This window comes from uncultured Fibrella sp., assembly GCF_964250085.1.
Taxonomy (GTDB): domain Bacteria; phylum Bacteroidota; class Bacteroidia; order Cytophagales; family Spirosomataceae; genus Fibrella.
The window spans coordinates 691,831-749,501 of record NZ_CAXUEC010000004.1 but is presented as its reverse complement, the minus strand read 5'-3'; the positions used below and the strand labels follow the sequence as shown (position 1 = coordinate 749,501).

Below are 57,671 nucleotides of genomic sequence, written 5' to 3'. Positions count from 1 at the left end.
AACCCAGGTTCGTTCATGCGACCTTCGGGGTCGTATGGCGCTTGTCCTTTGGCCCAGTCGAGCCCTTTCGGATGCGCATAACGCCCGCCTTTGGTGTCGGCATTGATATCGATCTCCAGATTTTGCAACCCCAGGTTTAGCTGATCGGTCAGGCTGATATGGCTGTAGTCAATGGCGTTGAACTGGGCCGAATCCAGCTTTTTGAGCATCGTCATCAGGGCCGGGTCAATGGCTTGTTTGTAGCTGTTATGCGAGCCAATGCACTGAATCTGATTCAGTTTCAGGCTATCAATCCTGGGTACGTTGTCAGGTGCAACGAGGGACGCCAGGCTTGCCATCAGGCAGAGTAGGAGCAAGTAGTTCACGGAGAAAAGAAATTAGAAACGTTATACCGGTGCGCGGGTAGTTGCACAAGGCAAAGGGTGGGTATACCTAAAAAAAGCGTTGTCATCCACTGCCATCAACACAACGAATGACAATGAATGACAACACATGACTCTCAATGACAACGTACCTAGTAACCCGGGTTCTGGACTATATAACCCGGTAAGTTAGACGCGCCGTCGATGGCTGTTTGCGGGATAGGGAAAAGCCGTTTTTGTGGGTTCGAATCCGTTTTTTCGGTCCAGGCGCCTTCGTATTTACCAAACCGAATCTGGTCAGTCCGGCGCGCCATTTCCCAGTACAATTCAAAACCACGCTCGCGGAGCAGCAAATCCAGGCTCATGCTGGTCAGGGCAGGAGGTGGACTTGTCGCCGTGCGTGACGCCCGTACCAGGTTCACATCGGCAAGGGCACCGGCCGCGTCGTTGCTTTTGCGCAGTTTGGCTTCGGCCCGCATCAGGTATACATCGGCCAGCCGTACAATCGGGATATCGGCATCGCCGAGGTTACGGCCCGACGACGATTTACGACTGAATTCGTATTTCAGCACCCGGTAGCCGGTGTTGTAATCGCTGCCGGCCACGGTGTAATTCACCTGTTCGGTGAAGGCAACCGGTAAGGTGGGCCGGTTGCGCGACACGTTGAACAGCTTACCCACGCGGAAATTGGCACCACACTTTACAAACGCTCCGTTTACCCGCACCAGGCCATATTGCTGACCGCGCAGGATGCCCCGATTCATGTTGAAGCTGGCTTCGGTGATGCACGAATCGGCCGGTATAGTCCAGTTCTGCTTGAAAAAGCGCGGATCAGCATTCGCCGGGTCGCTGGTGTAGGCAGTCACCCAGCTCCGATAGAAATCGGGCGTGATGGCCGGGCCATCGGTGCCGTTGGCAGCCGGAAAAGCAGGGAGCGGATACTGGTCGCCCGAGATGGAGAAGTACGCCAGGCGATTGGTTCCGTTCAGTTCGGCCCGCTGATCGACGGTGAAAATCAACTCCTTGTTTGAATTATTGTCGGAATTGAAAATGGAAAAATAATCCGGCGAGAGCTTGTACTGGCCCGAGTTGATGATCTTGTCGCAGTACTCCGTCACCTTGTCCATGTCTTCGGGTTTGAACGTGAATTGAGTGGCGTACCGATCGCGGTATACAGCAGAGTTCAGGTACAGGCGTGCCAGTAACCCCCACGCGCCACCTTTTGTCAGGCGACCGGGGCCAACCGTGGTGAGTAGATCGGGCTCGACGGCCAGCAGTTCCGCTTTCACGTAGTTGAGGGCTGCTTCGCCCCGCAAAACCTCTGAAATAGCCTGCGGACTTTCTTTCAGGAAGACTACGCCAAACAGGTCGAGCATCACCATGTTGTAATAGGCCCGCATGCCCCGCGCTTCAGCGATATACACTTTCACATTGGGGTCGTTGATGGTCGGTAGCGCGCTAATGGCCGTAATCGAGCGCGAAATTCCCTGCGTCAGCAAATTCCAGGTGTTGCGAATGTTGGGGTCGGTGCTGGTCGAGGTGTGCTGGTGCAGGGCAATGTAAATGCCATTGTCACCCCAGTCGGTGCCACCCCGATACGGCAAAATGGCCTCATCGCTTGAGATTTCCTGAAGAGCAAAGTAGTTCGTGTGCAGAAATATATCGGGCAGGCGGGCATATACCGGGGCCAGGTTACCATCGGCAGCCTGTTTGTCGGTCAGGCCCGTTGCCGACGATTCGTCGAGCACGTTCTCGGTGAGATCCGTACATCCGCTCAGCAGCACCAGGCTGAAAGCGGTCAGTGTGAGAATTAGTGTCTTTTTCATTGGTTATGTGGGTTACCCTCACCCCCGGCCCTCTCCCGCATCGGGAGAGGGGAAATGCTCTGCTGGTAAGCGAAGCTACTGTAGAGCGGCTCCCCTCTCCTTGTGAAGGAGAGGGGTTGGGGGTGAGGTCTGTTTAAAACGTGAGATTGAGTCCTGCTATGAATGAGCGTGCTTTCGGATAACTCAGGTAGTCGATGCCGTATGATGAAATGCCGTTGACCGTGCGATCGGTGCTTACTTCTGGATCATAGCCATTGTACTTCGTGATCACAAACAGGTTTTGCCCCGTTACCGCTAGCCGGATGCCCTTCACCCAGCGATTTATGCCCAACTTCTGCACGTCAACGTTGTAGCTCAGTGTCAGGTTGTTGAGGCGGGTGAACGCGCCATCTTTCAGGAACCGGGTCGATACTGGGGCCGAGTTATTGATCGATTCGGTGGGTTCGCCAATAGCTTCCGACGGTCCGTTGAGCCCTTTCACCAGCCGTGCCTTGAAGAAATAGGCATTGGCTGTGTTGTCGTATAGTTTATTGCCCGACACGCCGTTGATGTTGGCCGTGAGATCGAAGCCTTTGTAGCCAAATCCGAAATTGAGGTTATACTGCTGCGTGGGGAGTGCGCTACCGGCTGCAATGCGGTCTTTGTCGGAACCACCAATGCCGTCGCCGTCCACGTCGCGGTATTTGCTAAGGCCTTTATCGTCGATACCGATGTACTCGCGCAGGAAGAACGTACCGATAGGCTGACCATTTACATACCCATTCACCGTAGCTGAGGTTAATCCGCTTCCCGTTGCCGACCCGGAGGTAATAACCGAATAGGGTGAATTCTGAACGATGTTTTTGATGAACGTAATGTTGCCGCCTGCGTTGAACCGGAACCCGTTTGTGCTGGTGTAGCGGTAGTTAAGGTCCAGTTCAAGGCCCTGATTAGTAATGGTCATGTCAGGTACGTTGGTCCAGTACGTCGACGCTGGCTGGATGGGATCAGCCGGAATGACTTCGAGCAGAATCTTACCCGACACTTTCCGAAAATAATCGACCGTACCGGTCAGCGCACCGTTGAACAGGCCAAAATCGAGACCCAAATCGGTTTGGGTCGACAATTCCCACTGAATATCCGGGTTGGCCAGGCGGGTATAGGTAGTACCAGCCGGGTAGTTGGTCGAGCCATCGAGCGGGTAACTGGTAGCCGCCGAGATGCTGGAGGTAAACAGCGCCTGGGTGATCTTCGACGGTATTTCCTGGTTGCCGGTCTGTCCCCAGCCTGCGCGTAGTTTTAGGTCAGAAAATGGCCCTGATTTCATAAATGCCTCTTCTGACACCCGCCATCCGGCCGAGAAAGACGGGAAAACGCCGTATTTGTTGTTTGCTCCGAACTTGCTCGACCCGTCGGCCCGTACCGTTGCCGTTATCAAATAGCGGTTGTTGTATTGGTAGTTTACCCGCCCAAAAAACGATTGTAACTCATTCTCGGTGGCGTAGCCGCCCGGCCTGTTGTTGGCCAGGGTCAGGTCTTGCCCAAGGCCGGGGTTGTTGGCGGGCTCAATGGGCGACAGCGGGAATTTGTTGATGCTCCAGTTGCGGCCCGTCAGCGAAAATTTCTGGAACGAATGACCCGCCAGCGCCGACAGGTTATGCTTGTCGAGGTTCAGCGTGTAGGTGAAATAGTTCTCGATCAGCACGTTCCGGTTATTCTGATAGGTTGCCTCAAGGCGGCCATCCTGTTGAGGAATAAGGCTGGGGAAACTCTGCTGATCGCGGGTCGAGCTTGCATTATCGATGCCCAGGTTGAGTTTATACGTCAGGCTTTTGGTGATCTTGAACGACGGCGACACACTGGCTACCACCCGATTGATGGTGGTCACGTCTTTCTGTAGATCGAGCGAAAGCAGCGGGTTTGTAAATGCCTGATAGCGAGCGGGCGCACCGGTAGCGTCGCGGGCTGGGTACGTTGGGTTGGCCGATAACGCCGCCCCGATAATACTCTCGATGGGCGGACGTGTATTCTCCGTTTGCGACGCCGTCAGGTTCACGTCCAGCGTAAGACGGTCTTCCAGAAACTTCTGCGACGCATTAAACCGACCCGTGTACCGGTTCAACTGGCTGTTTTTCAGAATGCCCTGCTGATTCTGGACACCCACCGAGCCATAGTAGGTCAGCTTTTCAGCCCCGCCACTGAACGACAGGTTGTGGTCTTGCGTAACGGCCTGGCGGCTAATTTCTTTCTGCCAGTCGGTCGAGGCTTTCTGGTCGTCTACTACGCCGCCCACAGCGGCTACCTGCTGTTTGTACTCATCGGCCGAAAACAGAGGCAGCGGGTGAGCTATGTTCGAGATGCCCACGTTCGTAGACAGGGTCAACGTACCTGTTCCTGCCTTGCCTTTTTTGGTGGTAATCAGAATTACGCCGTTGGCACCACGGGCCCCATAAATGGCCGTTGCCGATGCATCTTTCAGAACGTCGATGGCCTCAATGTCCTGCGGGTTCAAAAAATTGAGCGGGTTGGTTGCGCCGCCCGTGCTTGAGTTATCGAGCGGAATTCCGTCGAGCACAAACAGGGGTGTGCTGCCCGTTCTGACGCCACCTGGCCCCCGAACGGTGATATTCTGCCGGCCGCCCGGTTCGCCGCTGGCTGCCGTTACATTTACGCCGGCTACTTTACCCTGCAAAAGCTGCTCCGGCGAGTTGATGATGCCCCGGTTGAAGTCGGTGCTTTTTAGTGATTTAACAGAGCCGGTAGCGTCTTTTTTGGTGCTGGTGCCATAGCCGATTACTACTACCTGAGACAGGTCGGCCGCCGACGATTTCAGTGATACATTCACAATCGTCTGATTACCAACGCTTATCTCCTGCGATTCGAAGCCAATGAAGCCAAATACGAGGGTTGCCGGGCCGTTTGGTACCACAATCCGGTACTCGCCGTTGGCGTCGGTGGTAGCTCCTTTCTGGGTTCCCTTTAGCACAACTGTGCAGCCAGCCAGGGCTTCGTTGGTGGTAGCGTCGGTTACGCGACCGCTGATGGTAACGTCTGCCTGAAGAAGTGTGTGTGATGAAATAGCCTTCTGATCTGACGCCGGTATGCGGTTTTTCCCTTGAACCGGCTGTAGTAGAAGAGCCAGCAGGAAACAAAGTAGCACTTTCCCCACGGCCGGAGCCAGCGTTGGAAAGCGATAGTAATAGAAATGGGTCATAATTGATTTTGGTTTTGGGTGCAAAGGTCCGGTTACACTGCGTACTGAAAACGAGCAAACGAGTATTTAAAAAAAAGGTAATGCATGCCGCACGGCTACGAATCAACGAATCGCTAGCCTGGTAACTTATTATTATATGTAAGTCGAGAAAAGCAATAGCTAATTAATTTATCGTTAGCATGGTACTATTTTTTCTTTATATGAGTCAATATGTATGTTATTTTTATGTTAATAAATTGAGTAGTCGGCTTGAATAGAGATAATAGATTATTGACTAAGTAGAAAGTATCACTTGCTGGCAGAAGTCGAACGGAGGCAGCAGATGGGTTTCTGCCCGCCTAACTATAGAGATCAAACGAATAAAGCCCCGCTTGAACGAATCAGCGGGGCAACGCAAGGAGACTAGTCCGTCACGTGGAGCCTATGCAGAGCATAGGTAAAAACCAGAGCAGTTAAACCTCTGCCAGTTGTTGCCTGACGACCTCGATGCCGCGCGCTATTTCCTGATCAAAGTTGGTCCAGTTGCACTCCAATGACAGGCCACCCTGGTAGTTTATCTGTTTCAGGGCGCGGAAATAAGGTCTGAAATCGTCACCCTTTACGCCCGGCGCTGTTCGGCTCTGTTTTTCGGCCAGGTGGCAATGCGCAATGTACTGACCGTACTTAACGATTTCCTCCGGTTTCTCGTCTTCTTTGAGCATGTGATAGATGTCGCACTGCAACCGAAACCAGGGGTTGTTTACCGCCCGAATAATCTCTACGCCATCGGCGAGGCTATTAATGAAATTGGTTTCGCCCCGGTTTAGAGGTTCAATGGCTAAGGTAACGCCGTACTTTTCGGCAATAGGCGCCATTTTCTGGCAGAGGGCAATGTGCTGGGCTTTGGCTTTATCCCGATCAAAACCGTCGGGAATGGCGCGCGATCCGCCGCTACCAAAAACAATGTTTTTGGAACCGCACTCTTTAGCCCGCCGAAGGGCCAGTTCTGCCCGCTCCAGAATGGCTTCATGGTGCAGGTCCGGCCCGACTGATTTCAGCTTGCCCGGAAAAAAGTAGATGTATGACCGAACGGGAAAAGCTTCTTTCTTAAGCGTGGCCACGTTTTGGGTATACTGACTATCGCCCACATCGGGAATCAAAAATCGTCCAACGCTCTCTTCTACAAACGAATAGCCTAATCGCTTCAGTAATTCGGCCTTGTCATACGAAGTACAAACGCCTAAAGGCAGCGAAAATGCGGTGGTAGGTACGTCGGTAAGGCATTGCTGCCCAAAAGTGTTGATAGCGGGCAGGCTCGCCAACACACCAGTGGCACATCGTATAAAATCCCTTCGCGAAGTGCGGTTTTGACGGAGCATATGAAGCAAGTGAGCAGACTCCACCATAAAGGCACGAAGCCATACTATCTATCTATACGCGGCGATGAAGTGGCACACTATACATTCCACCAATAAGTTAGTTTCATCACCAGCGCGCGGGTTTTAACGGCAAAATTGTCGGGCAGGTAATTGTCGGTGTAGACGATAAACAGGTCAGAAGCGGGTTTGTAACGCCATTGGATACGGGTGTTCAGGTTGACGTTTTTGATCTGCTCATTGTACTGCATAAAGGCCGTCAGAAACAGCTTGTTTGTCATCGTGACGTCGAGGCGTGGTCCTACGAGCCAGAACTGCGTAAGGCCCGACAACTCCGGTAAATTGATGCGGTTATAGTTGGCGCTGAGGGCCAGACTGGCGAAGGGCTGAATCCGATAGCCCAGATCGGCGGTCAGGTTCAGGCGGGTACCGTTGTCGTAGAAACCACCGTAACGCGAAGTAAATCCGTAGGTCAACAGTCGTTGGGGCTGTGAAATAAACTCGGTTCCCCAGGCCTGCCAGTGGTGCAACGTACCTGCGGCGAGTTGCGCTTTCCCCGAATTGGTGGGGTCAAGGTTAGTTAACAGGCGCACGAAATCGGTAGCCGTCCACAACGTAAAGGTGCTTCGGTTACGAAACGTAATGTCGTAGCCCAGCCAGTGCTCATTATCGAGTTGCCGCGACAGGCTCGTGTTCATAAACGTGGTGCTGCCCACGCTCGGGCCATGACTCAGGATGGACGTACCTGTCGGGAAGAACAAGTACTCTACCTGTAGGCTCAACTTCTGGTAACCGCGCCGGGGAACGTACCCAACTTCGGGGTTGTAGTTTTCGCCCACGTATTCGTGTTGCCCGCTCACCAGCCAGCGCCGGTTGTTGAACTGAAGATTACCCGCCAGCACATTGTTATTGGGCGCGCTGCCCGGCGAAAACGATTGCAGATACAGCAGTTTTCCAGTCCATAAATTGTTGGCCGACAGTAAGTTGTATTCTGCGCCGATATTTCGGTTGTATTGCGAATAGGCCGTTGCGCCTTCGGCAGGTACGTAGTTGAGCGATTGTTTGTTGACAAACAGCAGACCAATGTTCGACCGGGCACCAACGCGCCGTTGCAACGCCGCTACGGTGAAATCCTGGCGGGGTAATCCCGTTGCCGGTACGTCGCCGGTTTGCATTTGCATCAGTCCGATCCGCCAGTCTTTGTTGAGTTTGCCACTCACCCGCGCACCGTAGCGGATGGGTACGCCCAGGCCAATCCGTCGGCTGAAGAACGGCCGGATAGTCGCGTAGCCGAAGTTGGCAAAGAGGTCCCCGTTTTCCAGAAAAAACTGCCGCCGTTCCGGGAAGAACAGTTCAAACCGATCCAGGTTGGTCACTTGCCGGTCCACTTCTACCTGCGAAAAATCGGGATTGATGGTCAGGTCCATGTTGATAGACGACGTGAGCGCGATCTTGGCATCACCGCCAAACGCCACAGACGTAGCATTGACCTCCGGGTTGTTGAAATCACGCACGCTACTGGCCAGTGCGTACGGAATCAGCGATACGTTGGGACCGGCGGCGGGTGGCGGCTGATCCCAGACCAACGTACCTGTGTAGGCCAGCGACGCCGTAGGGAACTGGCGAGGAATGGGCGTCCAGGCCGATTTTTCGGTGCTGGTCAGGTCCTGCCTGCTGAAGTTGAGTCCCCACCGGCCAACGCCTTTTTTGTAGCGAATGGTTTTGAAGGGAATGGCTGCTTCAAATACGTACCTATCGTCATAGTTGCGCACAGCCGATGTCCATTTGTTATCCCAGCTCAGATTGATCTTGTTCCCGTCATACATCAACCCATCCCACTGGGCACCGGCGGCGTTTACGCCGAAAGCGAAACCGTTGGTCTGATCGTCGAACGTATCGAGCATCAGAAAGAAGTTGTCGTTTTTGCCGAAGTTCCAGTCGCGTCGTAACGACTCGACCATGTAACGCTGGCCTTTGGGAAAATAGCAGATAGCAACGACATAGATGTTCTGGTCGTCGTAGGTCATCCGAACGTCGGTAGGTACGTTGGCGCGGCTGGTATCCATGGGTAACACCATATGGAAATCGGTCGCCAGTTGGGTCTGTTGCCACGCCTCCTCATCAGCCACGCCATCGACCCGGATAGGAGAGGTGGCCCGCTTGATGGCGTATTGAAAAGATTCGTTTTTCTTTTGAGCAACTACCGGCGATGCTGCAAGACAGATAAATACTAGAAGTAGTAGACGATTCACAAAAAATTACTCAGGTTGATATTCGCCTGCGAAAGTACGTCCACAAATCGGTCTACCGACTTACATGGCTATACAGATTACGATTATCCGTTAATTAAATGGCCTTCGCTGCACTGGCCAACTCCCGGTGAATCAGGTCAAGGCTGCGTGGGCCGTGCGTAATCGGTGACGTCGGGAAGAGCTACTCTTTCGGCCTGACCGGACGGACGTACCTGCGGACCTGTTTCCGGTACAAAGAACCACAGTACGATCAGAGCAGCAACGGCCAGAGCATTGGCCTGGCGTCGTCAGCGTCGTGTTCATCGTCTGCCTCTTTACCCCGCGCCAGCTCGTGATCGATATCCTTATAGGGTCAAAAGGAGCCGGGGTGTGTCAGTTGCTGGGTTAACTGGCAGGGTATGGGTGTACATTGATTTCATAAACAGTTGAGCATTAGCAAGCTAGGAGAAAGAAATGTAGTTCTTGTTGGACCACTTGATCTTAAGCCGGTCCGTCGATGTACCTGTGGCTCAGACGTAAAGGTGATAGAGCCAGATGGTGCCGAGGGTGATCAGTAACGGAATGGTCATCACCAGCATACCAAGTTTAAGAAATGTAAAGGCGCTTACCTTCAGCCCTTCCCGCCGCAGGGCTACCAGCCAGAGTATGGTAGCCAGCGACCCTGTAACCGACAGGTTTGGCCCCAGGTCAATGCCAATCAGGATGGCGCTCTTGATTGCCTCAGGTACGTGTCCGGCCTGTACGACCGTGCCCGCAATGAGGCCGGCGGGGAGGTTATTGACCAGATTACAGGCAAGGGCAATCCCGATGCCGCTACCCCATGTTGTTTCAGAAACTGACCGTGCCGTACTAGCCTGCAATAACGAGGTCAACTGCTGGATAAGTCCCGTTTTCGTGAGTGCTTCCACCAGTACGAATAGCCCGGCCACCAGGGGCAATACCGACCAGGAAACGTCTTTTATCACGCTCCACGGCTGCTTTCGGGCTCGAATCAGCACCAGCACCGAGGTAAGCACGCCTGTAATAGCCGTTGGTAGCCCCAGTGGAGCATCGAGTGTTGAAGCGATCAGTAGCACAAGTGCCGTTCCGGCAATGCCTATGATTGCCAGCCGCCCGCCCGGCGACAGTATGGGTATGGTGATCGCCGTTTTGATCCGTTCGGTCAGGGCTTCGCGTTGGGTAAACCGCAATATGCCATAGGTGGCCGCGATGGACACGATCGAGGGTACGGTGTATTGAGCCAACCAGGCCAGTAAAGGAGGTAGGTGGGTACCATAAATGACCAGATTGGCCGGGTTGGAGATGGGCAGCACAAACGAGGCTGCGTTGGCAATAAAGGCGCAGATATACAGGTAGGGCAATGGATTTTTGACCCTGGCTGATTTGACGGCTGCCGCTACGGCGGGCGTAAGAACCACAGCGGTGGCGTCGTTGGATAGAAGCGCTGTAACGACGATGCCCACCAGATATATTAACCCAAAAAGACGACTGGCCGACCCATTGGCACGTTTGGTGGCATGGGCCGCCAGCCAATCGAATAGTTTTTCTGACCGGGCCGTTTCTGCCAGCAACATCATGCCTATCAAAAACAGGTACACATCGGTCCCTTTGGTGATGCCCAATAAGCTTTCTTTAGGCGTAAGCAGGCCAAGCACAAGCAGGGTAACCGCACCCAATACCGCCCAGATAAATTCGGGCGTTTTGAAAGGGCGAATAATGACGCCCGCAATTGATAAGGCGCAGATAATCCAGATAGAAACAGCAGTCATAGGTATGTAGGTGATGACAAAAAACCATGCCATCGCCCGCCTGCTTTTCTAATAGCTTGTTAATCAGAAGTCGATACGAGCGGGGTGGGTAATTGCTCAGCTAGTTACGTAGAACTTTATACTCAAGGTGAGAAAATCGGCACCAGCCGCACGGTTACTAACTGAGTATAAGCGCATGAAATGGGTAGGTAAGTTTGCTCGTTGCAGGCAAGCCAGCTCAACTAATGGCCGATCAGCGCAAGGGAGTAGCAGGAAGAGTGCATAAAAAATGCTTTCGCGCCGAACTGTGCGAAAGCATTTTTAGCAGGTAAACTGTACAAGAACGCGCTGTGTCGGTATACTTTTACCCTTCACGGTTGGCCTGTGAGACCTAAGGCGGGAATGCTCGTTAATAGAGAACCCAGGTATCTTTTCCACCACCGCCCTGCGATGAGTTTACAACCAGTGAGCCTTTACGCAGGGCTACGCGGGTTAGTCCGCCGGGAATTACGTTGATCTGATCGCCGTAGAGAATGTACGGCCGCAGATCGACGTGCCGCCCTTCGGCATGGCCATCGATCAGGCACGGCACGCGGGAGAGCGAAATGGTTGGCTGGGCAATGTAGTTCCGCGGATTTTCCTGAATCTTTTTGCGGAACAGTTCGTGGTCTTTTTTGGTGGCTTTGGGGCCGATCAGCATGCCGTAGCCGCCGGCTTCATTGGCCTCTTTCACCACCAGATCGGCGATGTTGTCGAGCACATACTGCCGGTCATCGTCTTCGCCGCAGATATAGGTTTTTACGTTCTGAATCAGCGGCTTCTCACCCAGGTAATACTCGATCAGCCTGGGTACGTAGGCATACACCACTTTATCGTCGGCTACGCCGGTACCGGGTGCATTGGCCAGCGCCACACGCCCTTTCTTGAACACCTCGAAAATGCCCGGAACCCCAATCATCGAGTCTGGATTAAAGGTTTTCGGATCAAGGAACGTGTCGTCGATTCGGCGGTAGATCACGTCAACAATCTGGAAGCCCTTGGTGGTCCGCATTTTAACGTACCCACCCGATACCACCAGATCCCGCGCATCCACCAGTTCAACGCCCATCTGCTGCGCCAGATACGAGTGCTCGAAATAAGCCGAGTTGTACACGCCGGGCGTTAATACCACTACTGTTGGGTTGGGGCGGTCGGCAATGTGTTGCAGCATTTGCAGTAACCGCGTGGGGTAATCCGATACGGGACGAACGCCGGTGTTGGCCAGCACTTCGGGGAAGGTCTGCTTGGTTAGTTCGCGGTTTTCGAGCATGTACGATACGCCCGACGGGCAGCGCAGGTTGTCTTCCAGCACCATAAACTCCCCATCGTCGCCCCGGATCAGGTCGGTACCGGTAATGTGGCACCAGATGTCTTTCGGTGGACGCACGCCGAGGCACGGTTCCAGAAAACACTTGCTCGACTCGATCAGATCGCGCGGAATAACACCGTCTTTCAAAGCACGCTGTTCATTGTAAATGTCGTGAATAAACAGGTTCAGCGCTTTGATACGCTGAATAAGCCCCTTCTCCATCTGATCCCATTCGGCAGCTTCGATAATGCGCGGAATGATGTCGATGGGCATGATCCGTTCGGTGCCTTCGCCTTCCGAATACACGTTGAAAGTGATGCCCATGCTCATCAGGGCCCGCTCCGCTGCCTGCTGTCGGCTAACCATGTCGTGCCTGGTTAGTTGCTCTACCCGTTTCCGAAAAGGAACGTACCCATGACGAACCTTCCCGTTGTTACCGAACATTTCATCGAAGAAATTATCAGTCTGATAGTCGTTGAAAGAAAAACCGGCTGAAGCAGTGCTCTGCGCTTGCTTCATGCCGTTGAGCGACTGACGTTGTTTCATACTAGTGGGGTCAATTCTGTTATACGGCAAACAAGATAGCACCCAAAGCCGTCAAATGCAGAATTGTAGCTAATAGACACAACGAAAACGGCAAATTTTCATGAACTAACTGGCTTTCGTGGGGCTATTTTCGTTGCCAAATACCAGATTTGAGCCATAGAATATACTGAAAATAGCAACCCAGGAAGGGCTAAAAAAGAACGGGCTTTACTAACCGACAACACTTGTCGGTCAGTAAAGCCCGTCTGTATACTGTATCAGGCAATCAGCTATTACCTTGGCCGACGACCGCCGCCACCTGTTGCAGGTGTGGTGGTTGCAGGCGTAGCCGCTGGCTGCTGCCCACCTCCGTTGTCGCCGCCACCGCCGTCTTTCACGTCGTCGTTGTTGACTGATTTCTTCCGGCGGTTGCCACCGTCGAAGCTAAGCTTGCCGAAGCGATAGCTGAAGTTGGCGCGTATACCGGCGTTGAACAGATTCTGAATGCTGTTTTGTGAGAAAACGGCTGATTGCGATTCAGAGCGTTGCGTGAAGGGGTGATTGAAAATGTTTTCGCCCGCCAACCCGAAGCTGCCGCGCTTGTCGTTGAAATCATGTTTCACGCCAAAGCTGTAGAACATAAATCCACCCTGGTAGCCCTGAAGCTGAATCTGCCGACCCCGCGCAAACAGGTTGGCCTGCACGCCCCAGTTCTTCTTGAGTTGTAAGCTGGCAAAAATCCGCCCCGACACCACAAAACCGGAGTTTTTAGCCTGTAAGGCCGGGTTGTTGCTGTTGTTCGACAGGGTTGAGTAATAGACATCACCGCCGCCGCCAAGCTGTAGTTTTGAGAACACCGTGGCGTTTCCAAAAATATTGATCCCGTATGAATTCTGCTGGCCGATGTTGGCATAACTGGATAGCAACACATTCTGGTAAACCGGGTTGGTTACATCACCGAAAGCCCGGCGCACGGTATCACGCACGCTCTCGATCGAGTTGTTGGTGAAACGGGCAAACAGCGAGGTGTTGATGTACACCTGCTTAATCGTAGTACTGGTGCTGAACTCAAAGTTGTCTGTCAGTTCAGGGCTGAGCAGCGGGTTACCTCTGGTGATGTTCAGTGGGTTGGCCGCGTTTTCGTTCGGGTTCAGAAACTGGATACCGGGGCGTTGTAAGCGGCGGTTATACGCCAGTTTTACGGTCTGCCCGCCTTTCAGGCTTTTCGAAATGTTGACGCTGGGAACCAGATTGCCATAGTCTGGAATATCGGCTACCTGCGCGGTCAGGGCGTCGCCGGTGGCAGTACGGAAGCGCGCATCAATGAACGTGTATTCGTAGCGGGCACCCGCCTTGATGGTCATTTTGCTTTTCGAACTATAGGTATATGACAGGTAGCCCGCCGTTACGTTCTGGTTGTAATCGAGGCCGTTTGGCTGGCGGTTCGGGTTGTTGGAGAATCCACCGGTTTCGCCAGCCGCTAACAGATACGCGTAGTCGCTGGTCACCTGGCGCAGAATGCCTTTGCCACCTACTTCCAGCAACTGATTTGTTTTGATCGGCGTCTGGTAATCGACCTGGAATGTTGATTCCTGGTTACGGCTGGTATTGTCATTCCGTTCGCGGCTCAGGATACTTTGCGCCGCCTGGCTATCAAAAATGTTGGCGGTGAAGTTGTTGGTCCGGTTATTCTGGCTGAACAGGGTCAGAATGCTCAGTTCCTGCTGTGGCTTGTAGGTCTTGGTGAAATCAAGATTGACGTCTACAGTTCCTGACAAATCTTTCACGTCTACATCCCGAACACCTACTGTTGTGGTTGTGGGCAGGTACGTTGTTGTGGTCAGGTTATTCTGGAAGTTCATCTGATTACGGGCACCATACCGAACGCTGGCCGTCAGGGCCGTTGTTTTGTTGATGTCGTAGTCCCAGCCGAGTTGATACTGCCCAAATAAATTCTGGCTCTTGGTGTCAGCGGTTTGCGTGGTCAGGACGGTACCGGCTGTCTGACGGTTTTCGAAGCTCCCTTTGATGTTGTACTGTGAGCGTCCGAATCCGTTCAGCGAAAAGCCCATTTTGCCAGTACGCAGGTTGCCCTGTACGCCCAGGTTGGCCCCCCGGTTACCCACGCCCGAATCCAGGTTAAGGGTGAAGCCCTGCAGGTTGTTTTTCTTGGTGATGATGTTAATGATACCGGCCGACCCTTCTGCGTCGTACTTGGCTGACGGGCTGGTGATTACCTCGACGGTTTTGATCATGTCGGCCGGAATCTGCTTCAGGGCGTCGGCTACGCTGCTGGCTACAATCGTACTCGGCTTGTTGTTGATGAGCACCCGCACGTTGCTGCTTCCCCGCAGGCTCACGTTACCGTCCAGATCGACCGTCAGTAAGGGCACTTTACGCATAATGTCGGTAGCATCACCCCCCTTGGAAGTCAAATCCCGTTCGGCATTATACACCAGCCGGTCAACTTTTTCTTCCACGAGCGCTCCCTGACCTACTACTACCACTTCTTTCAGGTTGCGTACTTCAGGGGCCAGAGCGATCGAACCCAAATTGACGTCGGCACCGCGGGCTTCAACGGTAACTTTAGGGACAATCTGATTGCGATAGCCGACGAACGATACCAGGAGCCGGAACGTACCTGACACCACCCGGGTCATTGTAAACCGACCCTGCGCGTCGCAGACAGCCCCATCGACGGGCCGGTTGGTGGCAATATTGACCAGGGCTACCGAAGCAAACTCGACGGGCTGCTTGGTAAGTGAGTCAAGCACAACACCCGACACTTTGCCCGTCCCGCGTGGACTATCTTCCGGTCCGGCTACAGACTGCGTTGGTGCTGCCTGTCGTGGCTGCCCATTTCCAAAGCCGGCAGGAGCAGGCGTCGCGGGTGCCGTGTCGGTTGTGGATGTAGCATTGGTAGGCGTTCCGGCGGTGGCTGGCACACCCGTTGTGCTCATCGGAATGGCTGGCAACGCAGGTGTACCCGTGCTCATGCTGGCCGGGGCGGCCGATACCGCCTGCCGACGTGTGCTGTCTGTGATGGTTGTGTCAACGCCGGGCAGACCAGAGATCGGTGACCCCGCCGAGGGAAGGCCAATAACTGTAGGTTCAGCAGCTACCGGAGTCGTTGTTCCGCTGGCGGGCGTTGTTGATGATGGCTGAGTCTGCGCCTGAACGTTTTGTAGATGAAGTGTAAATAAACAAACGCCAAGTAATGCAGAAAGTATTCGCTTTTTCATGAAAGTTGGTTGTATAATCGGGTGTGCGCAACACGCTAGTAGTCACATAACTAAATAGATGAAAAACTGGCTCACGGGTTGCGCGGAAAAGACCCAAACTGCAAAGGTAAACCGGGTTTGTGCCGACGAACAGCGTAGTCGACACATTGACGCTTTCCTTATGTAATGGCCCAATGGCCTGGCATAACGCCCGCCGACTCAGGCAAACAGTTCCTTTTTTTCGGTAAGTTCAGGGTACGTTACCGGCCTCAGCACGTCAGGTACGTTGGTGTCTTCCGTGCGCGATGTAATTCGTTTACTGATCGACTGGCTATGCATCTGCTGGGCCGGGTACGTTGTCGACAGCAGGTGCAGGACGTCGCGTTCGGTTAAGTCGTCGTGCAGCCAGGTACGTTCAGCGTCGGGCGTAAGAACGCAGGGCATCCGTTTTTTCTCGTTATGCACAGCGGCCAACAGTGAGTTAGCGTCGGTAGTCAGGAGCGAGAATGTGGTCAGCACTTCGCCGGTTTCCGGGTCGGCCCATTCGTCCCAAAGACCGGCAATGCTGGTAATGGGCTGGTCGGTTGTGAGGTAGAACGGGTATTTCTGTTTGCCCGCGTCGGTATACCATTCAAAGAAACCCGTAACGGGTATAATGCAGCGTTGCGCCCGTTTGGCCGCCTGCCGGTAAGACGGCTTTTCATAGATCGTTTCCGACCGGGCATTGATTGTCTGGGCCCGAAGCTTATCCGCGTCGGCTTTCGATTTAACCCAGTGCGGAATCAGGCCCCACCGAATAGACTGAAACTGAGCTGGCTGCTGGTGCGTCAGGATCGGGTAGCCAGGAAAAGAGTAGGCGTTGATGTGGTAGGCAGGGGTGAAGCCTGACGAGGCGGGCATGGTGGCATTGAACCGTGCCTCAAGGGCAGGAATATCGGCGGCCAGAGACGTATGGAAACACATAGTCAGTTATCAAGTATCAATAAACAATGAACAGCTATCAGCGTTGCTTTGGTACGTTTATAATTACTAATTGATCATTGTTCATTGATAACTGTTCATTGTTCATCGAAGTTTTTTCGCACCATTTGCCGGTTCATGTGTTAGTTTACCAAGAGCCGAACATAGAAGTGCTTTCCTGTTTAACGCCCGCCTCTTTTTTCTCATGTCTGAACTAATTCGTGATCTTACACCCCGGCAGATTGTTGCCGAGTTGAATCAGTACATTATCGGCCAGCACGAGGCCAAACGCAACGTAGCCATTGCCCTGCGCAACCGCTGGCGGCGGATGAATGCTCCCGCCGACATGCAACGCGAAATTACGCCCAATAATATCCTGATGATCGGTGCCACTGGGGTTGGAAAAACCGAGATAGCCCGGCGTCTGGCCAAACTCGCCGATGCGCCTTTCGTGAAGGTCGAAGCGTCTAAATTTACCGAAGTTGGGTACGTTGGTCGCGACGTCGAGAGTATGGTGCGCGACCTGGTTGAACAGGCCGTGAACATGGTGCGGACCGCCAAGAAAGAAGCCGTACAGATCCGTGCCCAGCAGATTGTGGAAGACCTGATCCTCGACATTCTGATTCCACCCGTAAAAGGTGCGAATGGCGGCAATCAGCTTGGCTTTGGCCAGGAAAAAGCCGACCAGAACGGCGACGATATACCTGATTCGGATTCCGAACTGAATGAACGTACCCGCGAACGGTTCCGTAAAAAAATCCAGTCAGGCGAACTTGACGACCGTAAGATCGACATTGACGTTCATCAGCAATCGACACCCAACATTGGCGTGATGGGCGGTTCTATCGATGAGCTGTCGATGATGAATATTCAGGAGATGATCGGGGGCATGATGCCCAAAAAAGGCAAGAAACGCAAAGTAACCATCGCCGAAGCCCGGAAGATCATGCTGGATGAAGAGGCCGCCAAGCTCATCGATATGGATGAGGTGAAGGAAGAGGCAATTCAGAAGGCACAGAATACAGGCATCATTTTCATCGACGAAATTGATAAGATTGCCGGTAACCGGTCGGGTGGTTCGGGCGGACCGGATGTGAGCCGCGAAGGAGTACAGCGCGACCTGCTGCCCATTGTAGAGGGCTCATCAGTGAATACAAAATATGGTGTGGTGCAAACCGACCACATTCTGTTTGTGGCGGCCGGGGCCTTTCACGTCTCCAAACCTTCCGATCTGATTCCTGAGTTACAGGGTCGTTTCCCGATCCGGGTGGAGTTACAAAGCCTGCTGGAAGATGATTTTTACCAGATTCTGCGTGAGCCGAAGAATGCGCTGACCAAGCAGTATGAAGCCATGCTCGCTGCCGAAGGGGTAACGCTGGTGTTCACCGACGAGTCGATGCGGGAGATGGCCCGGATTGCCTTTGAAGTAAATGCCGAAGTAGAGAATATTGGTGCCCGACGGTTGCAAACTGTGCTGAGTCAACTGCTCAATGAGTTTATGTACGATATTCCAGATACGATACCTGCTGGTTCAACCGTAGAGGTAACCAAAGAACTGGTACAGGAGCGCCTGTCGGGTCTGGTCAAGAACCGCGACCTGAGCCAGTATATTTTGTAGGCTTACACGGCTGGTGCCGTGTAGGACTCAACCAGCAAAGCTGATCGTTACGGTTGTGCCTTTGCCCAGCGCGCTCTCGATGTGGAGCTGTCCCTTGTTGAGCCGAACAAATTCGCGGCATATATACAGCCCCAGGCCGGTTCCACTTTCCCCCATCGTTCCTGCTTTTGTAGGCGGGGTGGTGGTGGGTGCTAACTGGTCTGGCGCTATGCCTACTCCCGAATCCTGAATAACCAGCGTAGAGTGGCCTTCATGTTGATATGTGTTCAGATGTATATAGCCACCGGGGGGCGTAAATTTCAGGGCATTTTGTAATAAGTTACGGACCACGATTTGAAGTTGGTGTTCATCAGCCGTGACAGGAGTTGGTCGATAGCTACTGTTTACCGTTAGGTGTTTCTGCTGGATTTCACTGGTAAACAGTTGACGTTCCGACTCGACAACCTCCGACAAATCGAACTGAACAGGCCGTATGTGCATACCGCCCCGCTGAATCATTGACCAGCTCAGGAGATTATCGGTAGTGCTATAGACTTTATCGGCTAGCTGACGCATACGAGCGTAGCGGGCATCAGGCGTGGCCGTGGCTGGTTGTTCTTCGGCCAGGAGCGTGAGTTGCACTTTCAAGGCCGCCAGAGGACTCCGCAGATCATGGCCGATAATACCGAATAAGTTATTCTTCAATTTGTTGAGGTTAGAAAGCTCCCTGTTTTTGTCAATGAACGACTGTTGCATCTGCAACGCGGTTTTTTTAGTCGTGTAGCCAAAGTAAATGAAGATAAAGAATACGCCAACATCGGTGAGTAGTTGGCTGATGTCGAGCGGTGCGTGTAATCGCTCGGAAGCCAGTTTTTTGACTAACAGATAGTTAACTGACAGGAATAGGGAAGCGTATAGTGGCGTTTTACCTTTCAGCAGGATGATCGAAAAGATACCAATTACGATAAAATGTAGTTCGATGTGTACGTCTTCCTGGTCTGGTAATTGGCTATGTAGCACCAACGCGCCGTGGATATATAAGGCGCTAAGAAATACCCACGAAGCAAGCCTGATTTTGTGCTGATACGTGAGCCAGAGTGTAGGCAGGATGTAAGTAAGGATAAACAGAAGGTTACTGAGTGCCTGATCATACTGCTGGAGGATCAAATTAATCACTACCACCGCCGACTGAAGCAGGGCAGCAAACCAGTTTATCTTTAACAAGGACAAAAAACGGAACCGGTCAAATAACGATAGCGTGTCAAGATCATCCTCTGGAATAAGCCGTGACCATATGTTGGATAGCCAATTCATTATGGTATTTAATTGGCACTTATTCCCAAAAGCTCCATTTTTTTATGGACAATAGGGTGGTAGGTAACGCCAATCGGAAGTTTTGTTGCTTTTATCCAAAGCTGTTTTGATTCCAGCCGTTTCAGATGATCAACATTAATGATGTATGATTTATGGATACGGACAAATCGCTGACTAGGCAGTTCCTCGGTTAAAACAGAAATGCGTTTATTGACCGCGAATGTGCCATCGAACGTATAAATTTTTGTGTACAAACCGTACGCTTCCATGTACAGAATATCACTGTATGCAAATCGTTCGAGGCGTCTTCCAGATTTAAAATATATTTCTTCCTTCTCCCGGCTAACAGGCTTGGGTTCAATTACTAATGTCGCCGACTGAATACGTTGCATCACACGGCTCAATGCCCGGAGGAACCGGTTGAAATCATACGGTTTGGGAAGAAAATCGATGATATCAAGATCGAAACAGTCAACAGCCAGTTCATGGTGAGCAGATGTGACAACAACGGCCCGCGCGTTGTGCGTCGTCTTGAGCAGGTCAAGCCCTGTCATGTCGGTCAGTGCAAGGTCAAGAAATAAGATGTCTATCGGGGTAGTTGCTAATACCTGTAGGGCATCGATTCCGCTCGTGCAGCTTGCAGGAGGAGCCAGAAAATTTACTCGACTAATATACTGGCTAAGTTGTTCAGTAAATATGGGCTCGTCTTCAACGATTAGTGACTGGTATGTTTCTCTGACGCCTGCTTCCATCATTAAATAAATTGTTTACATAGTATAGTTTTAGATACAAAACCTATGTTAATATACTTGATAATAACATGTAGTTTGTCAGGTATTAAAGAGAAATAAACACGAATAAATGTTGAGGAAGATTTGAATCGGAAAAGCAGGCTTTACCTGGGTTAAATAGTGTCTTTCCTACACAAAAGTGTGAGCAGATAACAGGAGTTGACCTAGCTTACAAACACCTCCATTCTGCCAGTCATCGCCGCTAAGATGGGCATGCCGACGCAGCCTATGATGTTACTTCAGGAAAGGTAACAATTAAGTAAGTACACTGGCAATGTGTACTGTTATAATTTAAACTGCCGCTTTCAACGAAAAATAGTGTATGCTGCCAATAGTGTGTAAGTAAATCTATGTAATCGGTTGATAGTCAGACTAGTTTATGCCTTTCCTGCGGGGTTGATATAACCCTGTGACTATCTGCTTTTCAGGTGTTATAGTAATGTTTATAAACAGCATAGGGGCAACCTGTTGTTAAGTGGAGAATATTCCCATTCTGGTACTGATGATTCCACTTACAATTAGTCCTACTAGCCGGTTCAACACATTCTGGTGGGCTGGCTACGAATGCACTGATCAGCAAAACGCCTTTGGCAATCGTGTCGATTTTCTATCGCTGACTGGCCATCTTGATCGAATAGATGCTGATTATCAGGATATTGCTAGTATAAATATCCGTACTGTACGCGAAGGAATTCGCTGGAGCCAGGTAGAGAAAAGGGCATACATCTATGACTGGACAGTGGTGCGTCATATGCTTCAACGCGGTAAAGCACTTGGTATTCAACAGATTTGGGATATCTGCCACTTCGGCTACCCCGATGACCTCACGCCGTTGCACCCGATGTTTGCCCGCCGTTTTGCTGCACTATGCCGCGCATTCGTGCCCATCTATCGAGAGACGTACCCGGCCGGGCCACTTATTATAACACCAATCAATGAAGTCAGTTTTATCTCCTGGTTGGGCGGTGATGTGTGTGGTACGTCACCCTACTGCACCAAACAGGGATTTGAAGTTAAAATGGGTCTTATTCGGGCCTACATAGAGGGTATTGCGGCCATGCGCGAGATAGACGCGAACGTGCTGGTAATGACTACCGAGCCACTGGTCAATATGGTTGCACCGCTCAACGCAACCCGTGCAGAGATAGCCAGCGCGAAGGCTGCTCACGACAACCAGTACCAGGCCGTTGATATGCTACTGGGGCGGTTGCATCCCGAATTGGGTGGCCGACATGATATGGTTGATATTGTTGGTGTAAATTTCTACTACAACAACCAGTGGGTCTTTCCTACGTTTGAGTTTTTGCCCTGGGGAAATGAAGGGCGTGACCCGCGTTTTCGGCCCTTGCATCAGCTTTTCCTGGAAGTGTATAAACGCTACCGAAAGCCCATTGTCCTGAGCGAAACAAGTCACCCCGGCATTGACCGGCCTGCCTGGATACAGATGGTGGCCCGTGAGTGCCTGAAAGCCCGGCAGGCCGGTGTCGTGCTGGAGGGCGTTTGCCTGTACCCCATCATTGACCGGCCCGACTGGGATCAGCTAACGCCCTGGCATCGGGCCGGGTTGTGGGATGCCGCCCCCGTCGGCGTTGACCTGGAAATGGGCCAGACACCCGGACGCTACCTGTATCAGCCCTATGCCGATGCATTGCAACAGGCACAGGCGATGATTAAGTGATTTACGCAGAAGGGCCAGTTGGTCTGGCCCTTCTGCAAACAAAATGGGCTATGCCTATTCGCCTTCGATTTCCTGAATGTGAGCCTTAACCTGCTCGACTGGCAATTCTAATGCTGTTGCAATCAAGCTGGTATCCATATTCAGTTTCAGCATAGCCTTGATCGCCTTCCGGTTTGTTTGATCAACGCCTCGCTCAATGCCTTGCTCAATGCCTCGCTCAATACCCTCCTGAATAAGTTGTTCGTATAGCGACATGTTGTAGTTCTCTGCTTGTTTGGAAACGTCACGAAAAATAGTCACCAACTCGATCTTTGTCAAGGCTGTGACCCAACTCAGGTAAATGAGTGAGGTTCGAAAAAACTGCTCGCCCTGCTCAGTGGTTAATAACCGGTTGATACTTTCGGCTAATGAACGCAATGATTTCTCTAATCCGCGTCGTTCCCGGCTAGTTTTCAATAGAACGCCAGTGAGCTTGGCGTAATCTGTCTGAAAGCCAGGAAGGTGGTCAAGAATGGTCGATAGATCGATGAGCACATAATCGAAGCTGGGTACGTAGGGTGATGCAGTAGCGGGTAGGTGCTCAAAATAGGTATGAATTCCGCGTTTTTTCCATCGTCTGCGTCCATGATAAACCACAATTGGAATGATAGGCAGTAACGGCTTTTTTCGAGCAAGCTGATCATCCCACGCATTGAGCATATACCGATTTAGCTGCAAATGGATATAGGGCTCGGTATAACTCTTATGCTCTAAAAGAAGTACGATTCGAACCTTTTGATCTCCGAGTGTAGCACTGAAGACCAGGTCGGCAAAGTGCTCACTCAGCGTTTCATCGGTATAGGTATCGAACTCCCGCACCAGCGATGAACGCTCTAGCTGATCTCGAAGCGGGGCGGGGAGGTACACATTCAGGAAGTCGGCCAGAATATCGATCTGCGAAAATGTTTCCTTAAAATACCGGTCGTGCGGATTATCTGTATTGCCCGTCATGGTTTAGGCGCGCTGTAGAGGCGTTCGCCGCCAACCCAGGTCTGGCGCACTTTTACGCCCCGCAACTGCTCATTTGGCGCTTTCATGATGTCTTTGTCGAGGATAACGAAGTCGGCCTGCTTGCCGGGGGCTATGCTACCCCGAAGGCTATCTTCGAAACAAGCGTAGGCCGCCCAACGGGTCATTGCCAGCAGTGCCTCTTTGCGGGAAACTGCGTTTTCGGGCTGATAACCGCCTTTCGGGTAGTTTTTCGCGTCTTGCCGGGCCACCGCCGAATGAAAGCCAAACAACGGATTGACGTATTCGACGGGAAAATCGCTGCCGAACGTGATATAGCCGTTCTGCTTCATCAGGTCGTTGAACGCATAAGCACCCTTGACCCGAACCGGCCCCAGTCGTTCGCCAGCCCAGTACATGTCGGACGTGGCGTGGGTAGGCTGCACCGACGGAATGATCGAGTAACGCCCGAACAAGGCTACGTCTTCCGGCGATACTACCTGCGCGTGTTCAATGCGCCAGCGCCGGTCGTTTTTTGATTTCAGGTACGTTCCATACAGCCTCAGCATCAAGTGGTTAGCCGAATCGCCAATGCAGTGCGTGTTGGCCTGAAAGCCGCTGTTGGCGATCAGTTTCGTTACCCGGTCCAGCTCAGACGGGCTCAACAGCAGGAAGCCGGTAGTCTCGGGCCGGTCGGAGTACGGTTTTCGCAGACAGGCACCGCGTGAGCCCAGTGCACCATCGGCGTAGAGCTTAAAGGATTTTACCGTCAGGCGGTCGGTTTGGTAGGGGCCGTGTTTCAGGTAGTACTCCATGTTTGCCTCGCCGAGGCTGATCATGGCGTAATCGCGGATTTTGAGCTTACTCTCCTTATGCAGGCGTTCCACCAGTTCAATATCGTTCCGGTTCAATCCGGCATCAGAGACGGTGGTCAGGCCCAGTTCGAGGCATACTTTTTCGGCCGCCTGGAGCATGTTGGTTTTGGCATCTTCGTCGGGCTGTGGAATAACGCGCCGGATCACCTGCATGGCATTATCTACCAGTACACCCGACGGTTGGGTGCCCGCCAATACGACTTCGCCGCCCGGCATGGCTGTTGAACCAGTAACCCGGGCCAGCTTCAGGGCTTTATCGTTGACCAGCAGGGCATGACCGTCAATGCGGGTGAGGGCTACAGGTACGTTGGGAAAAGCGTCGTTCAGAAGCTTGTTGGTGGGAAAACCGCGTACCGGTGAATCGCTTTTAGGCCAATCGTTCTGATCCCAGCCGCGTCCGATAATCCAGAGCACCTCCGGGTGTTTAGCGTGATACGCCTTCAGCCGGTCTACCACATCCTGATAGGAAACTGCTCCCACTAAATCAGCCTGAGAGAGCATCTGTCCCAGGCCCAGAAAATGAGCGTGAGGATCGTAAAAACCGGGATAAACCGGTTGCCCCTGCAAGTCGATGATGCTATCGGACTGGTACTGATCGAGCAGGGTGGAAGTAGAACCAGCCGCTACGAACTTACCCTTATCAACGGCAAATGCCTGAGCGATACTGAAGGCCGAATCAGCGGTGTAGACGGTAGCGTTGGTGAAAATAAAATCGACGGAACGACGAGTGGAACAGGCCGACGAAAGGAGAGTAGCGAACAGGCAGAGGCAATAACAGGTTCTATACATGAGGGGTTTGTTAACGAATTAGGCAAACTTACCAGATTCAGGTACGTTAGCCAATGCTTAGAACCGCATCGGACAATGCTTTTTGCTCTACTTTTACATTAATTGTCATTAATGGTCATTACGCTTCGCGGTCATTGGTGGTCATTACGTTACGCTGTCATTGGCAGTCATTTGTTGTTTTACGAAGAATGACTACCAATGACCGCGTAGCGTAATGACCACCAATGACCACGAAGCTATAAGTTACCACGTCTTCATTTAACCAGTATCGCTCGATGCGCCTCTTACTTACACTCTTCTTTTCAGTTTTACTTACCGCATCTATTGCCCAACAAAAGCCTTTTCAAAACCCTGTGCAACGGGCGCTGCAAAACGCCTATATAAAGCAACAGGGTGAGCAACTTCTTCTGGCCGATGCTATTGCTACGGCGCTGGCCCAGAATTACCAGATAAAAGGGTTACAGACCCAGGAGCAGATTGCCCGAAACGAACGCATTCCGGCCAACGCAGGCTTTTACCCGCTGATTACCGGCAACGCGAGTACGAACGGTACAAACCAGAGCATCAACCAGACGTTTGTTGATAATATCCGGCCACCGCAGATTCAGAATGGCCTTTTCAACCGAACAACGCAGGTAGGTGTAAACATGAACTGGACGGTGTTCAACGGACTGGCCAATTTTGCCACATACGAACGGTTTGGCGAACTGGTGCGGCTAAGCGAGGTGAATACGCGGGCCAGCGTTGAGCAAACCATCGCTAACGTAGCCACGGCGTATTACGATGTGGTTCGGCAGTTACAGCAGCTTCTCTCGTTTCGGCAAGCCCTCGATATTTCCCGCGATCGGCTTGAACTGGCTAAAGCAAACTACGAAGTAGGGACGCGGTCTAAAGTAGATTACCTGACGGCGCAGGTCGATTACAATGCCGATAGCGTGACGTTGCTGACTCAGGAGCAGAGCCTACGGTCGGCTAAGGTGCTGCTGAACACCTTGCTGGTTCGGGATCCATTAACCGATTTTGCGGTTCGGGATACAATCCTGGTGAACCCAACTGTGAGCATCGACCAGATTCGCCAGCAGATGGCGAGCAATAACCCGCTGTTGGTTGCTGCTGCGCTGAACCGGCGAGTGGCTGATATCGGTATTCGACTGGCACGGGCCCAGCGCCAGCCAACGGTCAATCTGCAAACGGGTTATAACTTCACCTTTATCGACAATGAAGGTGGATTTGGCGTAGCCCAGGGCCGCAACCGGGGATTGACGTACGGTGTAACGGCGGCTGTTCCAATCTTCAACGGGGGAAACATAAGGCGCCTGGAAGCCAATGCCCGTGCCAATGCGCTGGCCGCCGAGTACCAGCAGGCCGATCAGAAAGTAGTGCTCGAGCAGGCTGTGGCACAAACGTTTACGCAGTATCAGAATAGCCTGGCCTTGTTGAATGTGGAGGTTCAGAACTATAAAATTGCCCTCGAAAATATCGACATTGCCTATGACCGTTACCGGGTAGGCAACTCAACACCCGTTGAGTTTCGGGATGTTCAGCGTAGCTCTGTCACGGCACAAGCCCGCCTGTTCGATGCTGAATTCAATGCTAAAGCCGCTGAAATTGAGCTCCTTCGCCTAAGCAGCACCATTAGCCAGACGTTCCTGGGAGCAAAACAGTGAACAGGTATTGGTTAGTGGTGGCTCCGCCAAGGAACGTACCTAAGCAGCGCTAATAACCAGTGACCAGTAACCAATACCTGTTCACTAAACCTTCACCTGATCGTGCAGGAAGGCGAGGAGTAGCTTTTCCACGCCGTCGAGGCCGTGGGGGCTGGTTTGGCGAAAACGGTTTTTCTTCTCGATATACGGGTTGAGATCCTGACATTCGTAGGCCTCCAGAATTTGCGGGTGAACGTAATGTTTGCGGCAAACGGTGCGGGTATTTCCAAGCCGGTGCGCTACCGCGTCCAGGATAGTGTTGACGTTCTTTTTGGCATCTTTGTCCGTCTGGCATGGTTCAAGTTCAACCAGCAGGCGGAGCGCGTTGGTCGTGCCTGCCCAGGTCCGAAAATCTTTGGCCGAGAACTCATCGCCCATTGTTTCATGGAGGTACGTATTCACCATCCCCGAGTCGATGCTGTGGCGGTTACCGTCGTCATCCAGGTATTGAAACAATTCTTTGCCGGGGATATCACGGCAGGCTTTAACCAGCTTGGCGAGGCGCTTGTCGTGCAGGGTAATGTCGTGATAGATGCCTTTTTTTCCTTTAAAGCTGAAACGCACTTCGCCTGGGCTCGCCTTCACGTGGCGGTTCTTGAGGGTTGTGAGGCCGTAGGAGCCGTATTCTTTCTCATAGGCTGCATTGCCCACCCGAATCAGCGTTTGTTCCATCACGCTCAGCGCAATGGCAATTACGTTGTCATGGTCTAACTGCGGGCGGTTCAAATCCTTGTGAAGGCGTTCACGCAACAAGGGGAGCTTTTCGCCGAAAGCAATCATCCGGTAGAATTTGGTTTCGCTTCGAATGGCGTTCCAGTTAGCATGGTACCGGTATTGCTTGCGGCCTTTGGCGTCGATGCCCGTTGCCTGTAGGTGACCATTGGGTTTGGGGCAAATCCAGACGTTCTGGTAGGCGGGCGGCAGGGCCATTTTGCGAATGCGCTCCAGTGTAGCCTCGTCATCGACTACAGCACCTGTCACGTCAACATATTCGTAGTGATCTCCATGCGTCCGGCGGGTGAGGCCCGGCATGGTATCGCTGACATAAACCAATTTGGCTGCCTTAGCCACGCTGGCTGGGTCTTGCGCTAATTCAAGAAGATTCATACCGTTTTGTAGGAGCCTGAAAGAGGGCCGTCAGGCATTAACTAACAATGACCTGTAGAGGTTTTTTTTGTAATACCTCAACCCAATCCCGCCCCATTAGTGAGGGGCTACGCCTTAGCTGATAAGTGTAGCAGTAGCCCCTCACTAACGTGAAGGGGTTGGGGCGGGGTACTTTTTAGGATTACTTTGTCAACAAGTAGGGGTAAAATCAGACAATGTCCTCTTTGATTGGCAGAATAGTACATAAACGAGAACGTAATAAATAGACGTTGTCTCGCCTATTCACTTATTTTTGACCCTACTTATTCTACTTCTAATTGGAGAATCTTCCGAATTTCCCTTTTCCATGAATCAACTCATTACAATTGATTACGTTGTTTTTCTGCTCTATTTCGTCGGCGTATCCTCCTACGGCTACTGGATCTACAAACAGAAACAGACTAAATCATTAGATACAAAAGACTTCTTCCTGGCCGAAGGGTCGTTGACCTGGTGGGCCATTGGAGCATCGCTCATTGCCTCCAATATCTCTGCCGAGCAGTTTATCGGGATGTCGGGTAGTGGCTATACGCTGGGTGTGGCCATTGCTGCCTACGAATGGCTGGCAGCCATAGCACTTATTATTGTGGCGGTTTGGTTTATACCGATCTATCTGAAGAACCACATCTTCACGATGCCGCAATTCCTGAGTCAGCGCTACAACGAGACTGTAAGCTTGATTATGGCCGTTTTCTGGCTGTTTCTGTATGTATTCGTTAACCTGACGTCGATTTTGTTCCTCGGTGCGCTGGCCCTCTCGAATCTGGTCGGTACGGATATGTTCCACCCCATCATTATCGCGCTGAGTATATTCGCCATCATTATTACGCTGGGCGGAATGAAGGTAATTGGCTTCACCGACGTAATTCAGGTGCTGGTGCTGATCATCGGTGGTCTGGTAACAACGTACCTGGCACTGACTAAAGTATCGGAGGTTCTGGGCGTAGGCAGCGGTGCTTTCGACGGATTTAGCGCTATGATCGCCAATGCCGATGATCACTTCCATATGATCTTTGAAAAACCTGGTCCCAATACCCCGCAGGTCGACGTGAACAAGTACCTCACCTTGCCGGGTATCAGCATGTATTTGGCTGGTCAGTGGATTGTGAACCTGAACTACTGGGGCTGTAACCAGTACATCACCCAACGCGCACTCGGTGCCGACCTGAAAACGGCTCGTACGGGTATCCTGTTTGCCGCTATCCTGAAGATCTTTATGCCGCTGGTGGTGATGGTGCCGGGTATTGCGGCTTACGTTATTTATAAGAACGGTGGCCTGCAATCAGAGATGACAACCAACGGAAAAGTGATGGCCGATAACGCTTATTCGGCCGTGTTGACCTTCCTGCCCAGCGGTCTGAAAGGCCTGTCGGTTGCTGCCTTGACCGCCGCTATCGTGGCATCACTGGCTGGTAAAGCCAACTCCATTTCAACCATTTTCACGCTCGATATCTACCATAAATACGTTGATAAAACAGCTCCTGAGAAGAAACTTGTCTGGATTGGCCGACTGACTATCGTGGCGGCCATGGTAATTTCCATTGCGCTGGCCTGGGGCGATGCGCTTGGCATCGGCGGCGAAGGTGGCTTCACATTCATTCAGAAATATACCGGGTACGTTAGCCCCGGCATTTTTGCCCTGTTCATTCTGGGTTTCTTCTGGAAACGGACTACCGGTACGGCGGCTATTGTGGGCGTAGTGCTCGGCTTTGCGCTGGCGGTACTGTTCAACAACTTCGCGCCAAGCCTGTTTGGTAACGAAACCATTCTGTACACGGCCTTCCTGAACAGTGATTCGGGCAACATGGAAATTCCGTTCCTGATTTGTATGGGCTGGTCATTCGTGTTCACCGTACTGGCAATGGTGCTCATCAGCCTGGCCGGTCCGAAGGTAAATCCGAAAGCGTTCGAGATCGATTCATCGATGTTCAAACTGAATCGGACCAGCATTTTGCTGATCGTAATCATCTTCATGCTGCTGTCAGTGCTGTATATCCGGTTCTGGTAAGAGACTAGTCTGGAAAGTCGAAAAGAAAGAGTCCTGAGTCTGGATAGTCACTGTGAAAAAGGCTATCCAGACTCAGGACTCTTTCTTTTCGACTTTCCAGACTTGAACCCTTAACTTGCGGCCTCAATTGCCTCTTTCTGTGAACGAAATACGTGTATTTGCTCCCGCTACGGTTGCCAATGTGGCCTGTGGCTTCGATATATTTGGATTTGCGGTCGATCAGCCCGGCGACGAAGTATTGTTGAGACTGTCTGACGAGCCTGGCGTTCGTATCCTCGACATTCTTGGCGATGACGGCCGGCTCCCCCGCGAGGCTTCGCGCAATACCGCTGGTATCGCCATTCAGGTGTTTCTGAAAAAGATTGGTCGTACCGACGTTGGTTTCGAGATGATTCTCACCAAGCATATGCCGCTCGGTAGCGGACTTGGTTCCAGCGCAGCGAGTGCCGTGGCGGGTGTTTTTGCGGCCAACGAATTACTTGGCCGTCCCCTCACCACGATCGAACTGTTACCATTTGCGATGGAAGGTGAGCGGGTAGCCTGTGGCTCAGCCCATGCCGACAATGTGGGGCCATCACTGCTGGGTGGCTTTGTGGTCGTTCGGAGCTACTCGCCGCTCGATGTGATCAAGATCGAAACGCCTGCCAGTCTGTTTGCTACCCTTGTTCACCCCGACGTGGAGGTGAATACGAAAGATGCCCGTTTTATTCTGAAAAATGAGGTGTCGCTCAAGAATGCGATCACGCAGATGGGCAACGTAGCCGGCCTGATTGCGGGCCTCACCAAGCCCGATTATGACCTGATCGGCCGTTCGATGGTCGATGTCATCATTGAGCCTGTACGGTCCATTCTGATTCCTGAGTTCAATGAAGTGAAGCAGGCTGCGCTCGACAATGGCGCGCTGGGCTGTAGTATTTCTGGCTCTGGCCCGTCGATGTTCGCCCTGAGCCGCGACGTTGAAACGGCGCAACGCGTTGGTCAGGCCATGCAGCAGGCGTTTCTCTCTGTTGGTATAACCGGCGAGGTCTACGTTTCAGGAATCAACAATGTTGGCCCACGCATATTGTAGGTGCGTGGTCAGTGCGTGGTCATTTGTAGTCATTCCGCTGCGCTGTCATTGATGGCAATTAGTTGTCTGTTATCTTGAAACAACCAATGCCCATCAATGACAGCGCAGCGGAATGACCACAAATGACTATGCACTGACTACGTACCTACATGTTCTCGCCTGCCCGGAAAACGTCTTCCTGATCGGGGAGCGATGGGTTCAGGAACACGTCGGCGCCATTAAGGGAGTAACGTTGGGGCTCATCGGCCATCCGGAGGCGGTGATGTTTATAGGCGCTAACCGATGAGTAATGGCAGACAAATGACTTGCGGGTCATATCGGCGCTACGGATCGGGTCGCCCCCGTGAGCCAGCGATGCATGCCATAGCAGCACATCTCCTTTCTTGATCAGTAGCGTTTCCCGCTTCATACCCGCTTCCTGGCATGTTTTATCCAGATACCGGGCGAAATCATCGGGGTTGTGGGTCGACTCGCCATTGAAGAAAATGCCGTTGCCAAAGTCAAACTTTTTGATTTTGTGCGAGCCAGGGTAATAGTAGAGCGGTCCGGCATCGAACTGAACATCTTCCAGGGCAATCCAGGCGGCGGCGAGGTGGCTCGGAATCTCGGAAACCACATAGGCGAAATCCTGGTGAGTGGCTTGCTGACTGCCGAATTTGAACAGCAGACTTTGCATGGCTACCACCCGTTCGCCAAACACCGCTTCCAGAAACGTGACGATATCGTGGTGCAACATAATTTTCTTCCCCATGATCGAGGCGTTGTGGAAATCCATGAACTTGATGAATTTGCCACTCAGCACCGACTTAGGCAACGCGCGCACCTCCTGCACCGGAGCCGACTGATAATCAGGCAGATCGACCCGTACGTTGACCTTGTATTGTTCGTTATTGTCGATTAGCTCTTCCATTTCCCGCCAAAGCTGGTCGGCCCATTCAGGCGCAATGGCTTTTTCGAGGATCACGTAGCCATTTTTCTGCCAGAAGTGCAGTTTTTCCGCCATATCATACGAAAGGCCCGTGTGCTTGCTGGCAAACTGCTGGGAAAACCCATCAATATCGGCGTTGGGCCGATCAATCCAGGGCAGGGTTTTCGGATCAAATTCACGAACAACTTGAGGCGAAGGCTGAATGGCCTTTTTAATAATTGATTTAAGGCTGGATGCAATGCTCATATAGTGAAAAAATTAAGTCGCTTTCTTCATGAAAGAACTAGTGAGGGTGTCCATGATGAACTAAACTAAAACTACTAGCTGAATAGATTTCGGCCACAAACCTACATACTTTACCGGTAAACCGCCTCCAAACACCCGCTTAGTATATCGAACGGATATCGAGCGGTTGGCCCGCGCCAAGGAAATGATACGTGCCTTCGGCTACACGTACTATGCGGACCTGATACGTACCTGGCTTGAGCCGACTGGAGAGAACAGAAACGTTGAACCCGGGCTTGAACGGGCCTTTGCCAGTGGCAAAATCCCGGATGCTCCCTTTGGTCGGCGACGCAGGGAATAGGTACGTATGCCCGGTTGTATCATCAGCAGCGACGTATACTCCATCATCTGTACCGTCGCTTAAGTGACGCTCAATAGTCTGATTATCAATGGTTAAGTAGCAGGGGTGTTCCCCCAGGAGCGAGTTGTGTACAAAGTCATCTTGATAACTGCTTATAGCCAGCGAATCGGTTGTTGTTGGTGTGACCGACCAGAATTTGGGGGGCTTGAGGGTGGTTGGGAAACTGTAGATACCCTGCTGCTGAACACGCGTAAGCAAGCTGTCTGTGTAGGGGCGCAGGTATGGAATTGCCAGTGTGGTGGCGTTGGTCCGAAAGTTGAAAGCGTCGACTTGCCGTTGCTGAAAACCCGCTACAATGCGGGGTAAACAGGCATGAAACGCGCCGACATTCATTAGCATAGCCAATAGCGTGACGCTGATCGCCCAACCCAATTTCAGCCGGGGACTGACAACAATCAGAGCCAGTAGATAAACCACACCAAGCATCAGGTGCGCATATAGTTTATAGCGGTCGCGCAGGAGTTCGTCGGGCAGGCGGTGCATGGCCAGCAACAGTGCTGTAGCTACCATGAATACGCCGAACGCAAGCCATTCCGGGGCAATCGCTACTCGACGAAGCCGTTTTCCGATCACACCAAGTCCGGTTATCCAACTGAGTAGCGCCACCGCCAGAATTGCCGTCAACAGAGCGCCACCAGCCATAGGTAACGTAGTAGTTGCCTGATTGGTGAAAGCACTGCCGAGGGCCAGAAAAAGATTAGGAATCCAGCCGAGGATAGGGGTTCGTTCGTGGGCAACCGACGAGACGACCAGCAGTAGAACAAGAGCCAGTAACGTACCTGCGGCCCATACCCAACCAACTTTACCCCGACGTGGCTGATTCACAAGCAGCAGACCGCCGATCAGAAAAGCCAGTATGCCATTACCGCTGGTCAGGGCCGCCGCAATGCTAAGTAGAAGCGGCCAGATGATGGGCACCCGTCGATGCAACTGGTGAAGCGCTTCCTGTACAAACCAGACAACCGTAAAGTTTTGCAGGGCCGCCATACTCCAGAACATGTTCTCGTGTGATTGGAGACTGAACAGCCAGAACGGAATGGGGGCAAAATACCAGACGGGTAGGCCCAACTGCCTGAATCCGCGCCATAACTGCCAGCCAATGCCAGCCAGGGCCAGATTCCCCAGCCAGATCATGACCTTGAAGTTGAGTTGGCCGGTTAGGTAGTAGATACCCAGACTGATCAGCCGGTCGTAGATGATACGATGCGTATTATGTAAGGCGACCAGATCGGTGAGCCGATCGGCCCACGGTGTTGCCGGATTATGCCAGCGGGCAATAAAAACGAGCAGCGCATAATCGTCGTTGAAGACTACATCGGCAGCGTACCGGCTTATTGCCCAAAGCCACACCGCAACGGGCGCGGCGATCAGAACACCGGCTATGAATTGGACGCGTATTCGACCGGTAGTAGAAGAGAGCTGCAACAGACGAGAGGTAGGTAATGAGGTGGCAAAGATAAGGCTTCCCGTTTAATCTAAGTTTTAAGCCAGTGGAGGCCGCAGCAGGTTGGATACCTATAGCGTTATCCGCCATGCTAACCGACAAACATACTTCATTTACTCACTGGCAAGACCAGCCCGATACCCTCGCGAAGGTGCTTCATACCATTGCCGACCTGGCTCACGATACCGACGAAGAAGGGCAGTTTCCAGAACAGGCTTTTCTGGAATTGGGCAACGCAGGGCTGTTGGCCGTCACCTTACCCGATCAGCCACTCGATGGTCAGCAGGGTAACACGGCTGCGTTGCTGACCATGCTCAAGCGGATAGGAGCGGCTAACCTGGCGGTTGGGCGCGTGTATGAAGGGCATATCAACGCCTTGTTACTGGCTCAGGTATACGGGACATCGCAACAGCAGGAGCGTTGGTTTCAGGGCGTTCTGCGGCGACAAACGCTGTTTAGCGTCTGGAATACGCAGGCCAGCGATGGTGTCCGAATTCACGCGCTGGGCGACGGACGGTATGAACTCGAAGGCTGCAAAACGTTCTGCTCCGGCGCGGGTTGGATCGACCGGCCGCTGATTACCGGCGAACTGATGGTTGATGGACAGGCACGGGGCTGGCAAATGTGTATTCTGCCCACCGCCGCCGTCGACGAAACCGTGATTGATGATCAGTTCTGGAAACCACTCGGCATGCGGGCATCGGCCAGTTTCAAGATCGACTTCACGGGCGTTGTACTCACCGATGATGATTTGCTGGGGAAACCTGGCGACTACTTCCGGCAGCCCTACTTCAGCGGGGGGGCTATTCGGTTTGCGGCGGTGCAATTGGGCGGAGCCGAAGCCATGCTCGACGCCACCCGTGAACTGCTCCGCTCGATGGGCCGTACCGATGATCCGTTCCAGAAAATGCGCCTGGCCGAAATGGCCATTCGTATCGAATCGGGGAATCTATGGCTGGCCCAGGCAGGAGCCAACACCGATGCCTGGATTCAGACGGGTGTCGGGCAGCCCGCATTGCGCGATGAACTGGCAACCAAGATCGTGGCCTACGCCAACATGACCCGCACCGCCATCGAGCAGATTTGTCTGGAAGTGATGCAACTGGCCGAACGGTCGGTGGGTGCGCGCGGGTTGCTACGGCCCCTTCCGTTTGAACGCATTCACCGTGATCTGACCATGTACCTCCGCCAACCTGCTCCCGATGCTGCCCTGACCGATATCGGGCAGTATGTCAGTCAGCAAAAAACGCCCACCCATGACCTCTGGACCAGATAACCTACTGCCACAGCAAGTGCCAGATACGTTGCCACCAAGCCTGGCGAACGTGCTTCGGGATGGGCCTGCGCCCATCGACGCGCGTTCACTTGGGCGCACGCTGGTATTGGCTCCACACCCCGATGATGAATCGCTGGGCTGTGGCGGAACGTTGGCGTTGCTACGCCGGGCGGGATTTTCGGTGCATGTCATCTTCATCAGCGATGGTACCCAGTCGCACCCCAACTCGGCAACGTACCCAGCCCATCGCCTGCGCGACTTACGGGAAACTGAAGCGATAGAGGCACTGCGTGAACTGGGCGTCTCAGAAAAAGAAGCAACGTTTCTACGACTACCCGACCGGAACGTACCTGTACCCAATGCGCCTGGCTTTGTAGAGGTAGTTGGGCAACTGGCAACTATTTTGCAATCATTTGGCCCCACTACGGTACTGGTGCCTTTCGAGCGTGATCCACATCCTGATCATCGGGCCACGTACCAGCTTTTGCAAGGGGCAATGGCTCAGTTGCCCGAACCGCTCCATGTGCTGGAATACCTTATCTGGCTCTGGGAACTCGGACGTCCCGACGATATGCCGCGCACCAACGAGCGGCTGGTCTTGAGCGTAGATATCAGTCCGGTAATGGCTGAGAAGAAACAGGCCATCGCGGCCCATCGTTCGCAGGTAACGCGGCTGATCGACGATGACCCGTCGGCCTTTTACCTGTCGCCCGAACTGCTGCGCCATTTTGATACGCCGTATGAATTATTCTTGGAAAAACCTTTATCCGTATGAATGAACCTAAAAACACGTTGCCGCCTCAGTACTTCGAGGAGGTGTACGGGGCCAACGAAGACCCCTGGCAGTTCACAACCAGCCCGTATGAGCGCGATAAGTACGCCGATACCATCGCCGCACTGCCCAGGCAATTGTATGAGTCCGGTTTTGAAATCGGGTGCTCAATCGGTGTACTAACTCACCTGCTGGCCACGCGGTGCCGTCAGTTGCTGGCGGTTGATGTAAGCGAGGTAGCCCTTCGGCAGGCCCGGCAACGGCTGGCCGGTGCACCCCAGGTACGTATCGAAAACCGGGTTATTCCGGCCGACTTTCCTGATGAACAGTTCGATCTGATCATTATGTCGGAGGTGGGGTACTACTGGTCGATGGATGATTTGCAGGTTGTGCAGCAACGCCTGTTCGACCACCTTGAGCCGGGCGGCCAGTTACTGCTTGTTCACTGGACGCCCGTTGTGCCCGACTACCCACTGACGGGCGACCAGGTGCACGACGCTTTTCTGGAAAAAGCAGGTGAGGGGCAGCCACTCCGGCATCTGCACGGTCATCGCGAAGAAAAATACCGCCTTGATTTATTTGAAAAATCACCCCGCTCCTAACTGCTCCCCGTAAGGGAGGGGAACCGCTTTAGCGTATTCCGAGGATGTTCTCCTCCCTTACGGGGAGCAGTTAGGGGCGGGGCGCTCCATCCCCTGAGCCAGGAGATGGCTTCTGTAATCGGAACGGCAACTGGTTCGCTTGCTTGCAGGAGGCTGGCGAACTGGGCGTCGATGGCCTCCCAGCATTGACCGAAATAGGAACAGGTCGTTAGCTGGGTGACTAGCCAGGTGGTGGCTACGCCCAGTTGGCGCGCCAGCGGGGCCAGACGAGCTAGGTTGCCGGGCTCATGCCGTTGCATCCAGGCTAACCGAAGATCGCGCCGGAGGTGAAAACGCGACAGCGTTATCGACGGGTCTTCGACTTGCTGGCAGGTCCCGGCCTGACTTTCTGCTGCCCACTGCTGCAACTGCCACGACAGGCCAACTTCGACCCGGCCTTGTAAGCGCGCCGAGGTGTATACCCGCACCGCCGGGCTTTTGCGCACCCGGGCATCAATCCGCTGTAAGGCTTTCACGAAAGCGTCGTCTTCCAGGTAGCGAACAACCGGCAACCTGCCTGCGCGTACATACGCCTTGCAGGTAACGGCCAGGCTAGCGCCAAAATGCTGAAAATGGCAGGGCCACGGATCGTGGGGGACAGGATCGATCGCCGATTCGGCTTTCGCCAGCAAATGACGATATGTCGTATCTCTGAGGTGCGGCAAACGAGCCGGGCCGGGTTCTGGGTACGTTAGAATGCGCCCACCAACGGCATCGTTACCCGCGTCGATTTCCCGCAAGATATGACTGATCCAATACGGATCAACGAGTGTGTCGCCATCCGTCGACGCAATAATGCCGTCGGGATGCCCCGACTCCTGTAGGCGCCGACAAGCCTCGTCCATCAGTATGCGGCGTACGGTGCCGATGTGGGCCGATTCGGCAGGAAGCGTAATGTCGGTTACGCACAACGCAAAAGAGGGGTGCTGTTGCTGATACCGACGTACCTGGTCATAGGAGTTGTCGGCGCAGTTGTTGGTCAGCACAAGCACTTCGTACAAAGCTTGGTCGAGCCGTTGCCCACTGATGGTAAGCTGATTACGCAGAGCATCCAGGGTTAGTGCAATGCCATCGGCTTCGTTGCGAACCGGCACAACCACCGAGACCCGCCGGGCGGTAGTTGGCGGACAGTCGGTAAATAGGTGTGTAGTCGTTGGTAACTGGTCCGATAAAGTCGGGAGCGTAAGCGGCATAATCAGCATAACGCCGGCTGGTTGAGTGGCAGCCGAACAGTATAAACTGAACCGGTAAAGCAGGCGAATGTTGCAAAAACCTGATTGAGTGATTTGGGATTGGGGGTGCGGGATTTCGGATTGGGCTGACGCGTGCGTACACTCGCGTCAGCCCAATCCGAAATCCCACATCCCCAATCCCAAATCTTTCCTACGGTGTTGCGCGCATGGCGGCGAAGTAGCGGATCGAGTAGCTGAACGTAAGCATGAAGTACCGGCGTAGCACCAGGCTATTCGTGTCTTCGATGTACGTTTCTGTGGTGTTGCGGGTAATGCTCTGGTTCTGGTTCAGCAGGTCATAGCCCGTGATGCGCCACTCACCCTGCTTCTGTTTGAAGAGAAACTGGCCGACGCTGCCATTCAACAAAATAAACTGCTGGTTATAGCCCGCTGCCCGTCCGGTATTGCCGCTGTAGTACACATCGGTTGACAGGAAGAACCGATTACCAAACCGGTGGTAGGCCCGGAGGTTGGCGATGTTGGTGAAATAACGGGTATTCTGCTGTGGCTGAATGGAATACGTGGCAATTGAGTACGTCACATTGCCCGACAAATTCAGGTCTGTTTTTTCGTTAATATTCGTGTTCAGGCTTAGTCCCTGACCAATATTCATGTTGACCGATGTGTTAGACTGACCATTGACGAAGCTGATGCCGCGCGACCCGTTCAGGCTGCTGGTCCAGTTCACGTTCACCTTTTGCGCTCCCCAGTTTACGGGTTTTCCGAAGCTGGTAAACGCAAACAGCGAATAATACCCGTCGGTATTGATGGGCTGGCTTACCTGCGCACCCGCCGGGGTAATGGTGGTGGCGTTGACAATGCGGTTGTAGGTATTGGTCAGGCCCAGCGACGCGTTAAAGCTCTTGTATGTAGTCGCGTCGAAGGTGCGATAGTTGATGTTCAGTGAGTGGGTGTATTCAGGTCGCAGGTTCGGGTTACCCGACCGGATATACAGCGGGTTGCTATTGTCGATCACCGGCTGCAACTGCGTGACCGACGGGGCGTTTACCCGCGTCCGGTAGTCGACTGTGAAGTTGGTGCTACGACCTATGGTGTATTGAAAACGGGCGTTTGGCAGAATGTTCTGGAACGATTTGGCGATGGTCGTATCGCGCGACAGGTTATCCGACTTGAGGCTGGCATTCTGCATATCGAAGCCCAGCGTATACTGGTATTTCACTCGCCGGTACTGATAGGACGTACCCAGCCGGTTGGTGACAAACGTGTTGACGAAGTTGTTGGACAACTGGGTATTCAAGCGGTCATACTGGCCGGTTTCGTTGTTGAAATCAGTCGTGCGCCGATCCGATTCGTTGTTCGACACACTCAGATTGTAGCGGAACTCCAAGGTCTTGGCCAGCGAAAGCGGTTCGGTATACGAGAGGGTCATGTTGTTGGTCAGCGCGTTGGTCAACTGCCGGTTCATCTGATTCACCGTCGTGGCGAATACGCCCGTAGCACTACCTGCTCCGGTTACGGTACCGCTGCCTCCGCCCGTCAGCGTACTGCTGTTCGTGCCGGTGCTTACTGAACGGAAAAACTGGTTCTGCGACTGGTTCAGGCTGTTGGTGGTGTTATCGTTGACCGACGTGATCAGGTTGGCTGAGAATGTGCGGCCCCGTCGCTTGAATTTGTGCATCCACAGGAACGTGTTGTTGCCCGATAGGCTTTTGCCATCGCTGTTGAACAAACTGGTGCTGCTGTTCAGTGGCTGGTTCAACTGATCCACTGTTTTCGACATGCTATTCGTATTGTTGTTACTCAGCGAGTACGTGAAATTTGGAATTACCCGAATCGAGTTCAGCGAATCCATTCGGTAGTTGAACTGCACGTTGAACCGATGCGAGTTGGTCAGCGACATACTGCCGTTGCTGCGGTCGGTGAAGTTCTGGGTACGTTCGCCCCCCACGGTTGTGGCTGGCAGCGACGTTTCGCGTCGGCTTACCTGCTCATTCAACGCGTTGGTCTGGTTGAAGAAGTAGCTGCTGCTGAGGTCGATTTTTGTACCCAGGGCATCCGAGAAGTTTAGCCCCGCTGCACCTGCCCGCGTTATGCCGCTTGGCGGCGCGAGGCCCCCCGTCTGGCCACCGCCGCCACCTCTGTTATTGCCACCCTGCTGACCGCCGCCGCCCCCACCCAGGCCCTCGCCGGTGAAGCCCTGCTGGTTGATATTGTTCAGTTGGCCAATGGCCGAAAGCTGCTGCCCGTTATTGAAGCGGTTGACGCTGATCCGGGCCTGATAGCGGTCATCGGTACCGTAGCCAACCGCTTCCTGCCCAAACACACCCCGGCGACGGTCGCGTTTGGTGACCAGGTTGATCGTCCGGTCGCGTTCACCATCATCCACCCCCGAAAACTGCGACTGGTCCGACTGCCGGTCAAAAACCTCTACCCGGTCGATCATGTCGGCGGGCAGGTTGCGGGTGGCCATTTTAGGGTCGTTGCCGAAGAACGGTTTGCCATCCACAAAGATCCGCTTCACATCCTGGCCCTGGGCTTTCACATTCCCGTCGCGGTCTACTTCCATGCCCGGCAACTTCTTGATCAGATCTTCGACCTGCGCATTGGGTTGTGTCTTGAACGACGACGCGTTGAACGCCACGGTATCGCCGCGCACACTTACCGGCGGGCGCTCCTGAACAATGACTACTTCGCCCAGATTCTGCGCCTGTGGCTGAACAGATAACGTACCCAGCGAAACCTCAGGTTTCTCGGTGGTGATGCTCACGAGGACGGTCTTTGTCTTGTAGCCAACAAACGAAATCAGCAGACGGTATGCGCCCGGCGCAATTCCCGTTAGGGTAAAATCGCCATCACCGCCCGTTGACTGTAGCTGGACAAACGATGAGTCGCGGGCGTTCAGCAAGGATATATTGGCTTCCAGCAGAGGCTTCTGCGTGGTAGAGTCAACGGTGGTTCCTTTGATGACCCCATTTTTAGTGGCCGCCCGCTGAGCCAGTAGACTTACAGGAATCAGGAAGAAGAAAAGTAGTAAATATCGAGCCATGGAGTGGGAGAGGTCGAGTGTGTTGAGAAGAGAATGATCGGTGACGAACAAAAAAAAGCTTACGCGTAGCCCGTCAATGAACTGTGCGTAAGCCGAGTAGCGTGACTACCGATTAGTTGCGTTGCTGAAACTGCATGCCGCTTTGCTGCCTGAAAGTAGCCATCGCCTTTTTCCGAATTTCGGCAAGTTCTTCTTTGGTAGCAGGCTTAGCCGAGTCGCTGGGTTTCAGGCTTGCTTCGTCGATAGTACCGGCATTTACTTTCGTGGCCCGGTAAAGCAGGTCATCGCTCTCAATCAGCAATACCACCCCTTTGTCGGGCGTGAAATTTGGCGCGGGCGAAAACGTAAAGGGCAGGTCGGTCGTAAACCACACGGTGCAGGGCTGATCTTTTACGGTGCAGGTAGCCTTCTGGCAATTATAGCCCAGGATTTTCTTCGTCTTGCTGGTTACCTCCCAATCGGCGGGGCGGGTAGCCAGTTGTTCAGACTTGTAATACTCTTTATGGGTCGAATCAACGGTGAGTGCCGTAATGGTATAGGTTTTGCCCGTCGCCAGATCAGTGTGCGTCGTTTCTTCAATCGGGGGGCGCATATTCCGAAACCGTTCCATACGTTGCCGCTGCTCGGCAGTAGGCCCCTGACCACCCCCGTCGCCGCCACCACCGCCAGGGCCCCCGCCCCCGGGGCCGCCCTGAAAGCGCATTTGCATCATGTTGCGGCGGTCGATGGGTTCACGCATCGCCCAATGGCCGGCAAACCGGAAACTTTCGGTGCCTTCCATCGTTTCGGGAACCTCGAATGTACGGCCGTTGGGCAGGGTGCCGCCGGGTCTGACTTCCTGGCCATTAATATTAATTCGCATGGCCGACGGGTCTATCCGGCGCATGGTTTCGTAGGCAATTGTACCCGATGTAGGGGCGCTGGTTTGAGCCGATGCTACCCCTGTCAGGAGCAGCCCAACGGCCAATAGCGATATATGACGTAGTTCCATGATGTAAAGTAGCGCAATTGTCAAGAACGTTGCACGAGGGGAGGTCGAATTACCCCTATTCTGCCGATGAGGGGTGTATATGTGTAGACAACCGGGTAAGTACCAGGCCGGGTAAATCGCTAACCAACAGCCTATTTGCCTCAACGTACCTACCGGGCCTGAGCCGTATACACTGTGCTCGTCAAAACGCCGGATGGAGCCGTTCTGACGATAAGGAAGTTGTAAGATTCCGCCGGTATTAATCCGTTGACTTAACCAGTAGAATCACATACCCCCGATTTTCCTATCTTCACAATGGTTCTGTCTTTACCTAGCGTATGCCCAGCTTTCCCCAGCATCGTATTGTCTCGTTAGTGCCCTCTCAAACCGAACTCCTCTTTTACCTTGGCTTAACTGATGAAGTAGTGGGCCTTACGAAGTTTTGTATTCACCCGGCTGATAAAGTCGTTGGCAAGGCCGTGGTTGGTGGCACCAAAAATGTGCGGATCAGTCAGGTGGCCTCCCTGAATCCCACGCTGATCCTGGCCAACTATGAGGAGAACACCGAGGCCGACGTGAATGCGCTGAGAGCCATTGCGCCCGTACACATCACCGATGTGAAAACGCTCCCCGATGCGCTGGTCATGATCCGTGAGGTAGGCGGTCTGGTAAATCGACAAGCCGAGGCCGACGTGCTGGCCCGGCAGATTGGCGCGTCTTTTGCAGCACTCCGTCCCGTAACAGGATCACACTGCCTATCGGTCGCCTACCTGATCTGGCGTAACCCATATATGGCGGCTGCCAGCAACACGTTCATCGATGCTATGTTGACCGAAGCCGGCTTTCGCAACGCTTTCGCCAACCAGACCCGGTATCCGGTGGTTACGGAAACTGACTTGAAAGCGGCAGCTCCTGACCTGATTTTCCTGTCGTCGGAGCCCTATCCGTTTCAGGAAAAACATCTTAAGGAATTGCAAACTTGCTGTTTAAGTGCTCAGGTACGTCTGGTTGATGGTGAACTCTTCAGTTGGTATGGCAGTCGGTTGTTGTATTCAGCTTTGTATTTTGCGCAACTGCGTAATGAGCTGACTGGATAAGAAATTACCGTTACAAAAAATAGTAGTCACTTTAACCGCCTGGCTTACGGGATTAATCAGTAGGCGTTCGTAATTTTCCCCCCATGATAAAATTAGCCTTACCCGTACTTGTGTTTTCGGCCCTTTCATTAGGGCAGGGGTGCCAGTCGAAAGCCGGAAAAGAAACGGCCGGAACAACCAGCGACAGCACCGCTACAATGACCACGTCAACCGATTCGGCCTCGACCGATTCACCCACGGTCAGCAATTCTGCTACCGCTTCAGGCACCACCGACACCACCGCCGCCGCTGGTAAAGAACTATCGCCGCTTGATTCGCTGGCGATGATCGGTCCCAAAATTACCGGTGCTATTTTGCCCGGAAAGCGTATTCTGGCCTATTATGGCAATCCTCACTCTAAAAAAATGGGTGTGCTGGGCGAATACCCAAAAGATGAAATGCTCCGTATGCTCGACAAGCAGGCTATTCCCTGGGTAGAGCAGGATTCGGCCAAAACGCCTATCCAGAAAGCGCTGCACCTCGTGGCTATTTCGGCACAGGGTGCTCCCGGCAAAAACGCCCATTACAGCATGCGGATGTCAGACAAAACAATCCGTAAAGTGATTCGTTGGGCGGGTGAGCATGATGCTATCTGTTTCCTTGATATTCAGGTTGGACACGCGCCACTGGGTCCCGAAATGGAATTCCTGAAACCTTATCTCGAATTGCCTTACGTTCATCTCGGCATCGACCCTGAGTTTGCGTTGCGTACAAGTGGAGCTAAACCCGGGTCTAAAATTGGCACCTACGACGCCGCTGATATTAATGAGGCCACGCAGTTTCTGAGCAAGATTGTTCGGGACAAGAAGCTACCGCCCAAAGTACTGGTCGTTCACCGGTTCACGCGCCGCATGGTGACCAACTACAAGAACATCAAGCTCGACCCGAACGTACAGATCGTGATGAACATGGACGGTTGGGGACCACCATCGCTCAAGCGTGATACCTACCACGACTATATCCAAACGGAACCGGTGCAGTACACCGGCTTCAAGCTGTTTTACCACAACGACCTGAAGAAAGTCGATCTGCGGTCGAAGCATAAAGTGCCGCACCTGATGGAGCCATCGGAAGTGCTGTCGCTGAACCCCAAGCCATTGTACATCCAGTATCAATAAATCATAACGAGTAAAGCGAAGCTGGTCCGGGTACGTGATAAGTCATCATACGTACCCGGACCAGCTTCGCTTTGTGAGTACGTATCTGAGCTTATTTAGAAAATATCGGTATATTTATCCTTGAAAATTCTATAGTCAACTTATAATTTTCAAGGATGGTAGTAAGGCAAATTAGTCACCGGTTAGTAGAGGACTTAGCCTATTTTCCAGTAGTAGGTTTGATTGGTCCACGGCAGGTTGGAAAAACGACGCTAGCCAAACAGATTGGTAGTCAGCTTGGTAAGCCAATTGTTTACTTTGATTTGGAGCTCGATTCGGATCAACGGCGATTGGCTGACGCAGAAACGTTTCTGAAGCAGTATGCTGATCATTGCGTTATACTCGATGAAGTGCAACAAATGCCGCAGCTTTTTACGCTGTTGCGTGCTTTGGTTGATCAGCAACGGGAGCCTGCCCGTTTTCTGTTGCTGGGTTCTGCCTCACCCGAACTCGTACGAGAAACGTCGGAAAGTCTGGCGGGACGTATCAGTTATATTGAACTCATGCCTTTCTCATGGCCAGAGGTGACGGACCGGAGCACATTACAGGAGCATTGGCTCAAAGGTGGGTTTCCCGATGCCTTTCTTGCGCCCCGGTTGCCACTTACGTTTCGCTGGCTGAACAACTTCATTCAGACGTATATCGAGCGGGACCTGCGGCTGCTGGGCTACGAACTGTCGGGACGGGTACTGACCGATTTGCTGCAAATGCTGGCTCATGTCAATGGGAATATTCTGAACGTCAGTGATCTGTCTCGCTCACTCGGCGTTACTCAACCGACGGTGAATCGCTACCTCGATTTGCTGGTGGGTAGCTTCGTTGTTCATCGGCTAACGCCTTATTCGATCAACGTAAGCAAACGCCTGGTAAAAGCGCCCAAACTGTACATCCGGGACTCCGGCGTCCTGCATCAACTATCCCAAACCACCACGTACGACGCCTTGTTGGGGCACCCCATCGCGGGGGCATCCTGGGAAGGATATGTCATTGAGCAGATCAGGCGGGTAGTGGGTACCGATTGGTCGTTCTACTATTACCGAACACACGCCGGAGCCGAAATAGACCTGTTGCTCATAACCCCTGATGGAAAAAAGGTGGCCATTGAGATCAAACTTTCCAACGCGCCCACCGTATCGAAGGGATTCTACAGTAGCCTCGACGATATAAAACCCGATCATGTGTTTGTCCTCATTCCCGATGGCGACAGCTATCCCAAAGACAACGGCCTGTGGGTTTGCAACCTCACCGATCTGTTAACCAACCGACTTTCGGCTATCTATTCAGAATGACGTTAATCGGTTGAGACGATTTTCAGAACTCTGTCGATTTCCTATCTTTGATAAAACTCATGTTCTGCTATGGAAACGCCTGTTATAGAGCTAGTTGAAGAATGTTAGTCTAAAGATGTAATCGGTTCGCCGTTGCGATCGGTTAACCACTCTAAACTGATTGGTCGGGTCTGTGTTGCACTTGATCGCTACGACACCGAGTACGATGTGTTACCAGAACTGGAATTGCCAACAGGCAAGTGCAAACCTGATGTAGCTATTTATGACAAGATTGGGAATGACTGTTCAATGATATAATATACTTCACCCAGCCGCCTTTAATTGTCGTTGAAGTGCCGTCTCCCAAACAGGGTATTTCTGATTTAATAGATAAAGCATTCAAGGTCTATTTTCCGGCCGGTGTAAAAGCGGTGTGGCCCGTTGTCCCCATGCTTCACCTCGTTCAGATTCTGTTGCCCGATGGCACTTAGCTAACGTACCCAAACGGCCTGCTACAAGACCCGATTTTAGGTTTAGAAGTAGATGTAGATCGGTTGATGCGGTAGGGGATAACGCATCAACGGCATAGCTTCGTCTTGTTCATGCAGTGATCTTATAACGCTATTCTCGTTCAAGGTTTATAGGCAGATAATAGCGTACACTAACGGACCTGCCTTTATGAGAACCGGGTTTCCAACGAGGCATTTTTTTGAACACTGAGATTACATAGCGTTTAATGGCTCCTACATCCCGGCCCTGTACACGAACAAGATCAATATCACGAACATACCCTGTTCGACTCACCGTAAAGCCAATAAAAATCCTTCCTACGTGCTCATGCAGGCGTTCTGGAAAACGCAGATGTCTACTAAGCCAAGCGTACATTGCTGCTTGCCCACCTGGAAATTCAGGGTTCTTCTCTACAACTGTATATACTTGATCCTGTACGGGCACGCGCTGACTAAAGGCGCTCACAGAAAGCCATAGGAGCAGTAGAGCCAGTCGTAGCATATCAATCAGTATAAGGGAGCTAATACTCAATCTCTTCCTCATCCAGCAGTTGTTTGATATTGAGTTGACAACCGTCTACTACGGTGATTGACTCTGCCCAGTCTACGATGTACCAGGTGGGGTTATGGCAATCAATTACATACACACGCTGTAGGCTGGTAACTATCCAGAGAACCCGCTCGACACCAAAATTGAGCAGCTTGTTCGCTTTCCTGATCAGGTAAATATCATTGACGTTGTCGAAATCGGTTAAGTCGGCTTTGATGTCTACTTTAATAACCATAGACGGGCTTTCCATCCCACTGTTCATAAATCAGCGCGGCAGGTACCTCTTTAGGTACGTTCCTGGCTGACGAACGGCGGGCAGTCGAGCGCGGCTTTTTGTCGGCAATCGCAGTCATACACTCCTCTTGTTGAATGAGTAACCAAGTTAGCGATAATTGATGCCCTTGACAAAACATCGTCTCCCGGAAGGGCAGCATGTCTGAAAACTGGTTGGTAATACAGGTCAATCGCTACGGGTCGAGCGGGTCGTAGGGGTCCATGTGGAGGCTTTCCAGGGTGGGGTAAAACTCGACGTCGTGGTCCGACAGGCGCTGTTTGTCCCGATAGGGCAGGTAACCCAGTTCGCGGCGGTTTCGCTCATCGAAGGCGGAGTTGGCGACCATGTCTGTCTGGCTTTTGGTCGACACCATCACGCAGCGTTTGTCGGTCGGGAAGCCGTAGCGGATCAGCAGGCGGGCAGCATTGCGGAAGTTGGTCGTTGTGTGGCGGGCGTGGGGGTCAATGAGAATCGCTGAGGCGGGAATGCCAAACTTGCGCATCAGGTACGCTTTCATTTCGATGGCTTCGGCATAAGGTCCGCGAAAGGGGTAACAATAGCCGCCACTGACGATGATGAACGGTGCCCAGCCGTTTTTGTACCGCGCCGCCACCATATCCAGACGCATCTTGTTCAATGGGCTGAGGGGCGTCGTGGCCAGTTCGGGACCGCTACCCGGTATCATGATCGCGGCGTATTTGTAGGTGGCCCAGCGCGTTTTTTTAGCCGCCAGAAAGGCCCCTTTGTTGTCGAGTTGCTCCATTGGCTCGTGGCGGGCGGGTTCGTCGCGGTCGTTGGCGTCCATCAACTGCATGGCCACGGATAGTGATGGCTGATAGAACAACGTCATGGTGTCGGCCCGCTCGGCCAGCATCGCGAACATGTCTTTCAGGATGGTGCGGTAATAGCGGCCGTTGACAGGGTAATTCGCCGAGTCGATGCGGGGGTAACGCATCTTTTTACCCAGTCCAAACTGATCGATGATGTAATTGGTACCGACGATGTATTGCCCCCAGGCTCGCGCCAGCAACTCCCGATTCGACAGCCCAACAAAGCGCTGATAATAGCCCGATGGCCGTAGGTGGTCATTCGCCAGCTTATCGAAATACGCCGGATGCTGATCGTATAGGGCTTGCAACGCAGTGACCATCTTCAACGAATCGCCACCCGACCAGCGGAATCCCGTGACCAGACTGGCCGGTGTTCGGCAGGTATCCTTGGCATGGGCTTTTAGCAGACCGGCCCGCTGCTGACAAAGCGCCTGCAAGGCGGCATCCTGCTTTATAATTTTCTGAATGTCGGCCTGTTGCTGAATGGCCGTTAGCAGGTAAAAATTTTTGTCGGCTACCCGGTTATCCGATTTCACAAACAGGTACGTTGGGCGATAGCCAGACGCGGGCTGCGCCTGCACGGCCAGGTACGTACCCAGCAGGCTGACGAGGAAAAGTAGCTTTGTCATAAGGAGGCATAAAAAAACGGGCTGTGAATGCCACAGCCCGCCTGATGAAGTATTGATCAATAACCGGGATTCTGGTACATCGCCGTTGGGTTCAGCTTGGCTTCGTTGAACGGAATGGGGTAGTAATAATCTTTCGTTCCCACGTTCGTCAACTGAGCGGCACCGAAGTCGGCCTGCGATTTGGCGCGGAAGTAGGAAACCAGTTCATCCGGCGTGAAAAACCGCAGCAGATCGAACCAGCGCTGATTTTCGAAGGCCAGTTCAACGCGCCGTTCGTGCAGGGTGGCCAGCTTAAGGGTTGGGTATTTTGCGCTGTAAGCCGCGTTTGTTTTGGCAACGGCATACAACGGCAGTTTGGCCCGCTCACGTACCTGATCCAGGAAGCCGATGGCGGTTGCTTCGTCGCCGAGATACAGATTCACTTCGGCCAGCATGAGTATCACGTCGGCATAACGGATCAGAATCCAGTCGTTGCCACCGTAGCCACTGGTGCCCGCGGCTGAACTGGCATCCCGAAACTTGGTGATGAAATAATCTTTCACCACGGCGGCGTTGGCAAACTTGATCGAGAAATCTTTCCGGATGTCGCCGTCTTCATAATCTTTCACCAGATCGGGGGTCACGTTGCCGCCCACACCCGTTGTTGTTCTGAGCGAGTTGATGGTTTCGCCCTGCGCCTGGTTGTTATAAGCAATCGTGGAGGCGTAGTTAATGTCGCCCTGCCGGTACACGATCTGGAAAATTGCCTCGGGGTTGGTCGCTTTTTTCGTCACGTCGAACACGTCGGCGTAGGCCACTTCTTTCAGCGTCCCAAACGTCCGCTTGCTGTAGGCATTGGTCAGGTACGTCTTGGCCTGCATCAGGTTGGCGGTCCGGTTGGCCTGGTCGAAGGTAGTGGCCATAGTCAGGTATACCTGTCCCAGCAAGGCATTGCCGGCCACTTTAGATACCCGTCCTTTGTTGGCGGCTGTCTGCACGTCGGGCAGGGTGCTGTTAACTACGTCGGTCAGGTCGGCCACAATCTGGGCGTATACCTTCTCTTTCTTTTCGCGGAAGGTACTGGCCGCTACATCTTCGGGTGAGGTAAGGGGCTTGGTCACCAGCGGCACATCGCCCCACTTACGCACCAAGTGAAAATAGATCAGCGCGCGGATGAATTTTGCTTCGGCCTGATACTGCGTCTTCGTGGCGGGCTGGGCAAAGGTCACTGTCTCGGAACCCGCCAGCATGTAGTTGGCCCGCGTAATGGTCTGGTAGAGTGAGTTCCAGTGCGATTGCAGGTACGAATTGCTGGGCAGCAGCGCAAACGCGTTGAACTGAAACGGCTCCCCCGCGTTCGACTGGTTATCGTTCCGGCCTGTATTGTCTGAGCGTTCTTCCGAGAAAAGGCCGCTGTTTTCGGCAATGCCGTTGTTGTCACGCAGGGCATTATAAACGCCATTGAGGGCCAACAGCACATCGTTTTCCGACTTGTAATAATCAGCCGTCGGGATGGCGTTCGGGTTATTTTCAATCAAAAAATCCTGGCTACATGAGGCCAGCAGGGCCAGCAGCAACAAGGGAAGAAACCGGACTATTGATCTGTTTTTCATGATCATGGGAAAGAAAATGATAAGTGTGTGGTCATTTATTTATTGTCATTGGTGGTCATTATGTAGTCATTCATTGTTTGTGCGCTTAATGACAATAAATGACAACATAATGACCACCAATGACAATAAATAAATGACCACATAGTGACAATGAACTTAAAAGGTGATGCGTACCCCTGCGTTATACCCCCGCGCCAGTGGATACTTGCCGTAATCGACACCCGGCGACAGGTTGTTGCCGTTGTTATAATCCACTTCGGGATTGTAGCCTTTGTACTTGGTCAACGTGAAGGCGTTGTTGATGTTGACGTAGAGCCGCAGCGCACTGACCCGCGCTTTGGTCAGTTGGGCAATCGGGAGGTTATAGCCCAGCGTGATGTTGGTGCAGCGCAGGAACGAACCGTCCTGCAGGTAAAAAGACGACAAGCGGGTGCTGTTGCTCTGTGTACCGCCACGCGAGGCCCGGTAAATCAGGCCATTGCCGGGCTGATCTTCCGACCGATACCGATCAGCCACCGAAGCGTACTGGTTGCCAGACCCTTCCATGTTATAGACGTAATAATCCTGCCCGTCGAGTACCTGGCTGCCGTAGGTGCCGTTGAACGAAGCACTGGCGTCGAGTGCTTTGTAGCTGGCATTCAGCGAGAAGCCGTAGGTGAATTTGGGATAGGGTGAGCCGATCACCTGCTTGTCGGCATCGGTCACCACACCGTCGCCGTTTACATCCTGAAAAATAAGGTCGCCGGGGCGAAGCGGGTTCGTAGATGCCGTTGAGCGGGCGGGTCCTTTCAGCACGTACCCCTGCGGAAATGACTGGGTAGCAGCGTTGTAGGCCGCATTGTCGGCGGCGATGTTGTCCATGTCTTTCTGACGAACCATGCCAATCACTTTGAAGCCGTAGAACATGCCGACGGGCTGCCCTTCCTGCGTGATGTGCGTGATGTACGACCGCTCGGCACCAGCCACCAGAATGGTATTGGCACCGCCCATATTCAACACCTTGTTCTGGTTGAACGAGATGTTGCCGCTTAGGTTCAGCTTAAAATCCTGGGTGGCAATGGCCCGGCCGTCGATCTGAAACTCGATGCCCTGGTTGCGGATTTTAGAATCCCGGAGGTTGGTGAGGATGCTGGTGGCACCCGAAATGGCCGAAATGGGCTGGTTGAACAGCAGGTTGTATGAGTTACTAACGTACCCATTGGCAATAAGCGACAGTCGGTTGTTGAACAACCCCAGGTCAAGACCCACGTTGAACTGCGAGGTCGATTCCCAGCCTAACCTGGGGTCTTTCAGGCCGCCCGAATAAAACGCCGTCTGGATGGTTCCGGCTCCAAATACGGCCCCGGTGGGGTTGGCCATCGTCTGCTGGAACCCGTAGAGCGGAATGTTGTAGTTACCGGTCAGGCCCCAGCTTCCGCGCAGTTTCAGGGTCGACGCTGCACCCAGCCAATCCCGGTAAAACGACTCGTTGGAGATTGTCCAGCCCGCCGACAGCGACGGGAAATTACCCCAGCGGTTGGCCGGTCCGAAACGCGACGAGCCATCAGTACGGAAAGCGGCCGTCAGGTAATAGCGGCTATCGTAGTTGTATTCAGCCCGCGCCAGGTAGGAGAGGAGCGTTTCTTCCGTTTTGCCCGTTCCGCCCGCGTTCAGGAAAAAGTTGGTTGGGTCGGCCCCTTTAGCGGTAATTTCCTGCACGGCGTCGTTCTGGAAACCCTGCGCCGACACGCTGATCTGGTCGAGGTTTGTTTTCTGCGCGGTGTAGCCAATCAGTCCGTTCAGGCTGTGGCGGCCAATCTGCTTGGCGTAGGTGGCCGTAAACTCAGCCAGGGCATTCTGCGTGCTGATGGTCTGGGCAGTTGCCGTAGCGGCGGCGATGGCCTGTGCCGAATAGGGCGGATTGTTGCCGTTGCTCAGGCTCGTAGGCAGGTAAAATTCGTATTTCTCGTTGTACGTCTGAAAACCGAGGTTGGCTTTGGCAATCAGTCCGGGAATGATTTCGTAGCTGGCCGTACCGTTATACGTACCCCGCAGCCCCCGGCGGTTTATATTCGTTTCCATCGCCAGCGCCACCGGGTTCTCAACGGTCTGGTATCCGTAGGTTGGCTGTTGGGCGGCTACTGCATTTTTGATCAGCACACCGTTGGCGTCGTAGGCCGGGAACGTAGGCGGATAGATCAACGCACCCAGTATCGGCCCCTGGTTGAAACGGCCTTCCTGCACTTCGCGGTTAATGTTCGACGTGACAAAAAAACTGGCACCGACCTTGAATTTCTTGCTGATATCACCATCCACGTTGGCCCGAAAGTTGACCCGCTCCTGTTTGGTCGCCACGATGATTCCCTGCTGATTCTGGTAATCGCCACTGAGCAGGTATCGAACCCCGTTGCTGCCGCCCGAGAACGTCAGGTTATGGCGGCTGACGGGCGCGTTGCGGTAAAGCGCATCCTGCCAGTCGGTGTTGTACTTGGGCGTGATGAGCTTCTGGTTAGCGAAATCATAAATATCCGTCGGAATACTGACCGACGCAGCATTGCCCACGTTGGCAATCCGGGTGGCGTTATTATCGGAGAACATGGCATCGTTCCAGGGTTTGCCGCTGTTCTGTACCAGGTCACGGTAGGTATTGTTGCGGCCGTCGATCACCAGTTGGGCAAAGCCGTTGGCATCGAGCAACTCCACTTTCTTGGCCAGTTGATTGATGCCGTACTGGAATTCGTAGTCCAACTTTCCTTTGCCGTCTTTACCCCGTTTGGTCGTGATCAGCACCACACCGCCCGATGCCCGTGAGCCATAGATAGCGGCCGAGGCGGCATCTTTCAGAATGTCGATGCTTTCGATGTCGTTGGGATTGATAAACACGTCATTCGCCGCCGGAAAACCATCAATGACGTACAATGGATCAGAACTGGCGTTGATCGAGCCAATACCACGTACCCGGATTTTGACCGGATTGTAGGGCGCACCACCCACCTGCGACACCTGCACACCGGCCAGTTTACCAACCAGCGCCTGCCCCAGCGTGGGAGCGGTTGTGTTCAGTTCGCGGGCTTTCACGTTGGCCACAGCCCCGGTCACATCGCTCTTGCGTAACGTCTGGTAACCGACCGCCACCACTTCGTTGAGCTGGCTGACGTCTTCTTTCAGCGTTACGTTCAGCGTTGGCTGTGAGCCAACCACAATTTCCTGCGTGGCAAAACCAACCGACGAAAACACCAGCGTAGCGCCCGGGTTTACGTCCAGCGAAAACTGCCCGTTGGCATCGGTGACGGTGCCTTTCCGCGTCTGTTTTTCAATAATGTTGGTGCCGGGAATCGGTTGATTCTGTTCGTCGGTAACGGTGCCTGTCAGGCGAATGACCCGGCTACCGGCCGTTGCTAAATGGCTGGCTGTTGGCCTGCCGCCAGCCAGCGCGGGTTGATAAGCGAGTAAACTGCTTAGGCAAAGTAGGCCCATCAGCGACCGGCTCAAGTCGATTGAGTAGCGATTCATGTCAAATAACTGGTTGATTTATTTATGGGATGAGAGTGGGTGGCTTTACCAGGCGCCCTGCATAAAATGCACGTTGTTGCTGCGTGCCGACGTTACTGCCAGACCTGTACCGGTATTGTTGAGAAAGGTGAAACCTTCCAGTTCATCAGCCTTATCCGTGTCGATGATGTTGATAACCTGCTGCTGCCCTGATTCCAGCGACTTCTTCAAATCCACGAACGTAAACCGCCACCGACGGCCTTCAATCTGATTCTGGATGAGGACCAACACGCCTTTTTCCGGCACCCAGTGAAGGTTTTGCACGAAGGGGGTACACGTGAATTTCTTCACCAATACGCCCGGTTCGCTCGTCTTTTTCGCCTTAGCCAGCCGTTCAGGATCGTAAAGACGTACCTCGTTACCCTTGTCGCCATAGTCGGCCGTGGCCACGTACCATTTGTTGCCGAGTTGAATGTATTCGGGTCGCGTGCCCTGAATGCAGGCGTCATCGTCGATCGTGTTGAGCAAATTGCCATCGAGCGTACCCGTGCGGAGCAAGCCCGGCCAGTTGACGCAGTAAATCACAGCCCGCCACTTGGTGCCTTCCGGATTCAGGCGGATGCTGTTGCCGATGAACGTGGGGCCTTTTCCATTGTAGGCAATGCCCGTCGGATGGTTGATCACATCCTGGCCGCCTACGGTTAGTTTAACTTCCTGCCCAGTGTACGTCAGTGCGTTAGTGCCAACGGTGTAGGTACGTATCACGCCTATTTCCCGGTCGCCGTATAGGTACACTTTCCCTTTCTGGTAACTAACGCCCTGGCAGGCACCGAGCGAGTCGATGGTTGTCGAGGTAGTGATCGTCAGATTAATGGCTGGTCCGTTGAAGGCAACCAGTAGCCCCACGCTTAGGCCAAGTAGTAACCGTGTTATCATGCGTTTCTGCTTTCGTTGAGGAAGATGCATAGGGCACCAGTTGGAGCCGCTAGTCTATCCCGCAAAGGTGGGCCGGGTACATGATGGGAGTTTTACCCCTTTGTTGCCTTTATATTACAGATGCGGCTGTTTTTAGCCGTAGAATTAACCGTGGCTGCACATAAAGTTAATCGCTGATTTATAGGGTCAATAGCCATATTGCACTATAGCCAGTAATTACTTGATTTATCCTCTACAACTTATCGCCTGATTGTGCCAACCCATTTTTATCGTGAAATGTTGCCCGCCATTCATCATAAAAAGTTGTCTGTAGTGTACACAGGCCGTAGATTGTGCTGCTTTTTAGTGAGTTTGCCCAATAATTCAATATTATATTCATTATATGAACAGACGTAACTTCATCAACTTATCTGGATTGGGCGTTGGGGGGCTGCTGGTCGGTGGTGTGCCCGTTTACGGGAACACCGTATCGGTTGAGCGGCTGCTGGAACCCGGTGTGGATGTGGCCACAAAAAAGCGGCTGGCCGACATTGCACTCAATGCCGCCAAAAGCAAGGGAGCCTCATATACCGACGTCCGCATTGGCCGCTACCTGCAACAGTATGTGTTCACTCGCGAAAAACAGGTGCAGAACATCAGTAATGCCGAGTCGTTTGGGGTGGGTATTCGGGTGATTGCTAACGGCACCTGGGGTTTTGCCGCCACGAGTGACGTTACACCCGCCGGTATTGCCAAATGCGCCGAAACGGCCGTAGCTATTGCCAAAGCGAATGCCAAGTTGCAGACCGAGCCGGTTGTATTGGCCCCGCAGAAAGGCGTTGGTGAGGTGTCGTGGAAAACGCCGATCGTCAAAAACGCCTTCGAGATTCCGGTGAAGGATAAAATCGACCTGTTGCTGAAGACCAACGCCGCCGCGATGGACAACGGGGCGGGCTTCATGACGTCGAACCTGTTCATGATCAATGAACAGAAGTATTTCGCCTCGACAGACGGGTCGTACATCGATCAGGACATACATCGGATCTGGCCAACGTTTACGGTAACGGCCGTAGACCGGGCCGCCGGGAAGTTCAAAACCCGCGACGCCTTCAGCTCACCGATGGGCATGGGCTACGAGTATATGGACGGGCTGGCGTCGGAGAAAATCGCTGGTCCGAACGGGCTGGTCGGCTATCGGAATTCCTACGATATCGTGGAAGATGCCACGCTGGCCGCCAGGCAGGCGAAGCAGAAAATGACAGCCAAAACCGTTACGGCCGGTAAATACGATCTAGTTCTCGACCCCAACCACCTCGGCCTGACCATCCACGAATCGGTGGGCCACCCAACGGAGCTTGACCGCGTGCTGGGTTACGAAGCCAACTACGCAGGTACGTCCTTCGCCACGCTGGATAAGTGGAAAACCAAGTCGTTCAAATATGGCAGTGACCTGGTCAACATTGTGGCCGACAAAAAACAGCCGTACACACTGGGAACCGTTGGCTACGACGACGAAGGCGTGCCGGCCAAAGAATGGGATCTGATCAAGAACGGGGTACTGGTCAACTACCAGGCTATCCGCGATCAGGTGGCTATTCTGGGCGGTAAAGAATCGAACGGTTGCTGCTACGCCGACAACTGGGATTCGGTACAGTTCCAGCGGATGCCGAACGTATCGTTGAAACCCGGCACCGAAAAACGCTCGGTGATCGATATGATCAAGGGCGTTGATAAAGGCATTTATATCATTGGTCGCGGATCGTATTCCATTGATCAGCAGCGGTATAACTTCCAGTTCGGCGGTCAGCTATTCTACGAAATCAAGAACGGCGAGATCGTCGGTATGCTCGATGACGTAGCGTATCAGGCCAATACGCAGGAGTTCTGGAACTCGTGCGCCCAGCTTTGCGACAAAGACGATTACCGCACATTCGGCTCGTTCTTCGACGGGAAAGGGCAACCGTCACAGGTCAGTGCCGTCTCGCACGGCTCACCCACCACGCGCTTCAACGGCGTCAACGTAATCAATACCGGACGGAGAATCTAAGAAATGTTATTACGCTGTGCTGTCATTGATTGTCATTAAGTGGTCATTCATAGTCATTTGTCGTAAAACAAGTAATGACTATGAATGACCACTTGATGACAATCAATGACAGCACAGCGTAATGACCATTAATGCCCCAATACATGGCTATTCTAACAGAAGCAGAAGCAAAGAGAATTATCGATAAAGTGCTCTCGTTTTCCAAAGCCGACGACCTCAGCGTGAGCTTGTCGGGTGGACGCCGGGGCAACATTCGCTACGCCCGCAATGCGGTGTCGACCAGTGGCGAGTCGGAGAACATATCGCTGGGCGTAACGGCGTCGTTCGGTAAAAAGTCGGGAACGGCTACCATCAACGAACTGGATGATGCGTCGCTGGAGAAGACCGTCCGTCGGGCCGAGGAAGTGGCCCGGCTTGCTCCCGAAAACCCCGAATACATGCCCTTGCTGGGGCCGCAGACGTACCTGAAAACGGACCCTTACGCTAAAAGCACCGCCAATATGGACCCTGATTACCGGGCCAGGGCGACGTTCGACAGCGTGGACCCCTGCCGGAAAAAGAACCTGACGGCGGCCGGCTATATGGAAGATTCGACCCGGTTCAACGCCATTGGCAACACCAAAGGGCTATCGGCTTATAACCGCGAAACGTCGGTCGAGTTCTCGGTCACCGTACGCACGGCCGATGGTACAGGCTCTGGCTACGCCACCCGCGACGTGACGGACGTGAGCAAGTTGAATACGCGCGAGGCCACCGAAATTGCGATGCAGAAAGCGATGGCGTCGACCAACGCCCGGGCACTGGAACCGGGAAAATACACCGTCATTCTCGAACCTGCCGCGCTGGTGGCCAACGTCGATGCGTCGCTGCTAAACGCGATGGTTCGGTCGATGGATGCCCGTTCGGCTGATGAAGGACGTTCATTTTTGAGCAAAAAAGGTGGCGGTACGCGGCTGGGCGAAAAGCTATTCGACGAGCGCGTTACCATCTATTCTGATCCGACTAATCTGGACGTACCTAACGGAGCGTTCAGTGGCGACGGTCGGCCGCAGGAAAAAGTGACCTGGATTGAAAAAGGCGTGGTGAAAAACATGCCGTATTCGCGCTATTGGGCGGAGAAAAAGGGCGTTCACGCTACGCCGGGCGGTGGTAACTTTATCATGGAAGGTGGTACGCAGTCGCTGGCCGACATGATCAAAAACACCGAGAAAGGCATTCTGGTCACCCGGTTCTGGTACATCCGTCCGGTCGATCCGCAGACGCTGCTCTACACCGGCCTCACCCGCGACGGGACGTTCTATATCGAAAATGGACAGATCAAATTCCCGGTCAAAAATTTCCGGTTCAACGAGAGCCCGGTCATCATGCTCAATAATCTCGAAGCTTTGGGCAAACCGGTTCGGATGGGAGGCAACCTCGTTCCCCCCATGAAAATCCGCGACTTCACTTTCACTTCCCTTTCAGACGCAGTATAAAGAGGTTATTACGCTGCGCTGTCATTGAGCTTCGCGGCATTAGGTGGTCATTCGCTTCGCTGTCATTCATGGTCATTTGTAGTCATTATGTACATACGACGAATGATAATCAATGACCACCTGATGACGCGACGCAAATGACGGCGAAGCCT

Annotated in this window: 39 protein-coding genes (1 of these 39 running past the window's edge); 14 read left to right on the top strand and 25 right to left on the bottom strand. The window is 53.0% G+C overall.

Annotated features, from left to right (window positions below; translation table 11 throughout):
* The 9 genes from ACFE8Q_RS16600 to ACFE8Q_RS16560 all read right to left on the bottom strand — a co-directional run.
* Positions 1-365, bottom strand: the 5' portion of a protein-coding gene (locus ACFE8Q_RS16600; RefSeq protein ID WP_375446531.1) for a phosphatidylinositol-specific phospholipase C1-like protein. It extends 712 nt beyond the left edge of the window; 365 of the gene's 1,077 nt are visible here — the first part of the coding sequence; its start codon is at positions 363-365; its stop codon lies beyond the left edge, outside the window.
* Between the two features lie 149 nt (positions 366-514).
* On the bottom strand, positions 515-2,188 hold the full coding sequence (locus tag ACFE8Q_RS16595; RefSeq protein ID WP_375446530.1) for a RagB/SusD family nutrient uptake outer membrane protein: 1,674 nt from the start codon (positions 2,186-2,188) through the stop codon (positions 515-517).
* 133 nt (positions 2,189-2,321) lie between these two features.
* Positions 2,322-5,381, bottom strand: a complete 3,060-nt coding sequence (locus tag ACFE8Q_RS16590) for a SusC/RagA family TonB-linked outer membrane protein (protein WP_375446529.1) — start codon at positions 5,379-5,381, stop codon at positions 2,322-2,324.
* 452 nt (positions 5,382-5,833) lie between these two features.
* A complete protein-coding gene (locus ACFE8Q_RS16585; RefSeq protein ID WP_375446528.1) occupies positions 5,834-6,739 on the bottom strand; it encodes a sugar phosphate isomerase/epimerase family protein in 906 nt (301 codons plus the stop codon).
* Between the two features lie 77 nt (positions 6,740-6,816).
* Positions 6,817-8,988, bottom strand: a complete 2,172-nt coding sequence (locus ACFE8Q_RS16580) for a DUF5916 domain-containing protein (RefSeq protein ID WP_375446527.1) — start codon at positions 8,986-8,988, stop codon at positions 6,817-6,819.
* A gap of 509 nt (positions 8,989-9,497) precedes the next feature.
* Entirely contained in the window at positions 9,498-10,757 is a 1,260-nt protein-coding gene (locus ACFE8Q_RS16575) for an arsenic transporter (protein WP_375446526.1), read from the bottom strand.
* A gap of 388 nt (positions 10,758-11,145) precedes the next feature.
* Complete coding sequence (locus ACFE8Q_RS16570) at positions 11,146-12,630, bottom strand: circularly permuted type 2 ATP-grasp protein (protein ID WP_375446525.1); 1,485 nt, start codon at positions 12,628-12,630, stop codon at positions 11,146-11,148.
* Positions 12,631-12,902: 272 nt separating this feature from the next.
* Positions 12,903-15,851, bottom strand: a complete 2,949-nt coding sequence (locus tag ACFE8Q_RS16565) for an outer membrane beta-barrel protein (RefSeq protein WP_375446524.1) — start codon at positions 15,849-15,851, stop codon at positions 12,903-12,905.
* 198 nt (positions 15,852-16,049) lie between these two features.
* Entirely contained in the window at positions 16,050-16,793 is a 744-nt protein-coding gene (locus ACFE8Q_RS16560) for an SOS response-associated peptidase (RefSeq protein WP_375446523.1), read from the bottom strand.
* Between the two features lie 202 nt (positions 16,794-16,995).
* Between ACFE8Q_RS16560 and hslU the strand changes: the two genes are divergently transcribed.
* Positions 16,996-18,408: an ATP-dependent protease ATPase subunit HslU gene (gene hslU, locus ACFE8Q_RS16555; protein ID WP_375446522.1), complete on the top strand. Its 1,413-nt coding sequence runs from the start codon at positions 16,996-16,998 to the stop codon at positions 18,406-18,408.
* A gap of 27 nt (positions 18,409-18,435) precedes the next feature.
* On the opposite strand, the gene ACFE8Q_RS16550 is transcribed toward hslU, so the two are convergent.
* Both ACFE8Q_RS16550 and ACFE8Q_RS16545 read right to left on the bottom strand, forming a co-directional pair.
* Positions 18,436-19,611 (bottom strand): sensor histidine kinase, encoded by a 1,176-nt coding sequence (locus ACFE8Q_RS16550; RefSeq protein ID WP_375446521.1) that lies wholly within the window; start codon positions 19,609-19,611, stop codon positions 18,436-18,438.
* Between the two features lie 98 nt (positions 19,612-19,709).
* Positions 19,710-20,456, bottom strand: coding sequence for a LytR/AlgR family response regulator transcription factor (locus tag ACFE8Q_RS16545; RefSeq protein ID WP_375446520.1), 747 nt, complete (start codon positions 20,454-20,456; stop codon positions 19,710-19,712).
* Between the two features lie 538 nt (positions 20,457-20,994).
* Between ACFE8Q_RS16545 and ACFE8Q_RS16540 the strand changes: the two genes are divergently transcribed.
* A complete protein-coding gene (locus tag ACFE8Q_RS16540) occupies positions 20,995-22,170 on the top strand; it encodes an amine oxidase (RefSeq protein WP_375446599.1) in 1,176 nt (391 codons plus the stop codon).
* 54 nt (positions 22,171-22,224) lie between these two features.
* Here ACFE8Q_RS16540 and ACFE8Q_RS16535 read toward each other — a convergent pair whose 3' ends face one another.
* Together ACFE8Q_RS16535 and ACFE8Q_RS16530 are read right to left on the bottom strand one after the other, a co-directional pair.
* Positions 22,225-23,160: an Rpn family recombination-promoting nuclease/putative transposase gene (locus ACFE8Q_RS16535; protein ID WP_375446519.1), complete on the bottom strand. Its 936-nt coding sequence runs from the start codon at positions 23,158-23,160 to the stop codon at positions 22,225-22,227.
* A complete protein-coding gene (locus ACFE8Q_RS16530) occupies positions 23,157-24,821 on the bottom strand; it encodes an amidohydrolase (protein ID WP_375446518.1) in 1,665 nt (554 codons plus the stop codon). The genes ACFE8Q_RS16535 and ACFE8Q_RS16530 overlap by 4 nt, the downstream gene beginning before the upstream one ends.
* Positions 24,822-25,096: 275 nt before the next feature.
* Here ACFE8Q_RS16530 and ACFE8Q_RS16525 point away from each other — a divergent pair, with 275 nt between their 5' ends.
* The gene (locus ACFE8Q_RS16525) at positions 25,097-26,488 is read left to right on the top strand and encodes a TolC family protein (protein ID WP_375446517.1); all 1,392 of its coding nucleotides are present in this window, start codon (positions 25,097-25,099) and stop codon (positions 26,486-26,488) included.
* Between the two features lie 84 nt (positions 26,489-26,572).
* On the opposite strand, the gene ACFE8Q_RS16520 is transcribed toward ACFE8Q_RS16525, so the two are convergent.
* Positions 26,573-27,634, bottom strand: a complete 1,062-nt coding sequence (locus ACFE8Q_RS16520) for a DNA topoisomerase IB (RefSeq protein WP_375446516.1) — start codon at positions 27,632-27,634, stop codon at positions 26,573-26,575.
* Positions 27,635-27,980: 346 nt separating this feature from the next.
* Between ACFE8Q_RS16520 and ACFE8Q_RS16515 the strand changes: the two genes are divergently transcribed.
* Both ACFE8Q_RS16515 and ACFE8Q_RS16510 read left to right on the top strand, forming a co-directional pair.
* The gene (locus tag ACFE8Q_RS16515) at positions 27,981-29,681 is read left to right on the top strand and encodes a sodium/solute symporter (RefSeq protein WP_375446515.1); all 1,701 of its coding nucleotides are present in this window, start codon (positions 27,981-27,983) and stop codon (positions 29,679-29,681) included.
* Between the two features lie 139 nt (positions 29,682-29,820).
* On the top strand, positions 29,821-30,750 hold the full coding sequence (locus ACFE8Q_RS16510) for a homoserine kinase (RefSeq protein WP_375446514.1): 930 nt from the start codon (positions 29,821-29,823) through the stop codon (positions 30,748-30,750).
* A gap of 145 nt (positions 30,751-30,895) precedes the next feature.
* Here ACFE8Q_RS16510 and ACFE8Q_RS16505 read toward each other — a convergent pair whose 3' ends face one another.
* Both ACFE8Q_RS16505 and ACFE8Q_RS16500 read right to left on the bottom strand, forming a co-directional pair.
* Positions 30,896-31,924, bottom strand: coding sequence for a phytanoyl-CoA dioxygenase family protein (locus tag ACFE8Q_RS16505; protein ID WP_375446513.1), 1,029 nt, complete (start codon positions 31,922-31,924; stop codon positions 30,896-30,898).
* A gap of 139 nt (positions 31,925-32,063) precedes the next feature.
* Positions 32,064-33,749: a hypothetical protein gene (locus ACFE8Q_RS16500; RefSeq protein ID WP_375446512.1), complete on the bottom strand. Its 1,686-nt coding sequence runs from the start codon at positions 33,747-33,749 to the stop codon at positions 32,064-32,066.
* A gap of 107 nt (positions 33,750-33,856) precedes the next feature.
* Here ACFE8Q_RS16500 and ACFE8Q_RS16495 point away from each other — a divergent pair, with 107 nt between their 5' ends.
* The 3 genes from ACFE8Q_RS16495 to ACFE8Q_RS16485 are packed head-to-tail and all read left to right on the top strand — an operon-like array spanning position 33,857 to position 36,418.
* Positions 33,857-35,044, top strand: a complete 1,188-nt coding sequence (locus ACFE8Q_RS16495) for an acyl-CoA dehydrogenase family protein (protein WP_375446511.1) — start codon at positions 33,857-33,859, stop codon at positions 35,042-35,044.
* Positions 35,025-35,819, top strand: coding sequence for a PIG-L deacetylase family protein (locus tag ACFE8Q_RS16490; RefSeq protein WP_375446510.1), 795 nt, complete (start codon positions 35,025-35,027; stop codon positions 35,817-35,819). The genes ACFE8Q_RS16495 and ACFE8Q_RS16490 overlap by 20 nt, the downstream gene beginning before the upstream one ends.
* Complete coding sequence (locus ACFE8Q_RS16485) at positions 35,816-36,418, top strand: class I SAM-dependent methyltransferase (RefSeq protein WP_375446509.1); 603 nt, start codon at positions 35,816-35,818, stop codon at positions 36,416-36,418. The genes ACFE8Q_RS16490 and ACFE8Q_RS16485 overlap by 4 nt, the downstream gene beginning before the upstream one ends.
* On the opposite strand, the gene ACFE8Q_RS16480 is transcribed toward ACFE8Q_RS16485, so the two are convergent.
* From ACFE8Q_RS16480 to ACFE8Q_RS16470, 3 genes are all read right to left on the bottom strand, one after another.
* Positions 36,415-37,650 (bottom strand): glycosyltransferase, encoded by a 1,236-nt coding sequence (locus ACFE8Q_RS16480; RefSeq protein WP_375446508.1) that lies wholly within the window; start codon positions 37,648-37,650, stop codon positions 36,415-36,417. The genes ACFE8Q_RS16485 and ACFE8Q_RS16480 overlap by 4 nt on opposite strands.
* A 190-nt stretch (positions 37,651-37,840) precedes the next feature.
* Positions 37,841-40,696: an outer membrane beta-barrel protein gene (locus ACFE8Q_RS16475; RefSeq protein WP_375446507.1), complete on the bottom strand. Its 2,856-nt coding sequence runs from the start codon at positions 40,694-40,696 to the stop codon at positions 37,841-37,843.
* A 112-nt stretch (positions 40,697-40,808) separates the two neighbouring features.
* Positions 40,809-41,687, bottom strand: a complete 879-nt coding sequence (locus tag ACFE8Q_RS16470) for a GLPGLI family protein (RefSeq protein WP_375446506.1) — start codon at positions 41,685-41,687, stop codon at positions 40,809-40,811.
* 317 nt (positions 41,688-42,004) lie between these two features.
* Between ACFE8Q_RS16470 and ACFE8Q_RS16465 the strand changes: the two genes are divergently transcribed.
* The 4 genes from ACFE8Q_RS16465 to ACFE8Q_RS16450 all read left to right on the top strand — a co-directional run bounded on the left by ACFE8Q_RS16465 (position 42,005) and on the right by ACFE8Q_RS16450 (position 45,718).
* Positions 42,005-42,763 (top strand): ABC transporter substrate-binding protein, encoded by a 759-nt coding sequence (locus tag ACFE8Q_RS16465; RefSeq protein ID WP_375446505.1) that lies wholly within the window; start codon positions 42,005-42,007, stop codon positions 42,761-42,763.
* Between the two features lie 83 nt (positions 42,764-42,846).
* Positions 42,847-43,920, top strand: a complete 1,074-nt coding sequence (locus ACFE8Q_RS16460) for a hypothetical protein (RefSeq protein WP_375446504.1) — start codon at positions 42,847-42,849, stop codon at positions 43,918-43,920.
* Positions 43,921-44,075: 155 nt separating this feature from the next.
* Positions 44,076-45,248 (top strand): ATP-binding protein, encoded by a 1,173-nt coding sequence (locus ACFE8Q_RS16455; protein ID WP_375446503.1) that lies wholly within the window; start codon positions 44,076-44,078, stop codon positions 45,246-45,248.
* Between the two features lie 332 nt (positions 45,249-45,580).
* Entirely contained in the window at positions 45,581-45,718 is a 138-nt protein-coding gene (locus ACFE8Q_RS16450) for a hypothetical protein (RefSeq protein ID WP_375446502.1), read from the top strand.
* A 539-nt stretch (positions 45,719-46,257) separates the two neighbouring features.
* On the opposite strand, the gene ACFE8Q_RS16445 is transcribed toward ACFE8Q_RS16450, so the two are convergent.
* The 6 genes from ACFE8Q_RS16445 to ACFE8Q_RS16420 form a co-directional block, all read right to left on the bottom strand.
* Positions 46,258-46,521 carry a hypothetical protein gene (locus ACFE8Q_RS16445; protein ID WP_375446501.1) on the bottom strand — a complete coding sequence of 88 codons (264 nt, stop codon included), beginning with the start codon at positions 46,519-46,521 and terminating at the stop codon, positions 46,258-46,260.
* Positions 46,511-46,639, bottom strand: a complete 129-nt coding sequence (locus ACFE8Q_RS16440) for a hypothetical protein (protein ID WP_375446500.1) — start codon at positions 46,637-46,639, stop codon at positions 46,511-46,513. Before ACFE8Q_RS16440 ends, ACFE8Q_RS16445 begins: the two co-directional genes overlap by 11 nt.
* 114 nt (positions 46,640-46,753) lie before the next feature.
* On the bottom strand, positions 46,754-48,019 hold the full coding sequence (locus ACFE8Q_RS16435; protein WP_375446499.1) for a YdcF family protein: 1,266 nt from the start codon (positions 48,017-48,019) through the stop codon (positions 46,754-46,756).
* Between the two features lie 56 nt (positions 48,020-48,075).
* A complete protein-coding gene (locus ACFE8Q_RS16430; RefSeq protein WP_375446498.1) occupies positions 48,076-49,611 on the bottom strand; it encodes a RagB/SusD family nutrient uptake outer membrane protein in 1,536 nt (511 codons plus the stop codon).
* Positions 49,612-49,767: 156 nt separating this feature from the next.
* Positions 49,768-53,103: a SusC/RagA family TonB-linked outer membrane protein gene (locus tag ACFE8Q_RS16425; protein ID WP_375446497.1), complete on the bottom strand. Its 3,336-nt coding sequence runs from the start codon at positions 53,101-53,103 to the stop codon at positions 49,768-49,770.
* 45 nt (positions 53,104-53,148) lie between these two features.
* A complete protein-coding gene (locus ACFE8Q_RS16420) occupies positions 53,149-54,048 on the bottom strand; it encodes a hypothetical protein (RefSeq protein ID WP_375446496.1) in 900 nt (299 codons plus the stop codon).
* Between the two features lie 352 nt (positions 54,049-54,400).
* Here ACFE8Q_RS16420 and ACFE8Q_RS16415 point away from each other — a divergent pair, with 352 nt between their 5' ends.
* Positions 54,401-56,044: a TldD/PmbA family protein gene (locus ACFE8Q_RS16415; protein ID WP_375446495.1), complete on the top strand. Its 1,644-nt coding sequence runs from the start codon at positions 54,401-54,403 to the stop codon at positions 56,042-56,044.
* Positions 56,045-56,187: 143 nt separating this feature from the next.
* The gene (locus ACFE8Q_RS16410) at positions 56,188-57,519 is read left to right on the top strand and encodes a TldD/PmbA family protein (RefSeq protein WP_375446494.1); all 1,332 of its coding nucleotides are present in this window, start codon (positions 56,188-56,190) and stop codon (positions 57,517-57,519) included.
* The last annotated feature ends 152 nt before the right edge of the window (positions 57,520-57,671 follow it).

Excerpts from the sequence above, each read along its gene's own strand:
- ACFE8Q_RS16595 (WP_375446530.1), bottom strand. The coding sequence starts at position 2,188 with ATGAAAAAGACACTAATTCTCACACTGACCGCTTTCAGCCTGGTGCTG.
- ACFE8Q_RS16590 (WP_375446529.1), bottom strand. The coding sequence starts at position 5,381 with ATGACCCATTTCTATTACTATCGCTTTCCAACGCTGGCTCCGGCCGTG.
- ACFE8Q_RS16585 (WP_375446528.1), bottom strand. The coding sequence starts at position 6,739 with ATGCTCCGTCAAAACCGCACTTCGCGAAGGGATTTTATACGATGTGCC.
- ACFE8Q_RS16575 (WP_375446526.1), bottom strand. The coding sequence starts at position 10,757 with ATGACTGCTGTTTCTATCTGGATTATCTGCGCCTTATCAATTGCGGGC.
- ACFE8Q_RS16570 (WP_375446525.1), bottom strand. The coding sequence starts at position 12,630 with ATGAAACAACGTCAGTCGCTCAACGGCATGAAGCAAGCGCAGAGCACT.
- ACFE8Q_RS16565 (WP_375446524.1), bottom strand. The coding sequence starts at position 15,851 with ATGAAAAAGCGAATACTTTCTGCATTACTTGGCGTTTGTTTATTTACA.
- ACFE8Q_RS16560 (WP_375446523.1), bottom strand. The coding sequence starts at position 16,793 with ATGTGTTTCCATACGTCTCTGGCCGCCGATATTCCTGCCCTTGAGGCA.
- hslU (WP_375446522.1), top strand. The coding sequence starts at position 16,996 with ATGTCTGAACTAATTCGTGATCTTACACCCCGGCAGATTGTTGCCGAG.
- ACFE8Q_RS16545 (WP_375446520.1), bottom strand. The coding sequence starts at position 20,456 with ATGATGGAAGCAGGCGTCAGAGAAACATACCAGTCACTAATCGTTGAA.
- ACFE8Q_RS16540 (WP_375446599.1), top strand. The coding sequence starts at position 20,995 with ATGATTCCACTTACAATTAGTCCTACTAGCCGGTTCAACACATTCTGG.
- ACFE8Q_RS16535 (WP_375446519.1), bottom strand. The coding sequence starts at position 23,160 with ATGACGGGCAATACAGATAATCCGCACGACCGGTATTTTAAGGAAACA.
- ACFE8Q_RS16530 (WP_375446518.1), bottom strand. The coding sequence starts at position 24,821 with ATGTATAGAACCTGTTATTGCCTCTGCCTGTTCGCTACTCTCCTTTCG.
- ACFE8Q_RS16525 (WP_375446517.1), top strand. The coding sequence starts at position 25,097 with ATGCGCCTCTTACTTACACTCTTCTTTTCAGTTTTACTTACCGCATCT.
- ACFE8Q_RS16520 (WP_375446516.1), bottom strand. The coding sequence starts at position 27,634 with ATGAATCTTCTTGAATTAGCGCAAGACCCAGCCAGCGTGGCTAAGGCA.
- ACFE8Q_RS16515 (WP_375446515.1), top strand. The coding sequence starts at position 27,981 with ATGAATCAACTCATTACAATTGATTACGTTGTTTTTCTGCTCTATTTC.
- ACFE8Q_RS16505 (WP_375446513.1), bottom strand. The coding sequence starts at position 31,924 with ATGAGCATTGCATCCAGCCTTAAATCAATTATTAAAAAGGCCATTCAG.
- ACFE8Q_RS16495 (WP_375446511.1), top strand. The coding sequence starts at position 33,857 with ATGCTAACCGACAAACATACTTCATTTACTCACTGGCAAGACCAGCCC.
- ACFE8Q_RS16490 (WP_375446510.1), top strand. The coding sequence starts at position 35,025 with ATGACCTCTGGACCAGATAACCTACTGCCACAGCAAGTGCCAGATACG.
- ACFE8Q_RS16485 (WP_375446509.1), top strand. The coding sequence starts at position 35,816 with ATGAATGAACCTAAAAACACGTTGCCGCCTCAGTACTTCGAGGAGGTG.
- ACFE8Q_RS16480 (WP_375446508.1), bottom strand. The coding sequence starts at position 37,650 with ATGCCGCTTACGCTCCCGACTTTATCGGACCAGTTACCAACGACTACA.
- ACFE8Q_RS16475 (WP_375446507.1), bottom strand. The coding sequence starts at position 40,696 with ATGGCTCGATATTTACTACTTTTCTTCTTCCTGATTCCTGTAAGTCTA.
- ACFE8Q_RS16470 (WP_375446506.1), bottom strand. The coding sequence starts at position 41,687 with ATGGAACTACGTCATATATCGCTATTGGCCGTTGGGCTGCTCCTGACA.
- ACFE8Q_RS16465 (WP_375446505.1), top strand. The coding sequence starts at position 42,005 with ATGCCCAGCTTTCCCCAGCATCGTATTGTCTCGTTAGTGCCCTCTCAA.
- ACFE8Q_RS16460 (WP_375446504.1), top strand. The coding sequence starts at position 42,847 with ATGATAAAATTAGCCTTACCCGTACTTGTGTTTTCGGCCCTTTCATTA.
- ACFE8Q_RS16455 (WP_375446503.1), top strand. The coding sequence starts at position 44,076 with ATGGTAGTAAGGCAAATTAGTCACCGGTTAGTAGAGGACTTAGCCTAT.
- ACFE8Q_RS16445 (WP_375446501.1), bottom strand. The coding sequence starts at position 46,521 with ATGGTTATTAAAGTAGACATCAAAGCCGACTTAACCGATTTCGACAAC.
- ACFE8Q_RS16440 (WP_375446500.1), bottom strand. The coding sequence starts at position 46,639 with ATGACTGCGATTGCCGACAAAAAGCCGCGCTCGACTGCCCGCCGTTCG.
- ACFE8Q_RS16435 (WP_375446499.1), bottom strand. The coding sequence starts at position 48,019 with ATGACAAAGCTACTTTTCCTCGTCAGCCTGCTGGGTACGTACCTGGCC.
- ACFE8Q_RS16430 (WP_375446498.1), bottom strand. The coding sequence starts at position 49,611 with ATGAAAAACAGATCAATAGTCCGGTTTCTTCCCTTGTTGCTGCTGGCC.
- ACFE8Q_RS16425 (WP_375446497.1), bottom strand. The coding sequence starts at position 53,103 with ATGAATCGCTACTCAATCGACTTGAGCCGGTCGCTGATGGGCCTACTT.
- ACFE8Q_RS16420 (WP_375446496.1), bottom strand. The coding sequence starts at position 54,048 with ATGCATCTTCCTCAACGAAAGCAGAAACGCATGATAACACGGTTACTA.
- ACFE8Q_RS16415 (WP_375446495.1), top strand. The coding sequence starts at position 54,401 with ATGAACAGACGTAACTTCATCAACTTATCTGGATTGGGCGTTGGGGGG.
- ACFE8Q_RS16410 (WP_375446494.1), top strand. The coding sequence starts at position 56,188 with ATGGCTATTCTAACAGAAGCAGAAGCAAAGAGAATTATCGATAAAGTG.